38 protein-coding genes and 1 tRNA gene (1 of these 39 only partly in view) are annotated in these 57,671 nt (G+C 59.1%); 19 read left to right on the top strand and 20 right to left on the bottom strand.

Features of this window, described 5'->3' with window-relative positions; translation table 11 throughout:
• On the bottom strand, positions 1-28 hold the start of the coding sequence (locus CA85_RS08825; protein WP_146390936.1) for a hypothetical protein. It extends 1,784 nt beyond the left edge of the window; 28 of the gene's 1,812 nt are visible here — the first part of the coding sequence; the start codon lies at positions 26-28; its stop codon lies off the left edge, out of view.
• Positions 29-474: 446 nt separating this feature from the next.
• Between CA85_RS08825 and CA85_RS08820 the strand changes: the two genes are divergently transcribed.
• The 3 genes from CA85_RS08820 (at position 475) to CA85_RS08810 (ending at position 4,516) form a co-directional block, all read left to right on the top strand.
• Positions 475-1,152: a redox-sensing transcriptional repressor Rex gene (locus CA85_RS08820; RefSeq protein ID WP_146390935.1), complete on the top strand. Its 678-nt coding sequence runs from the start codon at positions 475-477 to the stop codon at positions 1,150-1,152.
• Between the two features lie 273 nt (positions 1,153-1,425).
• Positions 1,426-2,037, top strand: a complete 612-nt coding sequence (locus CA85_RS08815) for an RNA polymerase sigma factor (protein ID WP_146390934.1) — start codon at positions 1,426-1,428, stop codon at positions 2,035-2,037.
• A 70-nt stretch (positions 2,038-2,107) separates the two neighbouring features.
• Positions 2,108-4,516, top strand: a complete 2,409-nt coding sequence (locus CA85_RS08810) for a YfbK domain-containing protein (protein ID WP_146390933.1) — start codon at positions 2,108-2,110, stop codon at positions 4,514-4,516.
• Between the two features lie 46 nt (positions 4,517-4,562).
• Here the strand turns inward: CA85_RS08810 and CA85_RS08805 are convergent, their stop codons facing one another.
• Entirely contained in the window at positions 4,563-5,834 is a 1,272-nt protein-coding gene (locus CA85_RS08805) for an FG-GAP repeat domain-containing protein (RefSeq protein ID WP_146390932.1), read from the bottom strand.
• Positions 5,835-5,910: 76 nt separating this feature from the next.
• Positions 5,911-7,632 carry a hypothetical protein gene (locus tag CA85_RS08800; RefSeq protein ID WP_146390931.1) on the bottom strand — a complete coding sequence of 574 codons (1,722 nt, stop codon included), beginning with the start codon at positions 7,630-7,632 and terminating at the stop codon, positions 5,911-5,913.
• A 559-nt stretch (positions 7,633-8,191) separates the two neighbouring features.
• Between CA85_RS08800 and CA85_RS08795 the strand changes: the two genes are divergently transcribed.
• Positions 8,192-8,737, top strand: a complete 546-nt coding sequence (locus tag CA85_RS08795) for a DOMON domain-containing protein (protein WP_146391007.1) — start codon at positions 8,192-8,194, stop codon at positions 8,735-8,737.
• 471 nt (positions 8,738-9,208) lie between these two features.
• Here CA85_RS08795 and CA85_RS08790 read toward each other — a convergent pair whose 3' ends face one another.
• The 3 genes from CA85_RS08790 to gap form a co-directional block, all read right to left on the bottom strand.
• Entirely contained in the window at positions 9,209-10,021 is an 813-nt protein-coding gene (locus tag CA85_RS08790) for a type III pantothenate kinase (RefSeq protein WP_146390930.1), read from the bottom strand.
• Positions 10,018-11,274, bottom strand: coding sequence for a GTPase ObgE (obgE, locus tag CA85_RS08785; RefSeq protein WP_146390929.1), 1,257 nt, complete (start codon positions 11,272-11,274; stop codon positions 10,018-10,020). Before obgE ends, CA85_RS08790 begins: the two co-directional genes overlap by 4 nt.
• Positions 11,275-11,429: 155 nt before the next feature.
• A complete protein-coding gene (gap, locus tag CA85_RS08780) occupies positions 11,430-12,458 on the bottom strand; it encodes a type I glyceraldehyde-3-phosphate dehydrogenase (RefSeq protein ID WP_146390928.1) in 1,029 nt (342 codons plus the stop codon).
• Between the two features lie 123 nt (positions 12,459-12,581).
• Here gap and CA85_RS08775 point away from each other — a divergent pair, with 123 nt between their 5' ends.
• Together CA85_RS08775 and CA85_RS08770 are read left to right on the top strand one after the other, a co-directional pair.
• Positions 12,582-13,514 (top strand): class I SAM-dependent methyltransferase, encoded by a 933-nt coding sequence (locus tag CA85_RS08775; protein ID WP_146390927.1) that lies wholly within the window; start codon positions 12,582-12,584, stop codon positions 13,512-13,514.
• Between the two features lie 685 nt (positions 13,515-14,199).
• On the top strand, positions 14,200-15,489 hold the full coding sequence (locus tag CA85_RS08770) for a Gfo/Idh/MocA family protein (protein ID WP_246112614.1): 1,290 nt from the start codon (positions 14,200-14,202) through the stop codon (positions 15,487-15,489).
• A gap of 277 nt (positions 15,490-15,766) precedes the next feature.
• Here CA85_RS08770 and CA85_RS08765 read toward each other — a convergent pair whose 3' ends face one another.
• The 8 genes from CA85_RS08765 to CA85_RS08730 all read right to left on the bottom strand — a co-directional run bounded on the left by CA85_RS08765 (position 15,767) and on the right by CA85_RS08730 (position 26,571).
• On the bottom strand, positions 15,767-18,979 hold the full coding sequence (locus tag CA85_RS08765; RefSeq protein ID WP_246112613.1) for a hypothetical protein: 3,213 nt from the start codon (positions 18,977-18,979) through the stop codon (positions 15,767-15,769).
• 460 nt (positions 18,980-19,439) lie between these two features.
• On the bottom strand, positions 19,440-20,003 hold the full coding sequence (locus CA85_RS08760) for a GNAT family N-acetyltransferase (protein ID WP_186774819.1): 564 nt from the start codon (positions 20,001-20,003) through the stop codon (positions 19,440-19,442).
• Between the two features lie 727 nt (positions 20,004-20,730).
• Entirely contained in the window at positions 20,731-21,600 is an 870-nt protein-coding gene (locus CA85_RS08755) for a ParB/RepB/Spo0J family partition protein (protein ID WP_391564850.1), read from the bottom strand.
• Positions 21,601-21,808: 208 nt separating this feature from the next.
• Complete coding sequence (locus tag CA85_RS08750; protein ID WP_146390922.1) at positions 21,809-22,555, bottom strand: ParA family protein; 747 nt, start codon at positions 22,553-22,555, stop codon at positions 21,809-21,811.
• Between the two features lie 321 nt (positions 22,556-22,876).
• Positions 22,877-23,710 (bottom strand): hypothetical protein, encoded by an 834-nt coding sequence (locus CA85_RS08745; RefSeq protein WP_146390920.1) that lies wholly within the window; start codon positions 23,708-23,710, stop codon positions 22,877-22,879.
• Positions 23,711-24,001: 291 nt separating this feature from the next.
• Complete coding sequence (locus tag CA85_RS08740) at positions 24,002-24,754, bottom strand: N-formylglutamate amidohydrolase (protein WP_186774818.1); 753 nt, start codon at positions 24,752-24,754, stop codon at positions 24,002-24,004.
• On the bottom strand, positions 24,751-26,187 hold the full coding sequence (gene aroA / locus CA85_RS08735) for a 3-phosphoshikimate 1-carboxyvinyltransferase (protein WP_146390918.1): 1,437 nt from the start codon (positions 26,185-26,187) through the stop codon (positions 24,751-24,753). Before aroA ends, CA85_RS08740 begins: the two co-directional genes overlap by 4 nt.
• A gap of 90 nt (positions 26,188-26,277) precedes the next feature.
• Complete coding sequence (locus tag CA85_RS08730) at positions 26,278-26,571, bottom strand: hypothetical protein (RefSeq protein WP_146390916.1); 294 nt, start codon at positions 26,569-26,571, stop codon at positions 26,278-26,280.
• Positions 26,572-26,862: 291 nt separating this feature from the next.
• Here CA85_RS08730 and CA85_RS08725 point away from each other — a divergent pair, with 291 nt between their 5' ends.
• The 4 genes from CA85_RS08725 to CA85_RS08710 all read left to right on the top strand — a co-directional run bounded on the left by CA85_RS08725 (position 26,863) and on the right by CA85_RS08710 (position 31,670).
• Complete coding sequence (locus CA85_RS08725; RefSeq protein ID WP_146390914.1) at positions 26,863-27,348, top strand: hypothetical protein; 486 nt, start codon at positions 26,863-26,865, stop codon at positions 27,346-27,348.
• A 125-nt stretch (positions 27,349-27,473) separates the two neighbouring features.
• On the top strand, positions 27,474-28,460 hold the full coding sequence (locus tag CA85_RS08720) for a putative bifunctional lysylphosphatidylglycerol flippase/synthetase (RefSeq protein ID WP_146391004.1): 987 nt from the start codon (positions 27,474-27,476) through the stop codon (positions 28,458-28,460).
• The gene (locus tag CA85_RS08715) at positions 28,457-28,861 is read left to right on the top strand and encodes a methionine-R-sulfoxide reductase (RefSeq protein ID WP_146390912.1); all 405 of its coding nucleotides are present in this window, start codon (positions 28,457-28,459) and stop codon (positions 28,859-28,861) included. The genes CA85_RS08720 and CA85_RS08715 overlap by 4 nt, the downstream gene beginning before the upstream one ends.
• A gap of 1,588 nt (positions 28,862-30,449) precedes the next feature.
• On the top strand, positions 30,450-31,670 hold the full coding sequence (locus CA85_RS08710) for a DUF1559 family PulG-like putative transporter (RefSeq protein ID WP_456236668.1): 1,221 nt from the start codon (positions 30,450-30,452) through the stop codon (positions 31,668-31,670).
• Positions 31,671-32,130: 460 nt separating this feature from the next.
• Here the strand turns inward: CA85_RS08710 and CA85_RS25635 are convergent, their stop codons facing one another.
• Complete coding sequence (locus CA85_RS25635; protein ID WP_246112624.1) at positions 32,131-33,858, bottom strand: anthranilate synthase component I family protein; 1,728 nt, start codon at positions 33,856-33,858, stop codon at positions 32,131-32,133.
• A 249-nt stretch (positions 33,859-34,107) separates the two neighbouring features.
• Between CA85_RS25635 and CA85_RS08695 the strand changes: the two genes are divergently transcribed.
• From CA85_RS08695 to uvrA, 3 genes are read left to right on the top strand one after another with little or no spacing between them, the layout of a single operon-like run.
• Positions 34,108-34,707, top strand: coding sequence for a UvrB/UvrC motif-containing protein (locus CA85_RS08695; protein WP_246112612.1), 600 nt, complete (start codon positions 34,108-34,110; stop codon positions 34,705-34,707).
• Complete coding sequence (locus CA85_RS08690) at positions 34,704-35,789, top strand: protein arginine kinase (RefSeq protein ID WP_146390908.1); 1,086 nt, start codon at positions 34,704-34,706, stop codon at positions 35,787-35,789. Before CA85_RS08695 ends, CA85_RS08690 begins: the two co-directional genes overlap by 4 nt.
• Positions 35,789-42,487, top strand: coding sequence for an excinuclease ABC subunit UvrA (gene uvrA, locus CA85_RS08685; RefSeq protein WP_146390906.1), 6,699 nt, complete (start codon positions 35,789-35,791; stop codon positions 42,485-42,487). The genes CA85_RS08690 and uvrA overlap by 1 nt, the downstream gene beginning before the upstream one ends.
• A gap of 587 nt (positions 42,488-43,074) precedes the next feature.
• On the opposite strand, the gene CA85_RS08680 is transcribed toward uvrA, so the two are convergent.
• The 4 genes from CA85_RS08680 to kdsA all read right to left on the bottom strand — a co-directional run bounded on the left by CA85_RS08680 (position 43,075) and on the right by kdsA (position 48,214).
• Positions 43,075-44,520, bottom strand: coding sequence for a RecQ family ATP-dependent DNA helicase (locus CA85_RS08680; RefSeq protein WP_146390904.1), 1,446 nt, complete (start codon positions 44,518-44,520; stop codon positions 43,075-43,077).
• A 56-nt stretch (positions 44,521-44,576) separates the two neighbouring features.
• Complete coding sequence (locus CA85_RS08675; RefSeq protein WP_146390902.1) at positions 44,577-45,356, bottom strand: TatD family hydrolase; 780 nt, start codon at positions 45,354-45,356, stop codon at positions 44,577-44,579.
• A gap of 12 nt (positions 45,357-45,368) precedes the next feature.
• Positions 45,369-47,231, bottom strand: coding sequence for a tetratricopeptide repeat protein (locus CA85_RS08670; protein ID WP_246112611.1), 1,863 nt, complete (start codon positions 47,229-47,231; stop codon positions 45,369-45,371).
• Positions 47,232-47,311: 80 nt separating this feature from the next.
• Complete coding sequence (gene kdsA, locus CA85_RS08665; protein ID WP_146390900.1) at positions 47,312-48,214, bottom strand: 3-deoxy-8-phosphooctulonate synthase; 903 nt, start codon at positions 48,212-48,214, stop codon at positions 47,312-47,314.
• Between the two features lie 729 nt (positions 48,215-48,943).
• On the opposite strand from kdsA, the gene CA85_RS08660 reads away from it, so the two are divergent.
• The 3 genes from CA85_RS08660 to CA85_RS08650 all read left to right on the top strand — a co-directional run bounded on the left by CA85_RS08660 (position 48,944) and on the right by CA85_RS08650 (position 52,334).
• On the top strand, positions 48,944-50,407 hold the full coding sequence (locus CA85_RS08660; RefSeq protein ID WP_246112610.1) for a DUF6513 domain-containing protein: 1,464 nt from the start codon (positions 48,944-48,946) through the stop codon (positions 50,405-50,407).
• A gap of 420 nt (positions 50,408-50,827) precedes the next feature.
• Positions 50,828-51,007, top strand: coding sequence for a hypothetical protein (locus CA85_RS08655; protein ID WP_146390896.1), 180 nt, complete (start codon positions 50,828-50,830; stop codon positions 51,005-51,007).
• 103 nt (positions 51,008-51,110) lie between these two features.
• Complete coding sequence (locus tag CA85_RS08650) at positions 51,111-52,334, top strand: DUF1559 domain-containing protein (protein ID WP_146390895.1); 1,224 nt, start codon at positions 51,111-51,113, stop codon at positions 52,332-52,334.
• 670 nt (positions 52,335-53,004) lie between these two features.
• On the opposite strand, the gene CA85_RS08645 is transcribed toward CA85_RS08650, so the two are convergent.
• Positions 53,005-54,210: a beta-ketoacyl-ACP synthase III gene (locus CA85_RS08645; RefSeq protein WP_246112609.1), complete on the bottom strand. Its 1,206-nt coding sequence runs from the start codon at positions 54,208-54,210 to the stop codon at positions 53,005-53,007.
• Positions 54,211-54,488: 278 nt separating this feature from the next.
• Between CA85_RS08645 and CA85_RS08640 the strand changes: the two genes are divergently transcribed.
• From CA85_RS08640 to CA85_RS08630, 3 genes are all read left to right on the top strand, one after another.
• Positions 54,489-54,562: transfer RNA gene (locus tag CA85_RS08640), tRNA-Met, on the top strand.
• 267 nt (positions 54,563-54,829) lie between these two features.
• A complete protein-coding gene (locus CA85_RS08635) occupies positions 54,830-56,101 on the top strand; it encodes a fatty acid desaturase family protein (RefSeq protein WP_246112608.1) in 1,272 nt (423 codons plus the stop codon).
• Complete coding sequence (locus CA85_RS08630) at positions 56,098-57,012, top strand: aminotransferase class IV (protein WP_146390893.1); 915 nt, start codon at positions 56,098-56,100, stop codon at positions 57,010-57,012. The genes CA85_RS08635 and CA85_RS08630 overlap by 4 nt, the downstream gene beginning before the upstream one ends.
• The last annotated feature ends 659 nt before the right edge of the window (positions 57,013-57,671 follow it).

Genomic DNA, 57,671 nt, shown 5'->3' with positions numbered 1-57,671 from the left:
GTGCGGGCAGTAACCACAACCTTTTCATAACTCATTCCTCTCAAGTAACAACGCTTGGGAGCGTCGCAAGACTTAGCTTTCCACTGGCAGCCGGAACCCCCCGGCATCGCCCATCAATATCGCAAGTCATTCTCACCACCCCAGTCCATGCGGAGCGAATACGGTCGTTACCGTGTTGCGTCCCCGATGACTCTCTTGTCCGCGTCATGACCGTCGGCCACACTAAAGCCGGTCGGCCGCTTACAAGAGCGGGAGGGTCGAGTTGCAATCACTCGCCGCTAACACATGCATAAGGCGTGCGGGATAGCGAAAATGATTCCGATGCACAAACTACATCGTCTGCGGATGAATCATGGAACAAAGAAACGTGGCCGACCAGGTAAAATATGGTGACTGGGCAGTGCAAACTTACCGTCCGTTCCGATTCTATGAACTATACCGATTGCGCAATCCACATCGCGAAAGCAACGCTTCATGATCCCTCCCACTCCACTCGGAATGCCCGACGAAGATGGCTCCGGTGAAATTGCTCGTACGGATTTATCTACGCCTGCCGTGGGGCGGCTGAGCCTGTACTACCGAGAGCTACACCGTTTGCTCGATTCCGGCCAGACATCGACGAACAGCCGCGACCTGGCCGCGATGGTGAACGTGTCTGCGGCCGTCGTTCGACGAGACCTCAGCTCGATCGGATCGGTGGGCCGGCGGGGTGTCGGTTACGACGTCGAATCACTCGCCAATCACATCGGTGCCGTGCTCGGCAGCGGTGTGCACTGGAAAGCGGTGATGATTGGGGTCGGCTATCTCGGCAACGCCCTGCTCCGCTACCGGGGCTTCGAGCGGCTCGGCTTCTCACTCGCGGCCGCCTTTGATACCGACCCGGCTAAGATCCATCAGGTGGTTGGAAGTACAAAGATCCTACCGATGGATCAGCTCGAAACGGTATTGCGGGAGGTGAAACCCGAACTGGCTATCCTCACCGTACCGAGTGAGCAGGCCAAGGAAGTCGCTGACAAAATCGTCGGACTCGGGATCCAAGGGATTCTGAACTTTGCCCCCACCACGCTGCGGGTTTCATCGGCCGTCGCTGTCATCAATGTGGATCTCGCTAGCGAGCTGCAGCAGCTCGCTTTCCGCATCCAGAACGGTTAGCAGCCCGGAATCGTCGCGAAGCCCCTGCCAACTCATGAACTCCGGCATGCAACCGCCGCCGGTCGCAGCCCGATCGGCGATTTTTTGAATTTTGACTAATAATCCGATCGCGAGCACGTTGTCACTTTTAGGCGAAGCGGTTTTGCCTCGTTTTGGGATTTGAACCGACACCCCGGGGCCGAGCGCCCGAGGAACCCCGGCCACTGGTGCGGCGGACTGCCTCGAGGTATTCGGATCAGCTCCCATCCTTCCTCATCTTTCAGTTGAACTACCATGCCGGCCCAATCTCTTTCCGGTGACTCCGGCGCTGTCGCTGGTGCGAGCGACGATGACCCGAGCGATGTGATCGCGCGAGCTGTCGACGAACACCAGCGGAGTTTGTTGGCGTATGCCGCCGGACTGCTGCGTGACCCGATCGCGGCCCAAGATGCGGTGCAGGAGACGTTTCTGCAGTTGTGTCGCAAGGCGCGTCAGGTCGCTAGCAGTGACGATCCGCCCACGCTCGGCGAGTTCGCGGCCCGCTTGGCACCCTGGTTGTTCACGGTCTGCCGAACGCGAGTGATTGACATGCAACGCAAGAAAACGCCCCAAAGTTTTAGCTCGCGGCAAGGCCCGACCGAGCCCGCTGAGTTGGGGCCCGAAGCCATCGTGAGTGATCCTGGGCCGACGCCCGCCGACGCCGCTCAAGCGACGGAGGAACACCGACTCGTCGCGGACTCGATCAGCGGATTGACGCCAAAACAACGCGAGGTCCTGCAACTGCGAATGCAGGCCGGACTGAGCTACCGCGAGATCGCGGACGTGACGGGACTGACAACGTCGAATGTCGGCTTCCATTTGCACCAAGCCGTCGCGTCACTTCGCAAGCAACTCGTCACGGCCTGAGCCGTCTCCGAACTTGCTTCGGATGACTGCTCTACCGCATTAAAACAAATCACACATCGAGGTAATTAGAATGTCCACCACCGAAGACACATGGGACGATCCGCGTATCACGGCGTACGTGATGAATGAATTGTCGCCGACCGAAGCGGCACAATTTGAAGTTGAGCTGAAGGCGCAGCCTGAATTGGCGAGAGCTGTCGCCGAGGCTCAAGCCGTTGCCAAAAGGTTGGCGGGATTCTATCAGGAAGCACCGACAGCCACGCTCGACGCCGCGCGCCGCGAGGTGATCTCGGATGCTGCTGTCGCCGCGAAAGCATCCCCACGATCCAGCTCAGACTACTCGTCGAAGCGGCTCGCGGTCTGGGCGATCGCAGCCTCCATCTTGATGATCGCGATTGCACTGCCGCTGTGGATGTCGCCGAGAATTCGTACCGCGAGCTCATTCAATGCTGCGGACGAACTCGCTGAGTCGGCGACCGCGTTCGATGAACCAACGGCTGAGCTTCATGAGCAAGCGGTGTCGCAGAGGGGCCAATCCTCGGCTCCGGATCAGCGTCCGAGATTGAAGAGCTCACAACGTCGCCTGGACGCTTCGGCTCCGATGTCGACGCCACCGGCTGCGCCCGCTGCAGACTCAGCTGCTGACTTTGCACCCGCGGCTGCTTCTGCCCGCACTGCGGCTCCCGCGCCGACTGCGGCTCCCGCGCCGGCTGTGGCATCCTCCCGTGCTCGCGGGCGCAGGCTGAAGAAGAACGTGGACTCGGACATGGAGTCCTATGCCATGCCGGGTTCGGATGCGGGCGTGGAGGGCTTCGAGGAGTCCCCAGCGGCCGGGGAACGAGTGGGAGACCTTTTGGAGATCGTTGAAGGCAACAGCATGGAGCTCGCCCCAGAGCCCGCAAAGCAGCAGATGGCACGTTCCATTCCACGCACGTTGTCGCTGGGCAAGAGCGTTGAAATGAACGATCAAGGGACCGGCCCCGGTTCCCCCGGAGACAAGTTCGCACCGCTGGCGGACAACGAATTCCGCCGCGTCGCCGAGCATCCTCTGAGCACACTTTCGATCGATGTCGATACGGCCAGCTACGCCAAGGTCCGCAGCTACTTGCAGAGCAACCAGTTGCCACGGCCGGACGCGGTTCGAATCGAGGAAATGATCAACTATTTTCCCTACGACTATCCCTCCCCGTCAGCAGGCCAAGAGGACGCCGGTGCCCCGTTTGCTGCTGCGATGACCGCGACGACCTGTCCCTGGAAGCCGCAGCACCAGCTCGTTCGCGTGGGTTTGCAGGCCCAACGGCTGACGGATGAGGAACGCCCTCAGTGCAACTTGGTGTTCTTGATCGATACGAGTGGCTCGATGAGCCAACCGAACAAGCTTCCGTTGGTGATCGAGGGGATGAAGGTACTGCTCGATCAACTGCGAGTGGACGATCGTGTTGCGATTGTGGTCTACGCAGGCTCATCAGGCTTGGTGCTCGATTCGACCCCAGTCGAGGAGCGGCAGAAGATCTTACGTTCCCTGACGCAGTTGAAATCGGGAGGCAGTACCAATGGCGGTGCTGGCTTGCAACTCGCCTACGAAACCGCTCGAGAAAATTTCATCCAGGACGGCGTCAACCGCGTGATTCTATGCAGCGATGGGGACTTCAACGTCGGCATGACCGGCACCGATGCACTCGTCCGGGAAGCTCGCACGCAGGCCAAGTCCGGAGTTGACCTGACCGTGCTCGGCTTCGGCATGGGCAACCATAACGATGCCATGATGGAGAAGATATCCAACGATGCCGAGGGCAATTATGCCTTTGTCGATACGATTGCCGAGGCACATAAGGTACTCGCCGACCAGTTGACGGGCACCCTAGTGACGGTAGCGAAGGACGTCAAGATTCAGATTGAATTCAATCCCGCCGCTGTATCAGCCTTCCGATTGATCGGCTACGAAAACCGACTGCTCGCCAAGGAAGACTTCAATGACGACACGAAAGACGCAGGTGAGATCGGTGCCGGTCACCAGGTAACGGCGCTGTACGAAGTGGTCCCCGTTGGAGTGGAGGTCGAGTCGATTGCTCCGCCCGTTGATCCGCTGAAGTATCAAGCCGCCGGTGCCACCGAATCGGCCCTCGATCCCGGAACGGAAACTCCGCCAAACAGCGATGCAGAGGCGTCGTTGTCCACAGAGACGTTGACCTTGAAACTGCGTTACAAGCAGCCGCAGGGAACTGAAAGCCAGTTAATGACGCGCGTCCTCGACGGTTCGCCCATTCCGTTTGAGCAAGCCGATGGGGACCTTCGGTTCGCGAGCTCCGTCGCGGCCTTCGGGATGCTACTGCGTGAGAGCTCTTTCGTGGGCACATGGACATTCGACGACGTCCGTCAGCTCGCTGAAAACTCGATCGGCCCGGACCCGCACGGGCTGCGGGCAGAGTTCGTCGAGCTGGTCGAGAAGGCGGAGTCGCTTACCGTGAGCGAGCAGTAGACGATCGGACGCGGGGACCGGTGATGTCTGCGACAGAGGGTGAACGTTATTCGTCGCCTTGGTTGAGGTACACGACGACGTTATGAGTCGCCCGGCCACCCGCGATGATATCGAGCCAACCGTCGCCATTAACATCGGCGACGATGAGATCCTCGCATGCGACCTCATCGCCCACTCGCTGCTCCGCCCACGTTCCATCCTGCTGATGATCAAACACCAGGATGCCAACCGCAGGATTGGGGTCGCGATAGCCGACGACAATCTCGTCACTGCCGTCCTGATCGAGATCGGCACACCACAATGCATGCCCACCGCGCAGGTCGTCAGTCAGCACGATCCGATCGGGCTTCTCGTCGGGCACAAGCTCAGACAAGTCGTCGGGCAAATCAGCAAAAAGATTATCGGGCAATGGGTAGACGACCGCGTGTGTGCCATGCATCGGTTCGATCGTCGCCAGGAAACGCGTCCCGCCGGCGAGCTGTCCCGTTTTAACTTCGCCCGCCCCGCGCTGAGACGCCTCATCGCCCTGGGCACCGGCCAGCAATGGGATCCGGCGGTAGCGATTCGCCGAGCCGGCAGCGGGAGCAACCACCGAGATTCCCTCTTCGCTAGCGGTCAGTGTCACCGGTCGGTCCTGGGCCGTTTCCGTCGACATGCCAATCGCGTCGGGGTCGACACACCAGTGGTTGTGCATTCGATTCAGTTCGCCATTGAGGAGCGTGGGTTGCCAGCGATCCGTCCGAGGATCGCTGGGTATCTCCAATGCCAGCAGGCGGACTCCGTCGGGACGAACAGTCGCGTTGAGCGGTGAGACGACGAGTTGAGGCTCGCCTTTGCCGAGCACATCGGACCAGCGCATCCGGTGCGTCCATGGTTCGGCCGTAATGGCGTGCAGTTGCCATGGTGCGTTGACGTTCTCGCCCCGCGAAAGCCACTGGACGGTGCCACCGCTCTGCGGCCACCCGGCCCCGAGCGCCAGATCGATCTGACCGTCACGGTCAATGTCCAGCGGCGCCACGCAAACGTTGTCGGACTGAGTCACGCCATCGAGGATCACATGGGGTTTCCAATCCGGAGCTTGGTACCACAAAACGCGGTTCTCCGTCACGGCGATGATGTCATCCGCACCGTCGCCGTCGATGTCTTCAACGGCCACCGCGTAGACCACTTTGCCCGGCTGGGGATCGATGACCTGGGCGGTGAATTCGACCGCGAGCCCGGTGGTCGCGAGCAGGGCAGTTGCCCACACAACACCCCCGACGCAAAGCATCGGGGGGTAAGAAAATCGTGGGCCTTTGGCAAGTCGCGTCGATCGCATCGCATCGTCTCCCGGTCGAAGGTATTTCAGTTCCTCCGATTGTATCCGGGCTGCGTGCCAAACCCAACTAACTCATTCAACGGATCACGTTGTCTTCGGCCGAATCCACGCTCTCGGCAATCGATGCCGCTGGCGATTGGCCGATATTGGTCGCTGACCAAATCTTCGCCGGTGCTCCATCATTCCATTGGCTGATCGAGTCGATCACCTGGATGAGCGAGAGTTCCTCCAGGGGAGCGGACAAGCTGAGTTCCTCGGTGGCGGTCATTGCCGGCTCTGGATGCTCCACCTCATTGACCACGACCTGCTCATTCGTGTCGGCATTGGCTTCGTCGGCTGGGATTTCAGCAACCTGCGTGGCAGCTGCGTCCTGGGCAGCCCCGATTTCGACAGGTGACAGGATCAACTCATCAGCGACTTCCATCAAGACAATTTCTTGAAGGACAAACAGATCGTTTGCCGGCGCGTGTTCATCCTGGTCGGCAGAATCGGCGACAGCAATCTGCTGCAATGCCGGTGCATCGGGACGTTCATCGGCCACGGGTGCGGGGATTACCTCGCCGTCAATCTCCATGGTGACGATCTCCGCAACGGCGACCACTTCCTCGACGACAACCACTTCCTCGACAACAACCGGTTCCGCAGCGGGAGCAGGTTCACGGCGATCGGTGTCGACAGCGAGCTGTTCGCTGATCGGCTCTTGATCCAACCGAGGCGTTTGGATGGATGACGGAAGTTCCTCGACTGCGGACCGTTGGGTCGACGAAGCCACCCAGTTGCCGACGGATTCGCCGAGAGATGCAAAGCTCAGTTCGCGAACCCGACTTTGATCCAGGAGTTCGGAGGCGTCGTGAATGAGCTCGTCGAGCAGGCAATCTGGCGAGATCTCGATAGCGGGTGCCGCGGTGGCCAACGCCGGCGGAGCAACGGAACTTGCCTCCTCAGAACTTGGCTCGGACAATGAAACATAGTTCTTCGGGTGGATCGGCTGCACCGACGACAAGGGCAGATACTCGATCTCCAGATCTCGCTGAGCGATGTCATAGGGGAAGTACGCGTCGGGGATCGTTGCGATCACCGGTGCCGAACCGACGCAGGATGCGAGTTCATTGCCAACCACTTCATCGGTCTGGGCGGAGCCGGTCTCGTCCGCTTCAACGGCGACTACCAATTCGTCGCTAGGTGTGGCTTCTGCGGATTCACTCGCGGCTTCGGCAGAGATGTACTCCACCCACCAACAGTTCAGTTCAACGACCTCGTCAGCGAGCTGTTGGGCCGCTTTTGCTACTGCCATTTCGATGTCGGCATCCGCTGTCTGAGTCGCGGCTGTCTGAGCATCGGCTGCCGATGTCGTCACCAGCTCTGCCGACTGATCTGAGACCGGCGAGAAGGCACTGGTTTCGGGGGCGGACAGAGCCGAACGCCCCACCACGGCGTAGGGCTCGAGAAACTGCTCGACCGGAATACCGATCCTCTCCGCGGAGGAACCGACTGCGGCAGCGATGGACTGATTGAACTGGCTCGACGTGCGACTCAGTGGCGTCGCCACTGCCATCTCGACAGCCGAATTCGTCGGCGACGGGTTCACCTCGGTATCCGGAGTAAACTCGTGGACCAAGATGGAAATACCGCCTAGAGGAACCCGTGACTCCTCGGCCGCCATGGCGGATGAAACGCTCGCCACTAGCGAACTGCCGGCAACGAAAGAAGCCAACAGTAGTCGCCGAAGACGTGCCCGCCGAGCGGCGGCGAGACGAACTGCGAACTTCTTGAGATTTCGGAATGATTGCGATGTCATGTGAAAGATCCTATATGAATTAAACCTGCGGTCCTTCGCTGGTGTATGCGTCTCGGGTAAAGACGATTGACAAGAATGAAGTGCGATGGGCTCCGAAGGCCTGCGAGCAATAAATAGCGCCCGCTGGAGGTGGGAATGTTGAGGTGGGATTCGATCGATGCACGAGGCGGCGGAGGAAAAAATGTCCCGGATAGAAGACGAGAAACCGGTTCAGTCACCTGTATGTCCGGTCGGCATCGTTCGCGGCATTGCAGGTTATCGACGACCCTCAAGGTGAGGGGATATGATTCGATGAGAGAAAATGTGCATTTTTGCTAAAACTCGCCGTTTGTACGGATTGCACGGGAGCCGTCGGCCTATTGGCCGTCTTGATTGTCCCTGGGTTACGCACCACACTGTCACAACGCCGCGCTTCACCCCAGTAGGTCATTGACTCGCCATGCCGCTCGATTCAAAACAACTCGTTGACCCGACCATCTTGTTTCGCTTCGAGGTGCGATTGCTGAAACAGGATCTGGAGTGGACATCGCGAGGATTGTCTTTGCCCGAAGCTTGCCGGCTGCCCTCTTTCGCCGCCCTTTCGGGAGGCCCGATCTACGCCGACCTGCGCCTCGCTTGGTCGACCGAGGGCATGGGGTTCTCAGTCAAGGTGTCTGGCAAGCGGGCCATGCCATGGTGCCGCGACACACGTCTCGACGAGAGCGACGGGCTGCACCTTTGGATCGATACACGAAATAGCCCGAATATTCACCGGGCGACGCAGCACTGTCACCGTTTCCTGTGGCTGCCCGCCGGCGGTGGTCCCCAACGCGATCGACCTGTTGCTCAACTCGTACCGATCAACCGTGCCAGAGGAAATCCCAAGTCGATTGGCAACGGCGCGCTGAAGATTCATGCCGCCCCCAAACACGATGGGTACGAGATGTCCGGCTTGATTCCAAGTGCCGCGATGACCGGCTTCGATCCCGTCGACCAACCTCGGATCGGGTTCTACTATGCAGTCGCCGACCGCGAACTCGGCTATCAATCGTTGACCCTGAGTGAACAGTTTCCGGTAGCCGAGGATCCTTCGCTGTGGGGCGAAGCGGCTTTGATTTCAGCGTAGTGGTCTGTCACAGTTAAAAGTTAGGGTTGATCGTCCACTACCCTAAGAATAAGGGTTCATCTGACGGAAGCGTGCGCAGAGCACAGCGGAAGTTTTTTTGAGGCATGGCTCTCGTATCCAATGATCGTTCAAAAATGCGTCCCTGACGAACAAACGCTCGCCAGGGACCGACAACACCATTGGCGTACCGCTTTTGCAGGGAAACGCTGGCGACCGAGATATCCCTTGCCACGCCCGCACCTCTGCAGAGCTCGGCTCCGTTTCTCCCGGCATTGCCAGCCTAACATTGATAATCACATCCCTCAAATAAATCCTTGGATACGGGAGCCATGCCTTGAAAACCTCGGGCGCACGCTTCCGTCGGATGAGCCAGAAATAAGTCGTGACAGACCACTGGGACAGGCGGAATGCTGAGTGTCTCATTTCGGATCCCCTGTCGGCTGGGTAACCGGCAGTTCGCCGCCACGAACACTACCGTTGCCGCAATCCGGTACTCGATGCTTGGGTCTTCGAGAGCGCTGCCGAATCGAGGTTTGCCAATGTGCGGCAGACGAGGTGCGGATGCAGCTCGACGTCGAAGTCTGGGTTCGCAGAACTCCGCAGCCCTGCCGCGACGCAATCTCCATCGCCCCCGGTGACGACGACACACTGTGGATTGCCATAGAGTTCGACGAGACGTTGGATCCCGCCAACGACACTTGATAGGATCCCCAAGCGAATGGCGGCGACGGTGTCCAAAGCGGGAATGTTCTGCGGCGACAGGAGGTCCTGGGATTGGCAGGCACCCTGCCAGTTAATTTGCGGGAGGGCATCGGTACCGGCGGCGAGCGCCGCTGTTTGCATCTCCAGCCCGGGAACGATGGCGCCCCCACGATAAACAGCACCGGTATCGACGAGGTCGACGGTCACCGTCGTCCCCGCATCGACGACCACGAGCGGTCGCTGGTAGTCGTACGAGGCCCCCAGCGCGCCTACAAGTCGATCGATACCGACCCGTTCAGGGTGTTCGGTCGCGATGGCGATGGGGAGGTCATCCCAGGTGATCTGCCGGAAACGTACAGCGTCGCCTGCTACCGCTCGCGTCTGGGTAATCAATTCGTTTGCCGTCGCCCGGTTGACGCTGGCGATGCGCACTTCGGCGGTTTCTGCTTGTGAATAGTTCCACAACGTTTTTAAAATCGTGTCCATCGTGGCGTGATCGGATACGCGCCGGACAACAACGTCTGATTCTCCCTGCACGGCGATTTTGATCGCCGTGTTGCCAACGTCGATCCCAATGATCACGGCTGGGGGTCCGAATCGGAATGTGTTGTGGCGTCCTGTTGTTCCTCGGGCTCGGCGAGCGTCCGGCCCATCGGCGATTGCTTGCCCCACATCTCGGGCACATCTCGAGCTTGATGGTCGTTGGAGAGGGCGGCGGTGGGTCCCACTTTGTGCGGTGGTACCCGCCGTTTCTTTTTGCTCTCGGTGGGCACATCGACTTCGCGAATTGGGTTGACGTCCTCACCCGCCTCCATCATCTCCTGGCGACGCTCGGTGACCCGATCCATGATCTCTTCAACGAGTTCTCGCAATCCGATCTCAGCCGCGGCGCTGATCGCAAACAGGTCTCGCTGGTGTTCGACGGGATGATCCTTGAAATGCTGCTGCATCTCTTGGAGCACCTCGGCATCGGGATCGAGTTCGCTCTTAGTCAGCACGACCAACTCGTCCCGATCGGCCATGTTTTCATCGTACTGACGCAGCTCTTCCCGGATCGCAGCATAGTTCTCGATCGGGTCGCTGCCATCGACGGGTGTCGGTTCAACGAGGTGAACGAGCAAGCCGGCTCGCTCGACATGTCGCAGGAATTCGTGGCCGAGCCCCACCCCGTCACTGGCGCCTTCGATCAAACCGGGGATATCCGCGGTAACAAACGAACGCTCTTGATCGACATCGACGATTCCGAGGTTGGGAAACTTCGTCGTGAAGGGATACTCCGCAATCTCCGGCCGGGCGCTGGAAATTCGCGACAACAGCGTGCTCTTGCCCGCGTTGGGTTTCCCGATCAATCCCACATCGGCAATCGACTTCAACTCGAGCACGACGTGCCGTTCCTCACCGGGCGCACCGACGGTGTGCGTCCGGGGGACCTGGTTGGTCGATGATTTGAAGCGCGCGTTGCCATGACCACCACGGCCGCCACGGCAAATCACGAATTGCTCACCCGGCGTTGTGAGATCCTTGATCACAAACCCGTCGGCGATATCGATCACACTCGTGCCACAGGGCACGAACAGCCGCATGTCACGACCTTTGCGTCCGTGTCGCAGCGAGCCTTCGCCGTGCCGGCCCTTGTCGGCGCGGAAAAAGCGACGGTTGGCGAACGCAGCGAGCGAGTTCACCCCCACCCGAGCTTCAAAGATGATGCTGCCACCCTTGCCGCCATCGCCCCCATCGGGGCCGCCACGCGGGACGAATTTTTCGCGGCGAAAGCTCGTGCAACCATCGCCGCCTTTGCCTGCGGTGAACTCAACTTCGACGCGATCAATGAACATTCTGAGAAAGCTTACTAGCTTCGAGCTTCGAGCTGCTAGCGTTTTAGCTGGCGACTGTGAGCGGTGGAGCGGAAAAAAAAGGCGTGATGACGGTGCATCACGCCTTCATGATAATGGATCGAGCTAACAGCTAGAAGCTACTAGCTGATCGCTGCCTAGAGGAACTTCGCCAAACGGCTGCACAGGTCGGCGGTGCGGCAGGAATAACCCCACTCGTTGTCGTACCAGGAAACAACCTTGACGAACTTGCCATTGTCACCGAGGACTTGGGTGAAGTCCGCAGCGAAGATGCTGCTGTGCGAATCGTGAACGATATCGCTGCTGACGATCGGATCGGTCGCGAAGAATAGGATACCCTTGAGCGGTCCGCTGGCGGCCTTCTGGATCGCCTCGTTGATCGATTCCTTGGTGGCTGCCTTGGAAAGGTTGCAGGTCAAGTCGACCACGCTGCCCGTGGGAACCGGCACTCGCATGGCGATACCGGTCAGCTTGCCTTGCAGTTCTGGAATGACCAGACCAACAGCCTTGGCGGCACCAGTGCTCGTGGGTATGATGTTCAGGGCCGCGGCACGGGCACGATACAGGTCGCTGTGCGGTTGGTCTTGAACGTTTTGGTCGTTGGTGTAGGCATGAACGGTCGTCATCAGACCTTCCTCGATGCCGAACGTTTCATTGAGAACCTTGGCGACAGGTGCCAAGCAGTTCGTCGTGCAGGACGCGTTGGAGATGCACTGCAAATCTGCCGTCAACTTGTCGTCATTGACGCCGAGCACGCAGGTCAGGTCGGCGCCGTCTTTGGCAGGAGCACTCAGCACAACTTTCTTGGCACCCGCTTCGATGTGGCTGTCATAGCCAGGCTTGTCGCCCGAAGCGCGAGCGGTGAAGAAACCGGTCGATTCGATCACGATGTCGACCTTGTGATCTTTCCAAGGCAACTGACGTGGGTCTCGCTCAGCCAACGCGGCGATCTTCTTGCCTTCGACAGTCAACGACGTGTCATCAAAGCTGACTTCGCCGGGGTAACGACCGTGGACACTGTCGTACTTCAGCAGCGTCGCGAGGGTTTTGTTGTCGGTCAAGTCGTTGATGGCGACGACTTCAAACTCGTCGCTGCGTTCCATCAGGTTGCGGAAGGTCAAACGTCCGATGCGGCCGAAGCCGTTGATTGCTACTCGAATAGCCACTTTGCTCAGATTCCCTTGTAGGTGAAGTTCAGTTACCACTGTGTGGCCAGAATTATAGGTACCTCCACAGCGATTGAACCAGCCCCCGCACCCGCACCCAAACCACTCCGCGCGGCTACTCTCATGCCCCCATCCTATCCCAACACGCCGAAGTCGCCCGCGACGGGCCCCGCGAAACGGACGTCTGCCGCCGACCAAACCGCTTGGCGACGGCCTGCCGGGGTCTCCTTGGGAACCTGGCGATATGCCCACGAAGGGTCGATCGCTTCCCGCTATAACGAATTTGTGGCCGGCACACCGCTATGCCGCCTCGATCTGGATTTGTTAGCAGAAGTATTTCCGGTTCTTTCGGACCGTCCTCGTCACCAGGATGCAGAGGATTCTCTGTCGGAAAAGACCGAACCGCCGCGGCAGCAGACGGCCGAGAAACCAGCTGAGAAAAAAAATGATCGCAGCCCGAAATGGGTGCTCGATTTGGGCTGCGGCACGGGGCGCGCCTCAGAACTGCTGGCCGCGAGTGGTTACCATGTCTTCGCCATCGATCTGTCGCTGCCAATGCTCCGTCAAGTTGAGGCGCGGGGACTGCCCGCGGTGATCCCGATCCAGGCCAATCTTGTCGAGCTCGACGTCTTCGCGGAGAACATCGCAGACGGCGCGGTTTGCCTGTTCAGTACCCTCGGCATGATCCAAGGTCGAGACAACCGGCGACGCTTCCTCGCCCACGTCCGCCGCATCGTCCGCCCGACCGGTTCCTTCTATCTCCATGTTCATCACCGCTACGGAGCGATCGCGAGCCTGCCCGGTTGGAAACAACTCGCCGGCTCGGCGATAAGCTCTCTGACTCGTCGCGACCGCGAGTTCGGCGACGCGGTGTATGCCTATCGAGGGCTGCCCGACATGTTCCTACACCAATTTTCTCGCCGAGAGTTACTCGCCGATTTTGAGGCGACGGGTTGGCATGTGGCGCGGTGGGAAAGACTGTCGCTCGACGGAGCGCAAATGCTCGGACCAGGCGCACGAAAGATTGCCGGCGGCTTTCTCGTGGTGCTGCAGTAGCATCGGTCGGTACACTTCCTTGCGGTGGCTGACCGGTTTGTCGATTGAGTCGACGTTGTCCCCGCAAGGCACTGCACTTTCCTCGCTTAGCAACGCAAGGACTCGTCGCCTCGTCCACTACTAAAACCGACACTTATTCATCGTGTGTTGCTGACGCATCGGGTTACCCGGCTAGTCATGCCGCAAATGGGGCCTGAGTAAGTGCTATTCGCCGTCAGGTCCCCGGCAGCGCCGCCCACCCGGCCGCTCACGCGTCTTGGCTCAATTAAGGCTCATCCGACGGAAGCGTGCGCCCGAGGTTTTCAAGGCATGGCTCCCGTATCCAAGGATTTATTTGTGGGATGTGATTATCAATGTTAGACTGGCACTGGCGGGAGAAACGGAGCCGAGCTCTGCAGAGGCGCTGGCTTGGCAAGGGATATCTCGGTCGCCAGCGTTTCCCTGCAAAAGCGGTACGCCAATGGTGTTGTCGATCCCTGGCGAGCGTTTGTTCGTCAGGGACGCATTTTTGAACCATCATTGGATACGAGAGCCAGGCCTCAAGAAACCTTCCGCTGTGCTCTACGCACGCGTACGTCGGATGAACCTCAATACATCGACAGCCCGTGACACCACCGGCTGAGGTTCTGTCGGCCTCGGGCCTAAAACTTTTCTGGGACTGCGGCAGGCTGTTCGTCCGAGCAAGGTGATCGTCGACTTCGTGGGTTACAATATCGCGGGCCGCCGTGGGGAACTCATCCAGGGCGGCTATTTGCCATCAACACTCCATATCGAAAGAGCGGGAATGGACCGACGCCGATTTGCCATGTATGCCTCGGGATTCACGGCCACTGCGCTAGCCGCCCAACCACCGACGGATCAACCGCCGTTGAAAGTGGGTGTTATCGGCAGCACCGGTCGCGGTGATTATGGACATGGCTTGGACACGGTTTGGCAGCGATTACCTGATGCTTCGATCGTTGCGGTGGCCGACCATGATCCGGACGGTAGAAACCAAGAACTGGCGAAACTGAAACTGCCTGCGACCGCCGGATACGCCGACTATGGTCAAATGTTGCAACAGACTCGGCCCGACATCGTTGCGGTTTGTCCAAGACACGTCGATCAACACCGCGACATGATCCTGGCCGCCATCGAGGCGGGCGCAAAAGGTATCTATGTTGAGAAACCGTTTGTGCGTACGCCCGCTGAAGCCGATGAGGTGATCGCCGCTTGTCAAACACATGGTGCACGCGTCGCCGTCGCCCACCGCAACCGTTACCACCCGGCGATCAACGTGATTGCGGGCCTACTGCGTGAAGGTCGCATTGGCCGACTGCTCGAGATCCGCGGACGAGGCAAAGGTGACCGGCGAGGCGGCTGCGAAGATCTGTGGGTGCTCGGTTCCCATGTCTTGAATTTAATCACCAGCCTCGCCGGTCCGCCCCGCTCCTGTTCGGCGGTGCTGCTGCAAGACGGACGCCCCGCGACCAGCAGCGATGTCGGCAAGGGCGCCGAAGGTTTAGGCCCGATGGCCGGAAATCAACTGCACGCCCGGTTCGTTCTCGATAGCGGAGTTGTCGCGTATTTCGATTCAGTCGCCAACGACGGAACACAGAATCAGGGATTCGGGCTGCAACTGATCGGCAGTGAAGGCAGGATCGCAATCTACGCCGATCGCAACCCGCTGGCGTATCTGCAACCGGGCAATCCGTTTGCGCAGAACGATCCACCCGCACGCTGGTTGCCGATTACCAGTGGCGGCGTCGACGTCCCCGAGCCCGACCTCGCTGAGATCCGGCGGGTGCAGCACCACGATGCGGAGGCTCAAGATCTGATCGATGCGGTAAAAAACAACCGCGAGCCATTGTGCAACTCCGTCGAAGCTGCGTTGACGGTGGAAATGATTTGTGGAGTGTTCCAATCTCACCGCCAAGGCGGCAGGGAAGTCACCTTTCCTCTCCAGCACCGCGAACACCCGCTCGCGGATTGGTAGATCGAGACGAGCCGACATCAGTTTCCCGTGATTGCTTCCTGCCAGACATGCTGGCAGCTCGACGTTAAGATCCTCCAGGTCTAGGTGCTTGAAACGCAGGCATACTGGAAGCTGCAACCTGCCCGGTGGTATTCGCTTCACGCAATCGACCGCCCGTGTTGTCGCAGGCGTCTTCGCCATGAAACTTGGGGAAAGTTTTATTGCTGGCCAGGCAGTTCAGAGGTGTGGGATAACTGCATCATCAGGAACCGCACACTCATCACGACCAGGAACGCGATCATCGGCTCACCTTCGATCCGGCGATCTTGGCGACGCGCGGTGAGTTCTCTGGGCTGATCGCCAGAGCCAGCCAGCCGTCGCGTAGTTCGAGCTGACTGATGGCGAGTCCTTGCATCGCCGGGTGTCCGATGATTCGTGGTCCCGTGATGGGGATAGGGCGTTGTTCGGAGAGAATTTTGTTGAACAGAGCACGGATCGCGATCCGCTGGCCCATCGTCATCCCAGGACCGCGGATGCTGAGATGTCCATCTCGAACAAGTTGGGCTTGCAGCCCGTTAACCGTAGGTTGGTAGCCCGCCCGAACAATAAAACGCGTCAACGCCGCCCCGTCGGGTTCGGCCAACCGCACGACCCGCAGGGTAATCCAAACCTTCGTCTCATCGATCTCAACAGTGATCGGCCGCGTCGAAGCAAACTCGATCATCGCGTCGCCGGGCACGTCCTCGGGCAATGCCTTGGGATCGCCTCCGAATAGCTGAAGCGTGTCGTCATAAAACTGCTGGATCGATTTGGCTTGCCCCGTCGGCAGTAATCGCTCCAAGGTATTGTTGAGCGCCGATTGATGGATCTGCAAACTCATCAGACTATCGCTCCACGCACGAGGGCGGGGCGTGTGGGAGGCCAGCTGCCAGTCACCGGCCAAGCGATAGCGGGCGATCAGTCGGCGGGGCGTCGTCTCCAAATCAATGACTTTTGGATCGAGGTCCAACCGGCCGAGCGGCCCCAAGACCAGTTCATCCAATCGGACTCCGGCGCTGTGCGTCTTTTCGGCAAGCTGCGTTTGCAGTTCCGTGGTGACTTGGCTGCGAATTCGATCACTACTGATCCGCTCGGCAACCGGCAGTGCTTCCTGAAACCGGCTTTCGGCGACCCCATGGACGAGCGAACCGATCAGCGGCCAACCGTCGTATGGACTGCGGATGCCACGCAGACGCTGATCGCCTCGGACGCTAACGTCGGTTTTCCCAATCTGGTAGCTCCCCGGCCGAATGATGAGAGGCGTGTAGGCATCAAAGCGACTGTGCCCGTCACTCAGAACCGTGACCCCGGATTGCCCGCCCTGGCTTCGCGTCTGGACATCCCCCCTGGTGCCAAGGGCAAGCTGCCAGGCATCCGGCGAAGGTTGGAGTTTCAGGTTTAAATCCGATTGCACTGTGCTGACACCTCGGACGTTGTTCCCCATCACGGTCGCCTGAACAGGCTCGGTCCGCTCGGGAACGGCGGGCAGGAACCGATTGAGCAGATCCGCGGAAACAGCGGTGCGAACATTGGCGTTTCGATAGGTCACATCGATGGCCTTGGCGACCCGCGCCGCCGCGAGATCATCAGAGAACCGCAACGTCTGAAACGCTTCACTGACCTTGATCGCAGCCAAATCGATCGAGTCCGTTTCTCCACGCTCGAGATCACTCAACAGCCGCGCGTAGTCGATCGGTTGATCCGTCCAGGCCTGCAGCGCTGAGGCGAGGGCATCGACCGAGTCTCGCTTGAGCCACTGGCGATGCTCATCGGCCAAGGAGAAATGATCCAGTCGCGACAGGAAACGCTGTGCCAAGAGCGCCCGTTCTTCGGCATCGTCCGCCGCGGCCGCCGCATCGATCTGATCGAGTAGCAAGAACGATGCCCACCCCGCCTCGTCGCCGGTGTCTCGCAAGTCCTGACGTACCGCATCGGCGAGCCGGGCAAACCGATCCTGTGCAAGCGTATTGTCCTGCTGAGAGTCGTTCTGGGGGAAACTAGCCAGCGTGTAGGTGGGTCGATGCGATCCATGCTCAGGATCGGGGACCGATGTTGCAGCTTGACGCTCAGCCGAATCGCTCGACTCATTCGAAGCTCGCGCCAATTGCCAAATCGGTCCCCAAACGGCAGCCCGACGGGAGAGCGCGTGCGACGCTCGGAGCCATCGGATTTGCTGGTCGCGTGCCGGCACTCGTTCGGCTAACTGCAGACCAGTCTCAGACAATGCTACTAACTCATCGATGGGTTGCTCACTGCCCTCATCGCCGATTCGCGGCAATCCATGCAGGCGATCGAGAGTCCGCTCGACTTGCTCAGCCCATCGTCCCATCGCGAGCGTCGTCACGTCGCGTTCGAGTGAAGTCGAACGCTCACCGTGCTCTTGATCAACACTCTCGATCAGTTTTAGCAGCACATCTGCACCATCGTCATCGCCCCGCGTGGTTTCCTCGCGGTGGGTCAACCCCGCGAGCGAGGTCAGGGTGGTCTCGCCACCGCGACCGATGCGGACCTGCAACTGATCGGCAGCGGTCGAGATGCTCGCCAAATCCAAACGCAACTGCTCGGGCTGCGGCCACGCGGTGGGGTTACCTGACGCGGCGGGGTTGCTTGATGCGGCGGGGTTGCTTGACGCATCCGTCGATTGTGAATTCTCAGGAAGCGACACTAGCTTCCGATGCACTGCACCCGACTTCTTTCCAGCGGAAACCGGTGCAGCGGGAGGTTCTACGATTGGCTCGACAGCCTGCGGCTGTATGGATTCCGCTTGATGCGTCACAGCGGCGCGAGCTTCCGTCGTCGTGGCCAGACTAGCTGCCCAACTCGCGATCGGATTGAGCTGTTTCATCCAACCATCGACGTGATTTCGCATCGATACGAAGTGGACGCGGGTGTTCCCGGTGGCGGCAATGGGATCGACCATTCCAGGGCCTGGAATAGAGGGAAGGGCAGGGGAGGCAGGGGGCGTAGTCTCCCTTCCCGAGTATCCCGCGAGCTCCGCCACCGGGTCCAATACCGGTGCCAACAACGTCTGAGCGATCACCTGGTTGCTCGATTCCAGGTCCGCTTCGCCGAACAAGCGTCCACCCTCCCCACCGCGATACCCGGCGATCTTGTCGCCCTGGGTACCCGCACTCGCCAGTCGCAGCGGAGCGGCCAGTCCTCGCAGGCCACGGTCCGGCCGGTGCACCGGATCGGCGGCATGGAGCGACCGCATCACGGAACTGTTGATCAGTTCGTCGCTGCGAATCATCGCGGTGGCAATGGATGCCTCGGGGACGCTCACTTCAGAGCCCAATAGACGATGGACCGTTGACACGACACGTGCCAGCGTCGACGTCCCCAAAGCGGAGGGGCGAGCTGGTATCGAATGAGGTTGCGCATTCCACAACAACGGTAGCGTGGTCGCGGCAACCAAGGCGGTTGAAGCGACGATGGGCCACAGAAGCAGTGCTCGTTTAGCGTCCTTGTCCATTGTTCCAATGCCCGGTCGAGGCATCCATTGCAGTGCGGGGGGGAGGTGTCAGGGGCAGTGGTGTTTCATGTGTCCCGCCAGCATTCATTGCCAGCAGAGATCACCTACACACTTTCATCGGGCCAGACGATTCACTACGGAGGGAGTGCCGTAGATTGCCTAAACCCGATTGACGACTTGCCCCTCAATCTTTCGCTCGTCGTCACACCAGCTATCGTCGATCAGGACGGTGGAAAATCAGGTTCCATCGGCGCGGCGATGCAGAGGTTAAGAGCATCCGAATCCACAACATCGCGACAGACCGGACGGCACGCGAAATCAATAGAATCGCTGCAACTGGACCGCACGCGATACGCTCCTAACAAGTCGGTGGCTGACCATCAATCACCACAACGGAACAGATACTTCTCCGTCACAACACGGGACGGGCGGCAGTGCATGGAAAGAGACTTCGAACGAATCAATCTGAGGGCGTCGTCACATGCTCGACAGTGCGATGGCCACGTGGTAGGACGAGTTGCATGGTCGACATGTCATGAAGGCGTCCGATCTTGCGACCGACATTGCGGAGGTTGCCAACGAGCTCAAACCCACAACTCTCGTGTAGTTTGATCGACCCTTGGTTTTGCGAGCCGCCGCCAATCAACGCGATCAGGTTGAGGTAACCCCTCTGTGTGCATTCCTCGATCAATTGCCTCAGGAGTTGTCTGCCGATCCCGCGGCCACAGTACTCGGGGTCGAGGAAAATGCTGTCCTCCGCGCTCGGGTGAAATGCCGTGCGGCCGTAGAACAGCTTCGTACTGGCATAGCCCACGCACTTTCGGCCGATCTTTGCGACCAAGAACGGATAGTCCCCGTCGAGACTAGACTCGATCCGGGTTCGCATCTCCGAACAGGTCGGCGGGATCTCCTCGAATGTCGCAAAGGTATTGAGCACGTAGTACCGGTAGATCCTCGCAATCTCCGCTGCGTCTTGCTGAGGATCGACAGGTGTGATCACGATCTGAGATTCTGAATCGGCCAAAGCAGCACTCGGTCGGGGAGAACAATGAATATCACGCCACGACCGCCGGTCAATCGGTGAGTCGCTGGCGTGATTATGCCATCACGTGAAACAGCGTGAAACCCAGGCCAAGACGAACCCGCGCGGTGGGTGGACGTCCTAACGAGCTGCCCTTCCCCCACATGTAACCCCCAGGCCGAAGGCGGTTTAGAAAGTAGCCGGTGCTTTTCGGATAGCATTGTTTTGCTCATCCATCGCGAAACCACGGCGTCTCCCCTCGCCCCCACGAAGCGCGGTGGAGAGGGGAGACTAGGTAATGGAAGGAGGCTCGCTTCGGGCATGAATAGAGCGGAAGAAAACCGGCTCATCCAACGGAAGGGTGCGCCCGAGGTTTTCAAGGCATGGCTCCCGTATCCAAGGATTTATTTGTGGGATGTGATTATCAATGTTAGACTGGCACTGCCGGGAGAAACGGAGCCGAGCTCTGCAGAGGTGCTGGCTTGGCAAGGGATATCTCGGTCGCCAGCGTTTCCCTGCAAAAGCGGTACGCCAATGGTATTGTCGGTCCCTGGCGAACATTCGTTCCTCAGGGACGCATTTTTGTAAGGTTATTGGATACGAGAGCCATGCCTAGAAAAACCTTCCCCTGTGCTCTGCGCACGCTTCCGTCGGATGAACCAGAAAACCTGTGCATGCAATAATCGAGTCAACACCAACTCTTCAACACCAACTCTTCAACACCCCAGGCTTAACCAGCCACTTTGAGTTGGGGGCGGGCGGCGGAGCCGAGCAGTTCACGCAGGCGTTCGAACTCGTCAGCGTCACTGAAGTGGATCGTGATCTTGCCGCGGCTTCGCGCCGACGCTTTGATCTCGACCTTGGTCCCGAAGACCATCCGCATCTCCTGCTGCATCGCTTCGATGTGCGGCGGAATCGGCTTGCGTTTCTGGCGCGACTTGTTGGTCACCTTCACGCCGGTCTCGGAATCCTCTTCATTGCGCAACATCTCACCGACAGCGGTCTCGGTCGCGCGGACGTTCCAATTTTCCGCGAGGATCTTGTTCGCCATCTGCAGCTGAACGTCTTCCTCGCCGATCGGCAGAAGCGCCCGCGCGTGCCCGACGGTGAGCTCACTCGTGGTGATCATTTCGAGGATCGCGGGGGGCAATTCGAGCAGCCGCATCAAGTTCGCGATCGTGCTTCGGTCGATACTCAATCGCCTTGCGAGATCGTCTTGTTTGCACTGATGCTCGTCGATGTAGCGTTTGAACGACATCGCCTTTTCGATCGGGTTGAGATCTTTGCGTTGGAGATTCTCGATGATCGCCAGCTCGGCAACCAACCGATCATCCGCATCGCGGACCTCAGCACGAATCGTTTTCAAACCTGCGTGCACAGTAGCCCGCAAGCGGCGTTCGCCACTGATCAGTTGGTACTTGCCGTCGACCATTCGAACGAGCACCGGCTGAAGTTGCTGGTGGTTCTTCAGGCTCTCGGCGAGTGAAGCGATTTCGTCTGGATTGAATTCGCGGCGGGGCTGGAACGGGTTCGCCCCAATCTCGTCGATAGGCAGTTCGAGCGTCTGGACGGAGGGTCCGCTTTCGGATTCCTTGGCCACGGCGGGCTTGGCCGCTGAACTCTTGGTCTCGGGGGAGAAGGAACTCTCCTCCTCAATCGGATTGCCATCCTCGTCGACGGGCGAACCGAGCAGGGCGGCGAGCCCTTTGCCGAGTCGCCGGTCTTTCCCACTGCCTGAACGCGGGGAACCGCCACTGCGTTGCCCCGAGGTCGATGAATTCCCAGACGAGGACCCTTGGGTAGTTGCACTAGTCACGCTGCAGCACCTCCATGCACAGTTGAGTATAAGCGAACGCTCCACGACTTCGTGGTGCGTATTGAAAAACGGTCTGGCCGTGACTCGGGGCTTCGCACAAGGCGACGTCTCGAGGCACGACATTTTCAAAAACAATATCGCCGAAGAAGTCTCGCACGTCTTCGTCGATCTCACGAGTCAGCTCCAGCGACTCGTCGTACATCGTTAGTAGGATCCCGCCGAAGGTCAGTCGACCATCGGTGGCTCCCATCACTTTCTTGATCGTACCAATCAGCTGAGCCACACCTACCATGGCAAAGTACTCGCACTGAATCGGGATCATCACCTCGGTACTCGCGGTCAACGCGGTCTCCGTCATCGCGCCGGCGCTCGGCGGGCAATCGATGAGAATGTATTCGTAGTCATCCATCACACTATCGAGATGAGCCCGCAGCTTGGTGGTGGCCTGCGTATCGGAGTTCGCCATCACGTCGGCATCTTGAAACCGCCGACTACCGGGCAGCAGGCCGAGATTCGGCACGTCGGTCACGATCACACTTTCACCCAGCGGCGACTCACCGAGCAGAGCATGCCGGGCAGCCGGATCGCTGCCGACGGCTCCGGTGGCGTTGCATTGCGGGTCGATGTCAATCAACAGGGTCCGGTTGCCTGCCATGGCCAATGCCGCAGAAAGATTCACGGACGTCGTTGTCTTGCCAACGCCCCCTTTCTGATTGACGACACTGAAGATCCGAGCCACGGTGTGGAGTTCCTATTGATTGCCCTGGTCACCCTCGCCGCAACCCTCTGCGGCGAACCTATCGGAGGTTCGAAGGGGCGGCGAAGTGAGCCGTTGGGGTGTTGTCCCCAGTAGTCGTGGCGACATCCGCGGCGACTTTATTTCCACTCCGTTTTTAGGTGAAACTCGTTAAGTGAGACAAGGTCGGTTTCACAAGAAACCGACCTTGACAGCGCCACCGGAGATCACCTAGGCGTTTCACATGGAACGTGGGCCCTGGGATTGAGCGGCTCTGCGATCTCGCTCTCCTAGAAAACACCTTCTCGCCAACAGGCGTTTTGCTCAGTTGGGCTGACGAATCCAGTGCCGCTGGCGGGGCTGCGCCGGCGTCTCAGCGACGTCTCGAGGGCGCATTTGTGAATCGCTCGCTAAGCGACCTACCACGGCCGTCGGCTGCGAGGACGCTGGCCCGGATGGCTGCGACGCAGCTGGGGCAGTCGTTGCCTGCGCTACGGGCGAGGTCAAGGGCGACGTCGAGGGCGTCGTCGAAGGTGCGGTCGCAGGCGAAGTCGAATCCAGCAAGATCGACTGCGGCAGATCGCCTGCCATCTCCCACGGCGGACGCCGAGCAGCAGACTGCTGCGGGGAATTCGCTCGGACCTGCATCGTCTCGAAACTGCTGTTCGCCGAACCTTGGTTCGAAGCGGTTAATTGTTGCGGCGACATCTGCTGGGCCTGACTCGGTTGAGCCGGCTGCTGCCACGGTGCGGCTTGCTGGCTCGCCAGAGCATTGAATCGACCATCGTGGAAGTGGGTCGCCGTCAGCGGCACAGCGAGGTCGTCATAGGTCAGTGGCAGACGGACATCACGCCGCGGGCGTGCCGAGGCCTGCGATGGGATACCACGCATGGCATCGGGGCGCCGCGCCTGCGACGCCAGAGACATAGCTGATTGAGCGCGTTGACGCAGGGTACCCAATCGCTCGCTACTCTCCGATTCTGAAAACCAAGGGGCGTCGGGCACCATATCGCTCGAGATCGCCAACTCCGAAGCCGGCATCGTGATCAAGCTGGAGCTGTTTTCCTCGGGAACCGTCTCGACATGATCGCGTCGAAACGGCAGGGCTGCGATGGTTCCGCCGCAAACAATCAGGGCGCCAATAGTGAGACTTCGCATAGCCGGGGACTCGCAAGCTGGATGGTGAAAAGAAGACCAGCTTCGTCCTTGAAACGCACATCGATCGCTTCATGCGTGTGCTTCTATCTCTCCTTTTCGGCGCTTCCGCCTGCCAAAATCCCGAGATTCTCAGTGATGCCGAAAAACCCGAGTATTCGCGATAGTCGGGAGCGAAGCCAACGAGGGAACACGGGCCCAATGAGTAACAAGTCGAAAAGCGGCGAAACCTGCAGCTTGCGATTCTTGCCGACCGTAAGCCCGAAGCTCACGCCACTCAATGTTCTCCCGATGCTAGGCCGCTCGCTCGATCGGCTCGCCTGATAATTCGCCGACGGCATCACCGACCAAATCGAGCGTTTGGTCGCGGCGCAAAACCGAACGGCCCATCCAAGCCCGGTTGAGCACGATTTCAATCCCAAGGTACACGTCGGGAGAGAACTGCATCCGCAGAGACTTCGTCAACGAATCGTTGGTTCCGCGGCCAGGATGATTGCGTCGCACTTTGAGGTCGGGAGTCGACAGATAGAGTTCGTCGATTAAATCCAAACACCAATCCGTCTCGTCTTGCCGAGCGGGATCGTAAAGGAGCCCGACGTCGCCGCGTCGCCAGTGCCCCTCGCGCGTCTTGGCCGCAAATGTCCGGATCGACAAATGCACGACATAGGACCAACTCCGCAATAAGTCGAGCAACTGCCGCTGGACGCGATTACGGTACGGCGTGTAGATCTCTTGGACGATCACTTCGCGTGTCAGCGTGGGTAAAGCTCGAGCCCCGGCGGGGAAGAGCTGACGATGGTGCAGCGAGTGGCCCACGTTGATCAGATCGCCGCGGTACTCGTTACAGACAACGACGCCTCCGCAGCGATGCGCCAAACGCCGTGCCGCGAAGTTGGCTTCCCGATCAACCGCGGGACGAAGCAGTTGATCCCCGCCGATTCGACCCGCGATCACTCCCGCTGAGGAGAGCTCCGTCCCCTCTAAATGGGACCGCAACCGAGAAGGCGTTTTCCAGCCTCCGGTATCGCAGGTAATCAACAGGCTCACGCGATCGACTCCGATGGGCGATCAGACGAATGCCAGTGATGTGCCCGACCGGTCAAAGACTCCAAATCAGCCCAGAACTCCGGGTAGGTTTTCCGCGTGCATGCTGGATTGAGAATTTCGATACCCGCGATCCGCAATCCTAACAATGCAAAGCTCATCGCCATGCGGTGGTCGTTGTAAGTCTCCAAGACAACGGTTTCGTCGCTGGCGATTCGCTCGGCCGTCAATGGATACACCGTCAGTCCATCGTCGTGCTCGTCGACTCGCCCGCCCAGCTTTCTCAGTTCGATAGCGAGGTTGCCGATCCGATCGGTCTCTTTGAACCGATTGTGTCCCACGCCGCGAATGCGAGTCGGTCCGTCGGCAAAGAGCGCGACGACTGACAGGGTCTGCACTGTGTCGCTGATCTCGCCCATCTGCACGTCGATCCCACGCAGCGATGGCGGACTCAAGGCGGCAGGTTCCGAACCAGCTGTCTCCGCCGCGATCTCGATTCCGGCGTCGGTCGCTGTGTAGTCGCAGCCCATCTGCGCTAGCACCCGGGCGAACCCGACATCACCTTGGGAGGCGTCTTCGCCGAGTCCCTGGACGAGCACACGCCCGCCGCTGATTGCTGCTGCCGCCCAGAAATAGCTCGCTGCCGACGCGTCTGGCTCAATCGCCCATTCACACCCGACGTACTCGCCACCAACGGTAACAGCAGACAGTTTTCCATCGTCGTCCTGTTCCCACTGCGTCTGGCCACCGAACGTCTGCATCAATCCGGCCGTCATGCGAACATAGGGCATCGACACCATCTCGCCGACAATTTCCATCCGGACCGCTTGGCTCGCGATGGGGGCAGCCATCATCAAACCACTGAGGTACTGGCTACTCACGCCACCGCTTACTGCGAGCCCTGATCCTTTCCAGCCGCGTGAATCGATACTCACCGGCGGGCAACCGCCGGGGGACTCCGCGACAATTTCGCCATCCAAGATCGGCTTGATCGCATCGACCAAATCACCGATCGGTCGTTCACTCATCCGTGGGATCCCCGACAAGCGGTAGCGTCCCCCGAACGCGGACAGGGCGGCGGTTAGGAATCGGATTGTCGTGCCGCTGTTGGCGATGAACATCTCGACGGGCGACTGAGCACTGATGCGTCTGGCGTCTTCGCTGATCACCCCACCGATTCCCTCGATTACGAGTGCCTGGCCTCCATCGACCTTCTTGATCGCAACGCCGATCTTGGCGAGCGACTCGATCATCACCTCGGTGTCTTCGCTGACCAGGGTACCGCTCAGCCGGCTCGTGCCGCTGGCGAAGGCGGCGCAGACCAAGGCGCGGTTCGTCAAGCTCTTGCTGCCTGGTGGCCGAACGCTTCCCTCGACGGGGCCCCCCGGGACAACGCACACCCGAGTCGACGGAGCTGCTGCGATGGGATCGGTCATGAGCGAGAGAGGGGGATGTTGGAAAGGAAACGGCGTGGCGAACTCGACAGGAGAAAATCGCGAAAGTCGCCACGACTTTTTAGTAATTGATCAGCCCGCGAAGAACGGATCTTTCGAATCATTGTAGGCTTGTTGGTTCGGAATCCAAAGAGAACCGACCACCATCAGCCCGAGAGTCGCGGTGTGGATCAACCAGGCGGCGTTCTGCGTCATGACGGTGTGCATGGTGACCAGCGACATGACGACCAAGACCGCCAAGAACCGGCGTTCGGCCCGCCGCGCCGCCGCGCCCGTGGACAGCTTTGCTAGCAATAACGCCGCGAGGGCGATCAAAGGCAACCCGAGAACACTCAACGCCGAGGTCAACAATACGAATTGGGCCATTACTTTACATCCTTGTGAGTCGCCGAAAAGGCTCGAACGTCCCGCTCGAGCGTCTGATTAGCGTCCTTGCCAACCTGACAATTCGGTTCTCTCGTATTTCCCCCGTCTTGGGGAAGGCCGAACTTAACTAAATTTTGGAAATTTTCATCAAAAATAACCACTACCATCCGATTAACCCGCAAATTCTTCCCATTTTGACTCAGCTGACGTTGGGCTGGACGCCGAAAACAATCTTAGAACGCCTCGCCCGTCGAGGATTTTTACTGAAAGCGATCCCACTCGGCATTTGCTATGACTGCTTCCCAATCCGCCCGATTCCGTTTCTCCGCATCAGCCGTTGTCAGTTTTGTCTGGTTGGGGTGCCTGCTAGGCGGCCTGATGGTTCTCGGTGGCTGCCGCTTATGCGCCGATTGCGACGACGAGGCCTACGCATCCTACGGCGGTGCGTGGCAGCGAACCCTGCGGGACTCGGGGCGTGTCGGCAGCATCTTTGACCCCGGTGGCAGCCGAGCGTCGGACCTGTCCGCCCGCGCTCAATCCGATGGTCCCAGCATGGACTACGCCGGTGGGGACGATGGCGATTCCAGTGACGCCGCCCCAAACGCTGAGGCGTCCGGCGCACCCCAAGACCGAGACATCATGGATACCGACGGGGAAGCCCCTCCCGCCCAGGACAGCGAAGCGGAGCAGCGGGAGCGAGAAAAACGGTTCCGCGAATTTGAGCTAGAGGATATCAACCATCGCCCCGCGGCAGGCAACGCAGGCGATTGGCAGTAGAGGAGCAGGCAAATCGCACAATGCCTGTTAAGATACAGTCCCCCGCCTCTCCTTCCCTCCCCCGCGCCAGCGAGCGTTAACATACCGTGCTCAAGGTAGATCCTCGCAAACTCGTCGGACCCGCGATGGCATTGGTGCTCTTCGCGTTTGCCATTCGGTTGCTCATTACCGAAGCGAGCAAAGTTTCTCGTGAAGATTTTGTTCATGGGCTAACCAGCGTTCAGCCCGCCTACCTCGTCATCGCAGCGATGTTGATTGCGTTGAATTACGGGTTGCTAGCCTGCTACGACTTGCTCGCCCTGCGGTACGTGCGCCGGGTCTTGCCACTGCGGCGGGTCGCCCTGGTCTCCTTCATCGGCTATTCACTGGGCAATAACCTCGGCACGCTGATCGCAGCGGCCCCGATTCGATATCGCTTCTACCATCGCTGGGGCCTGAGCCACACTCAGATCGTGGCGCTGGTTTCGGTCTTGGGGCTGACGTTCTGGTCAGGTGTCTGCTTGCTCGGCGGCATTGCCCTCACGCTGGCACCGATTGAGCTGCCCGCGAAGTACGCCCTGCCCTTTGGCACGCGAACGCTCGGCATCATCTTGCTGAGCATCAGCTTCCTGTACGGGATGGTTTGCTTGTTTTGGCACAAACCTTGGCCGATCGGCCGGCTGCACCTGCGGCCTCCCTCGGTAGGACTCGCCACGGTTCAGGCGTCGGTGGCGGCGGTAGATCTGCTGATCTCCGCGACAGCTCTTTATCTCGTGATGCCCGGTAACGCCGTCGTCCCCTTCCCAATGGTATTGGCCGCTTATCTGGTCGCCATCGTGATCTCGTTGATCTCTCAAGTCCCCGGCGGACTCGGCGTCCTCGAGCTCATTCTCTGGACGCTGCTCAAGGACACCGTCGGACAACCCGTGCTCGCGTCGGTCTTGATCTTCCGCATCCTCTACTACTTCGTACCGCTGTTCATTGGCATGATTGTTCTGGTCGCGCACGAGATATACAGTGGCGCAGTCGAAGCACGGACGGACGCGAAGTTTGCTGCCGACCATCCCTCGGACCCTACCCCGCCGCGGCCCGCCGACACACCCGCACGACCCTCCTCTGAAGAACAATCATGAACCAAGCTTACAACTCGCTCAACGCTGAAGAAGCTCGCGTGATCTTGCAGAAAGGCACCGAGGCTCCTGGCCCGGGCGGATACACGAACACGAAAGATGCCGGTACGTATGTTTGCCGCCAGTGCAATGCGGAGCTGTACCGTAGCGACGACAAGTTCGATAGCCATTGCGGCTGGCCAAGTTTCGATGACGAAATCGAAGGTGCTATTCTCCATGACGTCGATGCCGACGGCAGGCGAACCGAAATCATGTGCGCCAATTGTGGCGGTCACCTCGGCCACGTGTTTCAGGGGGAACGATTGACCGACAAAAACACACGCCACTGCGTCAACAGCATTTCAATGCGCTTCATTCCAGCTGGCCAAGAAATCCCCGCAACCATCCACGCCGAAAAGAAGTAAACTCGAAGCAACCTGGTCACACGGTAGCATCGCATGATCGATAAGTGGCGAGGCGACGAGCAGTCGGTTACCCATCAAGGATCCACTGTCAACTTGCCTGACAGGAATCGCCGTTTTGTGATTAGAAGATGGAGGGTTCAAGCTGCTCCCATGTGGGCGTGCCCCGCATCAGCGCAAAGTTTGTCGGCTTGGTTTCCTGCCAGACAAGCCGACAGGGGAACGCGTGTCGATGACGCCGTTTTCTAATTTCAAAACGTCGCTTCGGCGTGTGACAAGCACACGGGGGAGCAAACCTGCTGACTATCTACAAGTATCCCGATCGGGATTTCAGACAATAGCCGTAGGTCAGCGCAGCGCCAGCTACGGTGCAGGGTTGAAGGAGTAGCGTCGACCCCGAAGTGGGTCGCAGACCCCGTCCTGAATGATCCAGTGTGGTGGATTTTTTGGTTCATCCGACGGAAGCGTGCGCAGAGCACAGCGGAAGGTTTTTTGAGGCATGGCTCGAGTATCCAATGATCGTTCAAAAATGCGTCCCTGACGAACAAGCGCTCGCCAGGGACCGACAACACCATTGGCGTACCGCTTTTGCAGGGAAACGCTGGCGACCGAGATATCCCTTGCCAAGCCAGCACCTCTGCAGAGCTCGGCTCGAATGGCGTGGACTTAAGCGATTGCCGCCTGTGAGACATCCTTCCGTCGAGCTTGTCTCGGCGGAGGAATCAACTGGCAGCTACCGAAAAAATGCGAAGTAGAAACGGTGCTCCGTCTCGGGCTTGTCCCGGCGGTCACACGACTTGCTTCGCTGATTCCGCCGGGACAAGCCCGGAGCGGAGATCGATCTGGCGAGGGCGTTTTGCAGGTAGCTTGCAGTTGCCGCTCCGCCCGGACAAGCCGGACGGAAGCGAAAACAGATGCCCGTGAAACTCGAGTAAAGCTGCTTAAGTCCACGCCATTCGAGCTCGGCTCCGTTTCACCCGCCAGTGCCAGTCTAACATTGATAATCACATCCCACAAATAAATCCTTCGATACGGGAGCCATGCCTTGAAAACCTCGGGCGCACGCTTCCGTCGGATGAGCCGATTTTTTCAGTACTGTACTCCTGCGCCGAGTAATTTGCGATTCATTCTGAAATCGCATGTAGTTCAGGTGCCGGGAATAACGGAGCGAAGCTCTGTGAGGACGCTGGCTTGGAAAGGAACAATCCGTTCGCCTGTCATTTCCTGCACAACCTGGGCGATAGTGGTGCGGCCCAAACGCAGTGAGCTTGCCCTTTTTCTCACGGGACGCAGGAGTCCAAGCCTCGAAAATACCGCATCCTGGATGACCGCCAATAAAAGGCGAGAAGCCCCCCTGTCAAAGCCTGAATAAATCCGAGAGAATTCCCGAAACCTGGCCGACGCTGCGGAGTTTCATAACCCCCTAAGGCGTCGCAAGACCTTACTTCCCCACGCAAACCACAGCGAATCGACTCGGTTCGTCCTGCCGGATCTGCTCAGATCCAGTAATTCATTGTCTTGCCAAGCCGAAAACCAATTCTCTGAGGTGGCTGCTAACTGCTGCGCCTACACTCTTTCACTAAGGTATTTTGTGTTGATCCATCGAAGTTCTAGGCACGCTTTCACACTGGTCGAGCTGCTTGTCGTCATCGCCATCATCGGCGTCTTGGTAGGACTGCTGCTTCCTGCAGTTCAGGCTGCTCGCGAGGCAGCTCGCCGAATGAGCTGCAGCAATAATTTCAAGCAGATTGGCTTGGGTATCCATAACTACCACGCTTCCTTCAACATGATTCCCAAACATGGGACGGGGACACCGAACCGAGCGGGCGGCAACCCAGACGGTGGATCTGTCGGGGCTGCTCCGCTGGCGAACAATCGCATGTCTCTCTCTTTCCTCGTGCCGCTCTTGCCGTTCGTCGAGCAGCAGGCAATGTGGCAGCAGATAAGCAACCCTCATACTGATCCAGTATCAGGTGCGAGATTCCCTTCCATGGGACCAGACCCGCGCCGGTCGCTTGGTAGCCAAGCGGCTGCCGGGTATTCGCCCTGGATGGCTGACGTGCCCACCTTTCGCTGCCCCAGCGATCCGGGCAAGGGGCTGCCAGCTCAAGGACGCACCAACTACATGGCATGCATTGGAGATTCAGCACAAATGACGGCGGGTGGCCGTAACGACAGTGGCGTGGAATCAACTGCTGCCGCGATTGCAAGAGCAGCCTCCTGCCGCGGTTTCTTTGTGCCGCGGTACGAATCCTCCTTCAAGGACGTCCTAGACGGTCTATCCAATACGATCTGTGCCGGCGAAATGCCGACCGATATTGGCGACAATGACGTGCGCACGCATGCTGGTCAATCAGTCGGCAACAATGTCAAAATCGCGAATGGTGTCCAATCATGCGACACCTTCGTGGATCCAGAACGTCCACAATTCTGGGCGCCCACGGCAACATATGCCTTGATTCAAGGATCGGCTTCCGAGCCAGAGCAACGGCGTGGATTTCAATGGGCCCACATGCGGGGAATCTGGGGTAGTGTTCACACCATCTCCCCACCGAATAGCAAATTGTGCATGGAGACAAACAATTTCAATAGTGGAATCCTGCCAATGGGGAGCCGTCACCAGGGAGGTTGTCATGTATTGATGGGCGACGGTGCCGTGAAGTTCGTGACCGACTCAATCGAGTCGGGAAATCAGAACAGCGCTCAAGTCGGAAACGCTGCAGGAATGCTGAGTGCAGGAATGCAAAGCCCCTTTGGCCTGTGGGGTGCATTGGGAACAAAAGCTTCTTCAGAAAGCGATGCGGCGATATAGTCGCTAGGGTTGTGCCGGCTTGAGCCGGCACGCCAGACCCCAATCTAAGTTTTCTTCTACTAAATCAGGCTATTGTATGAATTTCCCCGCTCTTGGATCGCTTCTCTTGTTGTTTACCTGCATGCTCGTCGGGTGTGGTGGATCGACCGAACCTACTGAATCCGCCGAACAAAGCGAGGTAGAAAAGTGGGTCTCTGATAATCCCGCACCGCCTCCCACGCCAGTCGACAATGAAAAGTTTTGATCAGCGATTCGATCTGCCGACCCTTGTCAGCATAACCACCGAAGGTGGCGCTACGCTGACCTACGGATATTGTCGATAATCCCTGACGGGATAGTTTTGGGTATCCAACAGCTCGCTGCTTCATTTAATACGGCACTTAATACTCCCGCGTTCCTAACGCTTCCAGCTTGCGATCGGCAATAACTCGCAAGCTGGAAGCTTACGCCACTTCTAAACTTATTCCTGATTCCGCTGGCGTGCGATCGTCCATTCAATCGCCGCAATCAGCGCCCGGGCTTTGTTGAGCGTCTCTTCGTATTCTTTATCAGGATCGCTGTCCGCGACGACGCCGCAACCGGCCTGCACGTGATAGGTGTTGTTCTGGAAGACGATTGTGCGCAGCGCCAAGCATGTGTCCATGTTGCCGCGGTAGTCGATATATCCGACCGCGCCTGCGTAGGGGCCTCGGCGATGGGGTTCGATTTCGTCGATCACCTCCATGGCGCGGACCTTCGGCGCCCCGGAGACGGTGCCGGCGGGCAAGCAGGCCTTGAGCGCATCAAAGGCGTCGAGTCCTTCACGCAGTTTGCCACGGACCTCGCTGCTGATGTGCATGACGTGCGAATATCGCTCGATCACCATGATCTCGGTCAGTTCCACAGTGCCGAACTGAGCAACTCGCCCGATGTCATTTCGCCCGAGATCGACGAGCATGACGTGTTCGGCCCGTTCCTTGGGATCATCCAGTAGCTCCTTCTCGAGTGCGATGTCCTCAGCTTCGTTGGCGCCGCGAGGCCGGGTGCCAGCGAGCGGCCGGACCGTGACGATTCCCTCTTTGACGCGGCACATGATCTCGGGGCTGCAGCCGACGAGCACGCACTCAGGGCTGCGCACAAAGAACATGAATGGAGACGGATTGACCACTCGCAACGAGCGATAGACTGCGAACGGATCGACGTCCGAATGAACCGTCAGCCGCTGACTTGGAACAACCTGGAAGACGTCGCCTGCACGGATGTACTCGACGCAACTCCGCACCGCGTCGCAGAACGTTTCGCGGGTGAAGTTGGACTCCACAGGCAATCGGTGACTTTGATCGGTTTCGCGGATCTCTTCGCATTGATGCGGCAATGGCTGGTTGAGCCGTTCGATGGTCTGATCGACTTCCGCCGCCGCGGCAGCGAAAACGACCGCGGGATCGCTGGAGAGGTTTGCCTGGGGGTTGGATGGGGCTGAGCTAGTGGCGTTCTCTTGCTCGCGACGGGCGGAGCCGTCGGTCGACAATGGGTCGCTTGTTTGCTCGCGACGGGCGGAGCCGTCGGTCGACGATTTGTTGCCTGTTTGCTCACGACGGGCGGAGCCGTCGGTCGACAATGGGTCGCCTGTTTGCTCGCGACGGGCGGAGCCGTCGGTCGACGATGGGTCGGAGGTGATGCCGCGGCAATCGGCGAGCGACACGACGGTGATGGTTTTGTCGACGTGGTCGAAAACGCAAAGGGTGTGGTAGAAGGCGAAATCTAAATCGGGCAGGTTCCGGTCGTCTTCGCAGGAGTCTGGCAAGTCCTCGACGTAGCGAACGACGTCGTATCCGGCATACCCAATCGCGCCGCCGATGAACGGGGGCAAGGACTCCAGGGTAGCGGTCCGATCACGAAAACGCGTTCGGAATTCATCGAGCGGGTTGTCACAATCAGTTTTGACCTCAGTGCCGCTGGCCATGTCCGTCTGGGTGACGGTCTTGCCTTTGGCGGCGAAGCGTGCCAGAGGCTTCGAACCCAAGAAACTGTATCGGCCGACCTTCTCTCCACCGATGACGCTCTCGATCAAAAATGCAGGTCCACCATCGTCGAGCAGCGTGAACGCGGTCACAGGCGTCAAGGCATCGGACAGTAGACGACGGTATACGGGAACGAAGTCATACTCGCGGGCGAGTCGAGCGAATTCGTCAGCGGACGGGTGATGCATTTTGGCTTTCTGGGTAGGTCTGCGGCGGATATCGCCAGTTTGGACACTCGACGGACAATCGACAACCGGGACAATCGATGCGATTTTTGGGTTCACGTGTTCGGGGAAAACGAGACTTTGGGCTATCGACAACCAACCGCACGACGTTGACACTCCAACCCCCAGCGATAGAATCCTGTGGGACTCCGATTTTGAACCCTCGCCCTCTTTTGGCCCGTAATACCGACACCCCCCGCCCGCGAGATTCACATGAAATGTCAGTATTGCGATAAACCCGCTACGTTTCACATCACCGAGTTAACCGAACCGGACGGCCCTCAGATCCTCCATCTCTGCGAACACCACGCGAGAACGGTTCTGCAAAAAGAAGAACCCAGTCCGATCAAAACGGTCACAGGGGCTCTCGCGAAACAACTGCAACTGGGCCAAACCAAGGAAGAGCTTCGCAAACTCGACAAGAAAGCCTGTCCGTCGTGCGGGATCACCTTTTTTGAGTTTCGCAACACCGGACGACTGGGGTGCCCAATGGACTATACCCACTTCGAGTCCGATTTGACCCCGCTACTCCTGAATATTCACGATTCACTTCAACATACCGGCAAACGACCGTCCCGCGCCGCAGCGAATGTGGACGCACAAGCCGAGTTGATCAGTCTGCGCAAAGAAATGGAGGCCGCCGTGCAGAGCGAACAGTACGAGAAGGCATCGAAAATTCGCGATCGCATCAATGAGATCCAAGGCGATCCCAAACACCCAGGCTTCGTCGCGCCAGCGACCGATGATGAGGGCGACGCCGATCTGTCCGGTGACGCCCAAGACGCACCTGGCGAAGGCGGAGGCGGACTGTGAAAGAACCTTCGGACCTCTCGATTCTCGTCAAAAACAGCGGCGAATGGCTCAAAGGCACTGGCCCTGAATCGGATATCGTAATCAGCAGCCGGATTCGACTCGCGCGAAACCTCGCTGGGTTTCCCTTCATCAAGAAGTGCAGCGAGGACGATCGACGAAAAATCGAACGCCAGGTTCGGACGCGCCTCGAAGCGATGTCGGCCTGGAAAGATATCCAATATGTTCACGTCGATACGCTTTCGGAAGTCGACCGGCAATTCCTCGTCGAACGCCAACTGATCAGCCGCGAGATCGCCGAAGCCGAGGGCAGCCGCGCCGTCGCGATCGATCCCGGCGAACAGTACTCGGTGATGGTCAACGAAGAAGACCACCTGCGGATCCAGGTCATGCACAGCGGCCTGGACCTCGACAGTGCCTGGGACCAAATCGACCGCATCGACGATACTGTCGAAGGTGAATTGCTGTACGCGTTTCATCCTAAGTTTGGATATCTCACCGCCTGCCCCACCAACGTGGGCACCGGGCTGCGTGTCAGCGTGATGTTGCATCTGCCCGGACTCGTCATCACTCAACAGATCGACAAGGTCTTCCGCAGCATGCAGCGGATCAATGTGACGGTCCGCGGTCTATACGGGGAAGGGTCACAGTACACCGGTGACTTCTACCAGGTCAGCAATCAGGTCACCCTGGGCCACACCGAACGAGAGCTTTTGACGATGGTCGGTGATGAGGTCGTGCCTCGGATCATCGATTACGAACGGAAGGCGCGTGATTTTCTGATGGAAAAAGGCGAGCAAGATTTGCTCGACGACGTCAGCCGCGCGTTGGGGATCCTCAGCACGGCTCGTAAAATCAGCAGCGAGGAGACGATGCACTATCTCTCCAAGGTTCGCTTGGGCGTCAACCTCGGCCTAATCGACGACGTGGAAGTGGCCACGATCAACAAGCTGTTCATCCATACCCAACCGGCGCACCTGCAAAAACTGCGAGGACGGATGCTGACGACCAGCGACCGACACGTCGAACGGGCCAACTACCTGCACCAGCACCTACGAAACGGCGGCCCGGCGGACGTGAACTGATGACCGAACCTCGCCAGACGTCGGCTCGCGAGATCTTGGTCAAGGGCGCCCGGGAACACAACCTGCGAGACATCGATCTGTCGCTCCCACGCGGCAAGTTGATCTGTTTCTCGGGTGTGTCGGGCAGTGGCAAGAGCTCGCTCGCCTTCGATACGCTTTATGCTGAGGGCCAACGCCGGTACGTGGAGAGTCTGAGTAATTCGGCTCGCCAAGTGATGGGGCAAATGCCCAAGCCAGACGTGGATCTGGTCTCGGGCCTGAGTCCATCGATCTCGATCAGCCAAAAATCGACGGGCAATAACCCGCGAAGTACCGTCGGCACGATCACCGAAATTCAGGATTTTCTCCGTGTGCTTTTCGCTCGCGTGGGTACGGGCTATTGCCCACATTGTGAAATCCCCATCCAAGCTCAAACCGGCGACGCCATCGTCAGCCGAACCCTTGGCTGCGTCGCCGATGCCGTGCTTGACCGCGAAGATGATGATCCATCAGGCCCGGGGGACGACGAGGAATCATCCGCAGCGTTATGGATTCTCGCGCCCTTGGCACGGGGCCAGAAAGGCGAATTCAAAGACCTTTTTGAAGACCTGCGGAAGCAGGGGTTCAACCGCGCCCGCGTCGATGGCGAAACCATCCGGCTCGCAGAGCCGCCGCCACTTGACCGAACCGTACGTCACGATGTCGAGGTCGTCGTCGACCGGATGGTGCTGCCGCGTGACATCGACGCGTCGTTCGATCGAGCTCGCTTGAGCGAAGCGGTGGCGTTGGCCTTGAAACTCGGCGACAGCACGCTGATCGCATCGGTCAGTCGGGTGGACGCAGAATCGATCGCTCCGACGAAAAACGATCATCTGTTTTCCTCACGCAACTCCTGCCCGCAGTGCGGCACGAGTTTCCGAGCTCCGACACCACAGCTGTTCAGTTTCAACAGCCCTCAGGGGATGTGCGAATCCTGTGACGGGATCGGCCGGATGTACACATTCGTGCCGGAGCTATTGATACCCGATGGATCGAAATCGATCCGCAAAGGTGCGATCTCTCTGCTCGGTAAATGGGGTGACGTGGGCCGTTATCGCCGCCATATTTACATGGGCTTTGCAGACGCGATCGATGAAGCCTTTGAATTAGAACCGGGGACCATGCTCGACACGAGCTGGGACGAGCTTCCCGAGCAAGCGCGTCATGTGTGGTTATGGGGCGCCGATGAAACCGTGGATCCTGCCAGCATTAGTGGCAAGAAGGCTAAGAAGTACATCCACGATTTCGATGGAATGATCCCCGAACTGCTCGATCGCTATCGAACGAGCCGCAATAAAATGCAATTGCGGCAGTTCGAGAAGCACATGAACACCATCGATTGTCCCGATTGCCGGGGGCGACGACTGAACCCACAGGCCTCGGCCGTCCGGATCACCACGTCGGAACAATCGTTTGTCGACGCGCCTTCGAAAACGCTGCCTCAGCTGTGTGGTCTCTCGATCGAACAGCTCAACGAGTTCTTTCAAAACATCGAGTTATCGGCGACCGATGCGACGATCGCGACCGAGGCCCTCAAAGAGATTCGTGGCCGAATTGGGTTCCTGCTCGGTGTGGGATTGGATTATCTCACACTTGGCCGAACCGCACCGACGCTCTCGGGGGGCGAATCCCAACGGATTCGTCTCGCCGGACAAATCGGCTCGGGACTCGCCGGCGTGCTGTACATCCTCGACGAACCCTCGATCGGCTTGCACCCACGCGACAACGACCGACTGATCGCGACCCTCGAGCGGCTGCGTGATGGGGGCAACACGCTGATTGTTGTCGAGCACGATGAAGACACGATGCGGGCGTCGGACTTAATCGTCGACTTCGGGCCGGGGCCCGGCGTCAAAGGTGGTCATGTCGTCGCGACGGGCACGATCGAGGAAGTCTGCGAATGCGCCGAAAGCGTCACGGGTGCGTTCCTGTCCGGTCGCCGTGAGATCCTGCCGCCCGCCACGCCGCGAGCCATCGATCCAGACCGGAAACTGACCGTCCGCGGTGCCCGTTTTCATAACTTGAAGAACGTCGATGTCGACATTCCGCTCGGCGTGGTTGTCTGTGTTACAGGCGTCTCAGGAAGCGGAAAGAGCTCGTTGATTAGCGGCATTCTTGAACCCGCCCTGCGCCGCGACCTCAATCGCGCTGAATCCGAACCGGGCGATCATGACGCCATCGAGGGGATCGAGCATCTCGACAAGATCATCGCGATCGACCAATCCCCGATCGGACGCACTCCCCGCAGTAATCCTGCGACCTATGTGAAGGTGTTCGACGAGATCCGTAGCCTCTTTGCGAAACTCACCGACGCAAAGACACGAGGGTACACCGCGGGCCGGTTTAGCTTCAATGTCGACGGTGGCCGCTGCAGCGCCTGCGACGGCAACGGCGCGAACAAGCTTGAGATGGATTTTCTCGCCGATATCTGGGTCACCTGCCCGGTCTGCAATGGTCAACGCTACAACCGCGAAACACTCGCGGTGACGTTCAAAGGGAAATCCATTGCCGATGTGCTCGAAATGGATATTTCGCAGGCACTGGAGCTGTTCGAGAATGTTCCTCGGATCGCTGAGAAGCTGCAGACGCTCGTTGACGTTGGGCTGGAGTATCTCAAGCTCGGGCAACCCTCCCCGACGCTTTCGGGCGGCGAGGCCCAACGGATCAAGCTGTCCAAAGAACTCAGTCGCCGGGACACTGGCAATACGCTCTACGTGCTCGATGAGCCCACCACTGGGCTGCACTTCGCCGACATCGAACTCCTGCTCGGAGTGATCAACCAACTCGCCGACCGGGGGAATTCGATCGTGATCGTCGAGCATAATCTCGACGTAATCAAAACAGCGGACTGGGTCATCGACATCGGCGTCGAGGGTGGCCGAGGCGGCGGCGAGGTGATCGCCGAAGGGCATCCGAGCGAAGTTGCGAAAGTAACCGATAGCTACACCGGCGCAGCGATCGCCAATGTGCTCGGCATCAAGCGTCCCAACCGCAAAGCGGTCGCGGAGGTCATTCGAGAGGTCGCGACACCCGACGCCTTGGCCCGCACCCACGTGGTTGTCGAAGGTGCCTGCGAACATAACTTGAGGCACGTCAATGTGGCCGTCCCCCGCGATGCCATGACGGTGTTCTGCGGCCCGAGCGGTAGCGGCAAGAGTTCCCTCGCGATGGATACGATCTACGCCGAAGGGCAGCGTCGCTATGTGGAGTCCTTGTCGAGCTACGCGCGTCAGTTCATCGGCCAGGTGCAAAAGCCCAAAGCGGAACGGATCGAGGGGTTGTCGCCCGCCGTCGCGCTTGAGCAAAAGAACCTCGGCCATTCGCCTCGAAGTACCGTGGGCACGGTCACGGAGGTCTACGACTACCTGAGGATTCTCTTTGCCAAGCTCGGGACGATGCATTGCCCTGATTGCGAGCTGCCGATCGGCACCCAGACGTCCGATCAAATTATCGAGAAGGTACTGAGCCTGGACGAAGGCACACGTGCCCTGTTGCTGGCGCCGATCGACGTCGCCCCGGGTGAGGCCTCCATCGAGACTTGGCAGACACTCCGCGCCAGCGGTTATGGGCGGGTCCGCATTGATGGCGAGACCGTTGAGCTCGATGCCGCCAAGCCGCTCGATTCGCGCCGTGTGCAAAGTGTCGCGGTGGTCGTCGACCGCATCACCGTTCGCAGCGAAGAACGCTCGCGGATCAGTGACAGTGTCGAGCAAGCACTCTCGCTCGGCGTGGGGGTGATCGAGATCGCGATCGCGGATGCGGATCGGCCCGAACCCGAATGGGAGACGATCCGTCACAGCCAACACCTCGTTTGTGGTGGTTGCGGACGCTCCTTCCAAGCCCTCACCCCACACCACTTCTCGTTTAATTCGACAATCGGATGGTGCCCGGGTTGCCAGGGATTGGGAACGCAGACGGGAACCAACCCCGCCGCCTTGATGGGCACGCCGCAGCAAACACTCGCCGATGGCGGTGCGCTGCTGTGGCCGAAAACGGATCAAGCCGTCAGTCAGTGGATGCTGCAGGCGTTGTCTCGCTCGACCGCAATCCCGATCGACAGCCCAATCGAGCTGCTAACGCTGTCGCAGAAACGCATGCTGTTTCACGGGCTGGCCGACCGTTGGGTCGAGGTCCGCCGCAGCGATGCCGTGGGCGCTTCGTCCGACTTGGCCGCCGCAGCGGGAGGTGGCGGCAAGGGGCATCCCGACGACATTCTGTTTCGCTATCAATTCAAGGGATTCTACCCTGCCCTGGAGGAGGCCTCGCGGCTGACGCCAGGGTTGCGGGCGAAGCTCGAGACATTCGTCGCCGAGATTGACTGCAGTGTGTGCAACGGTGCTCGCTTGCGGGACGATGCCGCCGCAGTGCGTTTCCGCGACCACACCATCGGCGATCTGGTCCACATGCCACTGGATCGGCTTGACGCTGAGGTCGCCAGCTGGCAGCTCGACCAGCGAGAACAGAAGATTGCCGGGGAGCTGATTCGCGAAGTCCAATCGCGAGTGAATTTCTTGCGTGACGTGGGGCTTGACTACCTGACGCTGCACCGGGGCGCCGCGACCCTGTCCGGGGGCGAGGCCCAGCGGATACGGCTGGCCGCGCAGCTCGGCAGCGGTCTTTGTGGCGTGCTTTACGTTCTCGACGAGCCGACGATTGGACTGCACCCTCGCGACAACCTACGCCTGCTTTCGGCGCTGCACCGGTTGCGTGATCAAGGCAACACGTTGCTCGTCGTCGAGCATGACCACGATGTGATCGCCGGGAGTGACTACCTCTGTGATTTCGGTCCGCTCGCCGGTCGACACGGCGGCAATATCGTCGCCCAAGGTCCCCCGGAGCAGATCGAACCGGCTGCCACCTCCGTAACGGCTCCCTACCTGTCCGGCGAGCAGCAGATCGAACTACCCGCGGTGCGGCGCCCGGTCCTGTCACCGGCGGGCAAACCGATGGTCGACTTCATCAGCATTCGTGGTGCTCGCGAGAACAACCTTGACGATGTCGATGTCGATATCCCGCTGGGGACGATGACCGCAGTGACCGGTCCCAGTGGCAGTGGCAAGAGTTCGCTCATCAACGGGATCCTCTATCCCGTACTCGCTCGCCGCCTCCATCGAGCCAAAGTCAAATCAGGCCGGCACGATGAGATCACCGGACTGCGATACATCAACAAAGTCATCCGAGTCGACCAATCGCCACTAGGCAATTCTCCGTCGAGCAACCCGGCTACCTATACGGGCGTGTTCGACCTGATCCGTGGTGAATTCGCGAGTCTGCCGGCCGCCCGTGAGCGACGGTTCACGCCGCGAACGTTCAGTTTCAATGTCGCTGGCGGACGCTGTGAAACCTGCGAGGGGACCGGGCAGCGCAAGATCGAAATGCACTTCTTGCCCGACGTCTGGATCGCCTGCGAAGAATGTCATTCGCGGCGATACAACGAAGACGTCCTGCAGGTCAAATTGAATGGCCGCAGCATTGCTGATGTGCTGGAAATGCCCTGCTCCGAAGCCGTCGAACTGTTCGCCGAGCAACCCAAGATCCAACACGTCATGCAAACGCTCTGCGACGTAGGACTCGATTACGTCACGCTCGGTCAGTCGGCTCCCACCCTGTCCGGTGGTGAAGCGCAACGGGTGAAACTCGCCGCGGAGCTGGCCCGGCCCGCCACCGGGCACACACTCTACCTACTCGACGAGCCCACGACGGGACTTCATTTTGGCGATATTGAAAAGTTGCTGCAGGTGATGCAACGACTCGTCGATATCGGCAATACCGTGATCGTGATCGAACACAATCTGGACGTGATCAAGTGTGCTGACTGGATCATCGACATGGGCCCCGGCGCTGGCGTCCACGGCGGCAGCATCGTGTTTGAAGGCACCCCCGAAGCTCTCGCGGCAACAGCCAAGGATAGCGACGGCGAGGTTTCAGTCACGGCTCCCTTCCTCGCCGACGCCCTCAGCGGCACACGAACAGCCCAGCCCACACCGCCTCGAACCGATGTCGAGTACGCGGCAGGCGCTGATGCATTGAGCGCCGCCCCAGCGGGTGAATCGCCGGACCAAGTCGAGCAATTTATTCCCAACGGGGCAGCGACACCGGCAGGATCGCGCCGTCACGTGATTTCGGGAGCAGCCGATGACGCAGACGGGCCCGACCAAGTGAGCGGGCCGGAGCAAGCAGAGGAAATCGGGGAAACGAACGGGCCTGCGGAGCGATTCTCGGCCCCGTGGAAGGTGCTCGGGCGCCGTTGGCACACCCTGCCCAAGGGATTCCCCGAGAACCAGGCGCCTGCCTGGCCACTCGAACTCGTCGACCGCGTCTTGGATCTCCTCACCGCCATCGCGGGCGAACACGCGATCAAATACCCCGCCCCGGATCGGGTGGGTGTGAATCTCGAATCAGACGATCTCAACGGTGAGTTGCCCTGGTGGGCGGAATTAGAAACAAAACAACTCGATGGGGTCAAACTCCGTCTCCGCGGCCCCAGATCCGCCATCGATCTCGATCAACTTCTGTCGCTCGACCTCCTACACTCGCGCGACGCTGACGGCACGGTCAGCCTGCATGACTCCGACGATGTCACGTTAACCCTACGACTGACACGACTCGACGAGACCCGTGGACGACAACTCCGCACCTTCCTGCAAACGCACCTCGATCGCACGCGGCTGAACAGTTAACAAGCGTTTGCATCAATTCGCTCGCACCCTCGCCGTCCCCGCGACCTCACGGCCAACGCCGAATGCCACTTAGCAACACACGATGAATAAGAGTCGGTTTTAATAGTGGACGAGGCACGAGTCCTGCGGCTTTGGACTCGTCGCCTCGTCCACTACGACAGAAATGTTACCGAGACCGCTTCGCGGTCGAAAATAGATGGCATTGGGCGCTCGCCGCCGGTAAGTGCGTACAAACCAGCGGCTAGCGCCTTGCCGCTCACTCAATCAACACGCCGGTCAGCGAGGAAAATGGGTTCATCCGACGGAAGCGTGCGCAGAGCACAGCGGAAGTTTTTTTGAGGCATGGCTCTCGTATCCAATGATCGTTCAAAAATGCGTCCCTGACGAACAAACGCTCGCCAGGGACCGACAACACCATTGGCGTACCGCTTTTGCAGGGAAACGCTGGCGACCGAGATATCCCTTGCCAAGCCAGCACCTCTGCAGAGCTTCGGCTCCGTTTCTCCCGGCAGGGCCAGTCTAACCAAACTAAACTGAGTGCCATTCGGCCGACGCCTCACGGGGTAGACTTTCAGCGAACCACGCGGCTAGTTGCTGCCCATGAAATACTCGTTCAAGAACGCTTGTCGATCCTGTTTGGGTGTTTTGGCGAACTCGACCAACGCGTAGAGACGCTGTTGGTCTCGGCGTGTCTTTGAATCCAGAACTTCTTCGCCGAAGAGCTCAGGTGACAACCTGCCGATCAGCTCAAAGCACTGGGGTGGCCGCGGTCCGGCGACGACGCCGTGACGATCGAGCATCGCGATTGCGGTTTCCAATCGATGGTCGTGGGGACTGACTCGCTGCAGCTTCTGGTTAAGCCATTCCAGCCCGTATGCTTGGCAGCGTTCCCCATCCTCCACGAGAGCATGAAGGACGCGGTCATAGAACCCTGCGTCTGGGTTCGCCCAGGCGATGAACTGCATTTGCGTCATCAGATCGGCTTGATCGTAAAGCCACAAACAACGACTAGGCCGCCCATCGCGCCCGGCTCGTCCGATCTCTTGATAGTACGATTCAATCGACCCCGGTGTCTCTGCATGGACGATCAGACGGATGTCGTTCTTGTCGACTCCCATCCCGAACGCGGGTGTCGCGAGCACCGTATCGACCTCGCCACTCATGAACGCATCTTGCATCGAACGACGTTGGTGACGTGAAAGATCACCGTGATAGTTCACGTGGTCGATTCCCATCCCGCGCAATCGATCGCTAAACCGCTGGAGCGTTTTGATCAATGAGAAATAGACGATCGTGCCGCCTGCCCGATTGTTATCTGGCCCCCATAGAGATAGATCTCGCAACGCCGCAATCAGTTGTTCCAATTTCTCATCGTCGTCGATCACCGACTCGACTTCCATTGAAAGATTTGGGCGGTCGATCCCTTCATGAAACAGTTCAATGTCGGCCGCATCGATTCCCATTTGCGTGTAGATATCACGGCGACAATCGGCTGTCGCCGTCGCCGTCAATGCAATCGTTGTGGGGTTACCGAGCAGTTCGCGAATCTGTGCGATGCGACTGTAATCGGGACGGAAGTCATGTCCCCATTGGCTGACGCAATGCGCTTCGTCAATCGCCAGCAAACGAACGTTTCGCGAGGCGATCGTTTCCAAGAACGCTGGTTTGCGAAACCGCTCCGGCGTCACGTAAAGCAAACGGTACTTACCCGCGGTGAGTTCCCGCTGGCGTTCGAAGCGTGCGTCACGATCCAAGGACGAATTGATGAACGTCGCGTCGATCCCGCGGGCTCGCAACGAATCGACCTGGTCCTGCATCAACGCTACCAATGGTGATAGCACGAGCGTGATCTCACCGTCGCCAGGCGTGGCCAGCAGCGCAGGGATTTGATAGCACAGTGACTTCCCACCACCGGTCGGCATCACGACCATCGCATGCCTCTGATCGGTCACATGGGCAATGATCTCAGCCTGGCGGCCACGAAACGACTCGTATCCAAAATGCTCACCGAGGAGCACTTGAGCCTGCTGCATCGAATTACCTGAGGGGCTGGTTCTCGGTTTCTGTGAATGACCAAGCGGGTGAAAACTCACGAGAGCTGAAAGAATCTCGCGGCGTTTTCAGCCGTGGCGTCTGCGAGTTGCTCGGCGGAGACACCCCGTGTCTTCGCCACACAGCGAAGGGTGTGTTCGACTCGCGCGGGCTCGTTGGGGCGGCGACCTCGCAGCGGTTCAGGCGATAGATAAGGCGAGTCGGTTTCGACGAGCAATCGATCTTCGGGAACGTATGCCGCGACTTCTCGCAGCTCATCGTTCTTCTTAAACGTCACCATGCCTGCGAAACTGATCATCAACCCGAGGTCCAGGCACTGCCGCGCCTCAGCGAGATTCCCTGTGAATGAATGCATCACTGCAGGCGGCAGGCGGCTCTGCTCGCGAAGCTGGCCGATAATCAACTCGGCACTCTCGCGCATGTGGATCACGACCGGCAGGTCCACGCGGACGGCGAGATCGAGATGACGTTGAAAATATTCGTGCTGCTGAGCGATGGGGGTATCATCCCAATAGCAATCCAGTCCCGTTTCACCGATGCCAACGACACCGGGCGCACCGACGAGCTCTTCGATGATGGCAAAGTCACCTGAGTCGGCCTCTGCGGCTGAATTGGGCTGAATCCCTACCACGGCGTGCAAGTATCCGGGGTGGGCAGCTGCGAGATCGCAGGCGCGGCGACTCGTTGCTGCATCGATACCAATCACACCTATGCCCGTCACCCCAGCCTCGCGGGCACGCAAGACAACGTCGTCCACCGAGTCAGTGAACACGTCGGAGTTCAAGTGGGCGTGGGTATCGAAGAGGCGAAGTGTCATCGGTGAGTCGCGTTATTCACTGGGTGAGTCGTCAGTCGAGTCGGTTTCACCGGGCTCGAGTCTATCCAACAATCGGGCGCGCAAGCGATTGCCAAAATCGGACACGTTCTGATCCGTTTTCAACGCCGTGATCGCCTCAGCAATGTTGCCCTCCTGTTCACTCGCCCGGGCGGCATTGTAGACGGCTGCATCGGCCCAATAGGACTGCTGTTCATCGTCGAGCACACGTTTGGTGAACCAGTTGTGAGCGGTATCGTAGCGGCCATCGTCGTACTGAAGAAGCGCTAACCAGTACGTCGCGGTGCGTTTCCCCAGCCGGATGAAAGTTTGCATCTGCTGCAACCTCGCGTCGTACTCGGCAGGGTCCATTCCCAACTCGCGTCGCAGTCCGTACTGGGTTTGTAGCTGGACGTTGATGCGTAGATCATCGATCTCGTATTCGGGAGCCCGCTGGTTGAGATAGTGGGTCCGCGCCCCTTCGGTGCCATCGCTTTCATCATCGACAAATTGGCCGGTGAGATGCCGCCATCGTCCTCTCACCAGATCGCTGTCTTGAGTGCCGGACGGCTCCAAAACCGCGAAGCGTGACCGGTACCAGAACGCAAAGCCAGGGTCCCGATCGGCCACTGCCTCGAGCCCGTGAGCGTACAGTTCCGCGAGCGTCGGCACTTCCCAAATCCGTACACCTGCGATCCCGGGAATCGCATCGAATCGCTTCGCCCAATCCTCGGCGTCGACCCAAAACCTCATGCGATGTTCCCCCGTCATCCCTGATTCGAGCGTTCTCATCCGGGACGACAATGTCTCGGGACGCAAATTGAGCAAGGCGACGTTTTGAGAGATATCGGTTCGCGAGAGTGGGTAGTCGAAGTAGCCAGCCACGTTGAGACGACGCATCAATGTGGGATCTTTGCGCGCTTCGGCCAACGTCGCGACACCGGTTTGATCGGGGCCAGGAATCGGCAGCCCCAACCGGGGTTCGAACAAGAAAATGTGCTCACCAATCAACGCACCGACGGACCAAGGTGTTCGCTCCCCCGTCTCATCGGACTGGGTGGCCAAGACCGCCGTCGGGATCCCGGCTTGGAGGCACAGCTGAGTGAACACGCCGCATCGCTGCAACCAATCGCCACGCCCTCGCCAGAGCGTTTGGTAATCGGTTTGGCGAAATCCAGGTCCTTCGAAAGGCATCCTGGGCGGCATCGCAGGGACCGGCAGCTGCGCAGGGACCGCCAATTGATCCGGCTCAAGTGCGATGTTGCGCACCGTCCAATCAAACAATCGCATTGCGGTTTGCAATTGATCGATATCCTTCACCGTCAGGGCAAGCGAATCAGTGTCGGCGGACTCGTCTTGTGTGGTCGCACCATCGGATTCGCTCGCCTTCGCACGCAGTCCTTGCAGCCAATCGGCAAAAATCGGATCGTCGCGTAGCGGAGTGTCGATCCAGGCGACCACGTGGCGGTAGAGATTCGCGTCTCGCAACAAGGGCACGTCGTCAGCAGTAAATTCAGGACGCTGGACCGCATCGGCGAGTTGTTCGGGACTTAGAAACCCAGCCAGCGATTGGGCGATCGCCGGCATCTCGCTAGCGGGATCTGCGGGCGAGGAGGAGGAACCCGCATGCTCCCGCATCCACTGATTGATGTGGTAGGCAATCTGTTGGCGGGCCCGCTGCTCGTTGAGCTCGACGTACTGGTCAAGCAGAGCAACCGTTTCTCCCAAATGATCTTGCTGGGAATGTTCCTGCACCGCGACCTGACGCTTTGCCAGGATCCGCTGCAATTTCTCCGAATCATCCTGGCAGCCGACCAGGCAACTCGCGACGCATCCCGCCACAAACATCACGCTCAAGGAGAAAACGGTCGATCGCATCAGCAAGTTAAACTAGGTCAAGGGGAGTGGTTGGGTGCAGAATAGCAGTCCCATTTGAATCCGAATCGATCAAAGCCGGCCTAAAGCTCTTCGACGGTCTCACGCAGTCGTAAGAGACGATCGACCAAGCCTGTGAATTGATCCAGCGGGATCATGTTGGGACCGTCGCTCGGGGAGGTTTCCGGTTGGGGATGCGTCTCAAAAAACAAGGCATCGCATCCGATCGCTACGGCGGCACGGGCCAAAGGTTCAACCATTTCGCGATTTCCACCTGTCGCTCCACCCAGTCCGCCGGGCTGCTGCACACTATGGGTGGCATCGAATACAACAGGAACACCGAGCTGACGCATGATGGGAATCGACTGCATGTCATTGACGAGCCGCCCGTAGCCGAAGAACGTGCCCCGCTCGCAGACGAGAATTTTTCCCGCGGAGTCGCGGGCGTCGTCAGCATGCCCCTCTACCGCCGTTTCGGCAGGACGATCCGCTGCCGAATCGTTACTGGCTGACGAAGGGGCACTGCCGCGCAGTTTGTCGACGACGTAACGCATGTCCGAAGGAGCCATAAACTGCCCCTTTTTAACGTTCACACAGCGTCCTGTTTGGGCTGCCGCGACCAAGAGATCGGTTTGCCGCGCCAGGAACGCGGGGATCTGCAATACGTCGCAAACCTCAGCCGCCACGGCAGCTTGTTCAGGCAGGTGAATATCGGTCGTCACCGGCAAGCCGCTGTCGGCCCCCACGGCTTCGAGCAGACGCAACCCCTCATCAATCCCCGGCCCCCGTTTGGCCGACAGACTGGTCCGGTTCGCTTTGTCAAACGACGCCTTGAAAACCACGTTCAGATCCGTGCGTTCGTTGAGCCGGGCGAGAGTCTCGCCAATCTCCATCGCCAGCTCACGCGTCTGCAGGACACACGGACCGGCAATGAGAAGCAACGGCTGGGAATCGCCGCATAGGTATTTTCCGACCGAGGCAAGCATGAGGCAGTACGGAGTGAGAAGGGAAGGAAAGAGGCCAATCACATCAACGAATAGCGATTATCTTAGGCGGCAAACCCGATCCCGTCCGCCCCCCTGCTATTGGGAACAGGATCAAAGCCGCGACCGGCGTACTGACTGGGCTGCGACGTACTGACTTTGCCGCTGCCAGTGGACTGCGCCGCGGAGATGACATGTTCTTCGGTTGGTGGTCGCTCAACGGTTTGTCGGTTTAATCGAAGCTGGCCCCGCAATGGTGAGCCGAGGGCGGTAACGCCAATGGCACTTAATTTGGCCCCGTTTGGGGCATGGCTAGGTTGGCAAGCCGATGCGTCAGCGAGGAAAATGCAGTGCTTTGCGTGGTCAATCGATGATCTTCGCTCACGCGTCGGGATACCAAGACCGCTTCGCAAACGAAGGGAAGTGCCATTCGCCGTCAGGCCCCGGGTAGCGCCGCCCACCCCGCCGCTGACGCGTCTCGGCTCAATAGCTCGACAGCCCTTGAAGACCTCCGGATTGAGGAAAAAGTACGGCGGAATGCAGGAAATTTCAATCAACCGAGCCGCCACATGGTATTTTTCACCTTTCGGGCGTCGTCTTTCGATGCACGCTCCGATCGCCCCACAACGGCATTGCCACGAGATTTCCTGACTCGGCACGATTTCCGATCCATCCCCGAACCCCGAATCATCGACCCTGCCCCCGCCCTTCGCTCTCCAGCCGAACTCCCATTTGCATTTCGTCACCGGGCGACTTGCCGAGGTCGCCCTGCGTGGTGCGGCGGCCGAGGCGGCGGAGCGGTATGGGTTCGCCCACAGTGTTCAGGTGACACCGATCACAGTCGCCGCGCTAATCACACCGAAGTGGCTGAGCCGACATCTCAATGTCCCGTCCACGACCACCCAAGTTGTCTTGCCGGGGTACTGCGAGAGTGTCCTCGACGATCCCATCTCGGCCGAGGCGCCGCAGATCAGTTGGCGCCAACGACTCGCTGAAATCGCTCATCTCGATCCGGCGAATATTGTTTGCGGACCCAAGGATTGTCGCGACATCGACGCATGGCTCGGCGGGAAGACTCGAGAGGTTGACCTGTCGAGGTACTCGATCGAGATCATTGCCGAGATCAACCACGCTCCACGTCTAAGCCTTGACGAGATCGTCGCTTTGGCCGGGGCACTGCGTCGAGATGGCGCCGACCGGATTGATGTTGGGTGTGATGCTGGGCGACCATGTCGGGTGATCGGCGACTACGTCGCTGCTCTCGTCGATGCAGGACACCGCGTCAGCATTGATACTTTCGATGAACAGGAGACCCGCGATGCAATCCGTTCGGGTGCTTCCCTTGTGCTGTCGGTGAACTCCTCCAATCGCCGAGCCGCAGCGGACTGGGGCTGTGAAGTGGTTGCTATTCCCGACACGCCCGAGGATCTAGCATCGTTGGACACGACGATCGAATTCCTGGATCGGCATGCTGTTCCGCTACGCCTCGATCCGATCCTTGAACCGATCGGCTCAGGATTCGGTGACTCGGTCCTGCGGTATGCTCAAACACGTGATCGCTACCCCGATCACGCGATGATGATGGGGATCGGCAACTTGACCGAGCTCACCGACGTGGACTCGGCAGGCGTCAATATGCTCTTGCTCGGTCTCTGCGAGGAGTGGCAGGTCGGCAGTGTCTTGACCACCCAAGTCATCAATTGGGCGCGGAGTTCGATTCGGGAATGCGACATCGCTCGTCGGTTGGTCCATCACAGCATTGCCACTGGCACGCCGCCCAAGCGGCTATCCGACCAACTCGTGATGCTCCGCGATGCCAAATTGCGTCCCTATTCCGAGCAGGCAATCGATGCTCTTGCAGAGGGGATCCGCGACAACAACTACCGAATCCTGGCTCAGGACGGCGTCATCCATCTAATCAGCGGCGGACTCCATCTGCAGGGAGACGAGCCGTTCGCGATCATGGGTGATTTGCTGCAGCGACCTCAGGCCGAGAATGTCGACGCCTCACACGCGTTCTATCTCGGCTTCGAATTAGCCAAAGCTAAACTCGCGATCCAATTGGGGAAACAGTACGAGCAAGACGAAGCACTGCGTTGGGGTCACCTCACCGTGGAGGAGCAAAGCCACCGGCTTGCCCGCCGAGCAAGAAAATCGGGCAAGCGTTCTCGCGCAGAAGCAGACGAGGATCGCTAGCCGCCGAGCGGTCATTCCCTACCGCTCGCGCCGCTTTCCTCAAGGCTGAACACAAAGTGTCTCGTGTTCTCTCGGTTCTCAAAAAAAAATTCTACATTTGGAAGTGGATCGCCCCCATCTTTCGAAACTTCCGCCCCCCATTTGAACCGAATCGAGATCGATTCGTGCGAGAAAACAAGGGTAGAGGACCGGGCGAAGTCAGTCGCACAGCGTCCATGCAGCGATCGAGAGCAATCTCAAGCTTACGTTTCAAGGTTCAGTCGAGTCAGATGACAACTGGACTGAGCCACTCCACGAGACGGAGCACTTGACGCTGCCTACCTGCGTCACTAGGGTTCCCCAACTTCCAATAGCGACCGTGTACCGTACAGCGTTCGCCCTACAGGCCTTCCTGCCTAACAACCACCTCGAGTTCATCTCATGAAAAAACACTGGTTCCTTCTTCTGACTATCGCGTTTGCCGCAACTTTCACCGTTGGCTGCGGTGATGACGGTAATCGGCAAGTTGAAAGTGACACGACGCTCAGCCCGGAAGAACAACAGGCTCAGTACGACGATTATGACCAGCAGCAAGCCGACATGAATCAGAACTACGATTGATCTGAAAGCTTGACTTTCCTGCAGCCGCGATAATTCAAGCCATTGAACGATCGCCAAAGCTGCATTTCGACTTTTCTCAAACCTTAACCAAAATATTAACTTCATGAAGAATTCTGTTCGGCGCGCCCACGGTTTCACCCTGGTCGAACTTTTAGTTGTCATCGCCATCATTGGTGTCCTTGTGGGGTTGCTATTGCCAGCCGTTCAAGCTGCTCGCGAAGCCGCACGGCGGATGAGCTGCAGCAACAATGTCAAGCAAATTGGGTTGGCGGTACACAACTATCACTCCGCCTATGGAAAGCTGCCCATGACAATGGGAGGGACATTCGAAGCAGGCGCGAACTCGGGGGGCACGGCTCCGGTGGGCTCAAACAATCGTCGTCGCCTTAGCTGGCTAGTGGGAATTTTGCCTTTTTTGGAACAACAGGCCCTATGGCAACAGATCAGTAACCCGAATCGCTACAACGCCGCTGGCGCTCTGCTCGGCGGAAACGAGTCTTGGAACGCGATGGGACCAGCTCCCTGGACGACCCAGTACGGCCCGTGGATGACGGATATCAAAGCCTTCCGCTGCCCGAGCGACCCTGGTTTCGGGGCACCTGCACTGGGGCGAACGAACTATGGTGGATGTTTGGGCGATTCGACTGATTGGACCACCAATGGTGCTTTCACGTTTGGCAATGGCTCCTGGAACTCGGCTGGCTCTCGCGTGAGCTCATGTCGTGGCGTTTTCGTCGCACGTCAGTTCACAGCATTCCGCGACATTCTCGATGGAACTTCCAACACAATCATGGCGGGTGAAATGCAGACAAGCCTGGGTGATCGCGCTAAGACGACGAATTTGGCGAGGAATCCGCCCGGAGGCTGGAGCTCATTGCACACCAACCCTTCCGCGTGTGAGCAAGCCAATTTTCTCGACCCGACACGACCCCAGTTCTGGTGCGGTGGTGGCGGTACTGGCTGCACGACGCCTGATTTGGCTGGTGGAAACCAAATGCGTGGGTATCGCTGGGCCGATGGTGGGCTACTGTACACAGGGATAACCACAATTCGCCCGCCGAACTCGGAGTTGTGCACGGCCGGTGGTGATTCATCCAGTGGCACGATGTCGCCCAGCAGCCATCATCAAGGCGGCGTGCATTGTCTCATGTCCGACGGTGCGGTTCGCTTCATCACCGATTCGATTGAATCAGGTAATCAGCAATCGCCAGTCGTGAATAACTCGATGTCACCTCCCTGCCTGCCAGCCGGGAGCGCAAGTCCCTTCGGATTGTGGGGGGCACTCGGCACACGGGCTAGCCACGAAGTTCTCGAAGGCGATTTCTAGGCCCCAGCGTTCTCCGCTCGAGTATCACCTTTTCCCGAGATGCTTAATCGCGTAGCCGTCATTCATCTCTGTTGGCGGCACGCGTTGCATCCTCACGAGTTACCATCGGTCGGTTGATTGCGATCGTCATGGGAGTCATGTCCGCCCTCTGGGCTGGCCGTCTGCGATAGGATTCTCGCGTCGAGCGAGCAACACAGCAGAACCGCGGCGAACTGTCCCGTCGCCGGTCAGACTTGAACCGCTTTCAGGCAGCTGAGCAGCGGTCAGAATGGGGACGAAACGCGGCCGGCGACGAATGGCGTGGACTCAGTGAGCCGACGGCGCTAGCCGCGGGTTCTTCATACCGCTATTTCCTTGCAAGACCCGCGGCTAGCGCGGAATGGCACTTACTTTAGCCCCTGGAGAGGACATAACGAGGTAGGTAACCCGATGCGTTAGCGAGGAAAATGCCGTTCTTTGCGTGGTCAGTAGATCATCCTCGCTCACGCGTCGGGTTACCAAGACCGCTTCGCAAACTAAAGTAAGCGGTATTCGGCTAGCGCGGTCGGCTCAAAATCTAAAACCGGTTAAGTCCACCCCATTCTAGACGGCGACAGCGGGCCGGCGAGCAAATGAAAAAGGCAATCACCGCGACGTCACCATCGCGAGACATTAAAAAAGTCCCAGCTGCTTACCAACGCAGCAAGAGAGTGCCCCAGGCGAGACCTGCGCCGAATCCACTCATGAGGATCAGATCGTCGCGTTGGACGCGGCCGCCACGAACGGCTTCATCGAGGGCCAACGGGATGCTCGCCGCGGATGTGTTTCCATACTTGTCGAGGTTCACGAAAACCTTGGCCGGATCCACCTTCAAACCAGCTACTGCGGAATCGATGATCCGTTGATTGGCTTGGTGCAGGATGAGCAGGGCTAGTTCATCAGGGGCAACGCCAGCATGCGTGAGGACGTCTTTGGCGCTTTCATCGACGACTCGCACCGCCCATTTGAACACGTTGCGACCGTCCATTTTCATGTAGTGATCACCCGCCGCGTAGGCATCCGGCGTGAGTGATTGGCGGCTTCCACCGGCAGGCACGCACAGCATCTCGCCACAAATACCTTCGCTGCCGAGTTGATAGGAAAGCAAACCGTCGGCCGCAGCGTTTTCTTCCTCTGCGGGCGGCGCGTCGTCCGCTCGATCCGCGTTTCCGCCGCGATCCACTGCGGTCGGCGTTACCAAGACCGCACCAGCAGCATCGCCGAAGAGCGGATAGGTTTTTTTATCGTCTGGGTCGATCGTACGAGTCATCAGGTCAGCACCGACGACGAGCACGTTCTTAGCATTGCCCGCTGCGATGAACTGAGCTGCGGTGACGAGGGCGTAGGTAAATCCCGAACAGGCAACACCGAGATCCATCGCAGGTGCCGAAATCCCTAGCCGGCCCTGCAGTTGGCTCGCCGTGGATGGGGTTTGGTGATCGGGCGTGATCGTTGCCACCAGCACGAGATCCACCTCGCTGGCTGCCACCTCTGCGTTCTCCAGGCACCGCATCGAGGCGGCGTAGCACATGTCACTGGTGGCTTCGTCCGAGGCGGCGTGCCGGCGTTGGCGGATGCCCGTGCGTCGCACAATCCACTCGCTATCGCAGCCGAGGGCCGCCAGATCCTCGTTCGTGACGATGTTCTCAGGCACAAAGGAACCCGTGCCCGCAATACGAACTCCACTGACGCGCCCCATCCGCCCGTTGGCGGTCACTTGCCCTCGCGCGAGCGCCGCTTCACCTGCCGATGCGGTGTTCTCGCCCAAGGGAGGGCCAGCGGACTTGCCTCCGGAGGTTTGATGCTGCGGTGACGTGATGGACGATTTAGGCGATTCGTGAGCCGGTTCGGTATGCAACCAACTTTCCTCCATTTTTCTGGGGCGGGCGTTTGCTCTGCTGAGCATGGCGGGTGAAGACCGGCTGAACAATATACCGAAACGCCCCTCCAACGCGACATCCGAAATTGTTGGCCCGGATGTTCGGCAAGGAATGATGAAAGGACGTCTTTTCAAGCGAGCGGATTTGTCGTAAGTTTCCGCCTTCTCAGAAACGACACCGATTTTTGAGAGAAACCCGGCACGGGCTGTGAAGCTCGGTCTGGGTTCGTCGCGGTAGTTCATACCGCGGAAAACACGGCGATGTAGCTCAGTTGGTTAGAGCGGAGTCTTCATAAGGCTTAGGTCAGCGGTTCGAGTCCGCTCATCGCTATTTCTTCTTGCCCCACTCTGGGGCCGCCGGGAACCGCCCGCAGAAACCACAATTTTTTGAATATTTGTGAGGCCCCGACACGCAAGCAATTGGAATGTCGTAGAGTTGATTGGACGGGAGACCTGAAGTTTCCGATCGAGGGAATCGTTTCCGTTCGTTTTTTATCCTTACTCGGGATATCGGCGGGCGATCGCCCCTTTGAGCGCCGTCGGTTTCTCCCCCAGACCTCGCCAGCTACGACCCTTGCCAGCTACGACCCTTGCCACCATGTCCCCTTCCACAAACGCTTCGTCGGCCATGCCGTCCGCGTCGGATTTTCGTGTCTCGACCGGTTATCCCGCCCCTGAACCCAACGTCGCCCCAGCTGCGTCATCCGCCCCTGCAGCTCCGGAAACCGCCGGGACCCCAGAAACCGTCGGGGTCCCGGAAACCACCGGGGACGCGCCCGCGGCCTCGCCATCTGTCAAACCGACAGCTACCTGTCATGCGTTTCGGTTTTCCCAAGCCCGGTCGTTGATTGGCGACCTCCAGCGCCCCCGACAAGCAATCTACTGGGCCGATTTCCTGTGCTCGATCATCTTGGGTCACCTCACACTCCACGCCATTTTTTGGCTGCCGGTTTGGTATGGTTTCACGCCCGCAGTGACCGCCGCTGTTGCGGTGTGCTACGTCGCCACCGTGCTGCTTTACATGCGTGCACTGATGTTTATCCACGAACTCGTTCACCTGCCCGAGAAGGGATTCACCGCCTTTCGCGTTGCTTGGAATGCGCTCTGCGGAATTTTTTTCCTGGTGCCATCGTTTCTGTATTACCCGCACGTCGATCATCATCGCCGCAAGCATTACGGCACCGAGCATGACGGCGAGTATCTCGCGCTAAGTCACCATGGTCCCTGGATGATCATCGGATTCGTCGTTCAAGCCCTGGTGATTCCCCTGCTCGCGCTGCTTCGCTTCGCCGTCATCAGCCCGCTGTGCTGGGTATTTCCTCGGCTGCGACCGTTCGTGCACCGGCATATGTCGACGATGCTCGTGGACCCAACCTACGAGCGTCCCGATGCATCGCCTAAGTTGATGCGAATCGTGATTCTGCAAGAGGTACTATGCTTCGCTTGGTGTGTCTGGTTCCTCGTTCGCGGCGGGATCATGCGAGACACCTGGATCGACCCGTTCTGGTTGGTCGCCTACAGCGTCGGAGTGGGCATCTTGGTGCTCAACGAAGTCCGTACCCTCGGCGCCCATCGCTGGAGCAACCGTGGCGGTGAAATGACATTTGATGAGCAGTTGCTCGACAGTGTTAACTTCCCTTCACGGCCTTGGATTACCGAGCTATGGGGGCCGATCGGAACCCGGTACCACGCCTTGCACCATCTGTTTCCACGACTGCCCTATCACAATCTCGGTGAAGCTCACCGCAGGTTAACCGAGGGGTTACCGACCGATTCGATCTACCACCAAACCTCCGAACCGTCACTGACGGCGGCAATCAGAAAGCTGTGGCAGCGGGCTCGAAACCCGCAGATGGAAAGTCATGCATGACAAACTTGATGAGTTCGCAGCAGCAATTTGCTAGCCATCAGGCGTATTTCGTCTGTCCGTCGATCCAACGCGATGGCTGGCTGCCCTTCGACCAGGTTTGTCTCCCCGTTGACGACCTCGGCTTTCGACAGGGCGTGACGGCTGTCGAGCGGATGCGAACGTATCACGGTGTGCCCTTTCGGCTCAACGACCATCTCCGCCGCTGGGCAGGTACGCTGCAGGTCGTCCGCATCGGCGATGTGCCGCCTCCCGAGACGCTCGGCCAGGTGATTCAGGAAGCCCTCGCCCGCAATGCCACGCTCGTTGCAGCGGAGAAAGAGGTGGGCATCACGATGTGGGCCACTCCCGGAATTCAGCCTGGTGCAGCTGCGACCTTTGCAGTTCATCTCAACCGCATCGACCACGCTGCGGTGGAGGAGCGGCAATCCACCGGCCAGCCCGTGGTACTTTGCGACGTGGTTCAGCCACCAACGCAGACCTGGCCGCGGCACGCCAAGGTGCGATGTCGGCTGCACTACTATCTCGCCGACGCCCACGCCCGATCATTGGTTCCCGATGCAACAGGCGTCCTGGCGGATTGCGACGGCAGCTGGACGGAATCGAGCGTCGCCAGTATCGCTCTGGTGAGCGGCCGTGAGATTGCGTTTGCCCCTGCGGCGCAAGTCCTTCCGGGAATCACTCAACTCCATGTCCGCACCCTCGCCAAAGATCTAGCGATCGATGTCACAGAACGCCGGCTGACGACGGATCGGATTGCTCGTGCCGATGCGATGTTGCTAATGGGCACCGATACGGGACTGTGGTTCGCTAACCGAGTCCATGACTCGCGAGCCTTTGTGATCGCGGACTTCGCCGGCGTTCAGCAGTGCGAACTCGTCACCGAACTGCAGCAACGATTCGTTCCGAAGTGAAAGCCCAGCAAGACAAGGCCAGCGAGACTCCGGCGGGGCTGTTTCCGGTGGTAGCCCCGAGGCACAACGGGCTGTCGTTTTATTGAGCCGAGACGCCTCAGCGGCGTCACCCGGCGCCTTACCGGCCCTCGGCTCACCATTGCGGGGCCAACGTCGCTTAAATCGGTTCATCCGACGGAAGCGTGCGCAGAGCACAGCGGAAGGTTTTTTGAGTACTGTCATATCCAGAACGAAAATTTGCAGTGCGCGCGTACGCTCAGCGGCACCACCAATAGGGTAGCTTTTTCGACACTCAAAGTCCACTGTTTGTCGGCCAGCCAGCACGGCTCGGTTAGCTTTGGTGGTTCAGTCTCGCCACCCTGGTAGATATCCGAAGCTCTGAGAGCCCCACACTGTCTCATCCGGCGTTTGAACCGCTAACAGAGCATCTCACTCAAGCACGGGCTTGCTCAGCAGAGCTACGCTCCACCGATACCCTCGGCATGCGACGACGTTGTTAGTGTGCTTGGCAGCACGACAATTCAGCCTAAGGCTTCAGAGCTTCGGACGGTTTCGATTCTACAGTGTTTTCCTGGTTCACTCCAAGACGAATTAGTAAGCCGATCAGCAAGTCGCCGATCGATTGAGGGCCTCGACGCTTCTTGCCAGCGAGAAGCTGC

Source organism: Allorhodopirellula solitaria, assembly GCF_007859855.1.
Classification (GTDB): domain Bacteria; phylum Planctomycetota; class Planctomycetia; order Pirellulales; family Pirellulaceae; genus Rhodopirellula; species Rhodopirellula solitaria.
The sequence above is the reverse complement of the archived record's forward strand: the minus strand, read 5'-3'. Positions and strand labels throughout refer to the sequence as shown.

Excerpts from the sequence above, each read along its gene's own strand:
- CA85_RS08820 (WP_146390935.1), top strand. The coding sequence starts at position 475 with ATGATCCCTCCCACTCCACTCGGAATGCCCGACGAAGATGGCTCCGGT.
- CA85_RS08815 (WP_146390934.1), top strand. The coding sequence starts at position 1,426 with ATGCCGGCCCAATCTCTTTCCGGTGACTCCGGCGCTGTCGCTGGTGCG.
- CA85_RS08810 (WP_146390933.1), top strand. The coding sequence starts at position 2,108 with ATGTCCACCACCGAAGACACATGGGACGATCCGCGTATCACGGCGTAC.
- CA85_RS08805 (WP_146390932.1), bottom strand. The coding sequence starts at position 5,834 with ATGCGATCGACGCGACTTGCCAAAGGCCCACGATTTTCTTACCCCCCG.
- CA85_RS08800 (WP_146390931.1), bottom strand. The coding sequence starts at position 7,632 with ATGACATCGCAATCATTCCGAAATCTCAAGAAGTTCGCAGTTCGTCTC.
- obgE (WP_146390929.1), bottom strand. The coding sequence starts at position 11,274 with ATGTTCATTGATCGCGTCGAAGTTGAGTTCACCGCAGGCAAAGGCGGC.
- CA85_RS08775 (WP_146390927.1), top strand. The coding sequence starts at position 12,582 with ATGCCCCCATCCTATCCCAACACGCCGAAGTCGCCCGCGACGGGCCCC.
- CA85_RS08765 (WP_246112613.1), bottom strand. The coding sequence starts at position 18,979 with ATGGACAAGGACGCTAAACGAGCACTGCTTCTGTGGCCCATCGTCGCT.
- CA85_RS08745 (WP_146390920.1), bottom strand. The coding sequence starts at position 23,710 with ATGCGAAGTCTCACTATTGGCGCCCTGATTGTTTGCGGCGGAACCATC.
- aroA (WP_146390918.1), bottom strand. The coding sequence starts at position 26,187 with ATGACCGATCCCATCGCAGCAGCTCCGTCGACTCGGGTGTGCGTTGTC.
- CA85_RS08730 (WP_146390916.1), bottom strand. The coding sequence starts at position 26,571 with ATGGCCCAATTCGTATTGTTGACCTCGGCGTTGAGTGTTCTCGGGTTG.
- CA85_RS08725 (WP_146390914.1), top strand. The coding sequence starts at position 26,863 with ATGACTGCTTCCCAATCCGCCCGATTCCGTTTCTCCGCATCAGCCGTT.
- CA85_RS08720 (WP_146391004.1), top strand. The coding sequence starts at position 27,474 with ATGGCATTGGTGCTCTTCGCGTTTGCCATTCGGTTGCTCATTACCGAA.
- CA85_RS08715 (WP_146390912.1), top strand. The coding sequence starts at position 28,457 with ATGAACCAAGCTTACAACTCGCTCAACGCTGAAGAAGCTCGCGTGATC.
- CA85_RS25635 (WP_246112624.1), bottom strand. The coding sequence starts at position 33,858 with ATGCATCACCCGTCCGCTGACGAATTCGCTCGACTCGCCCGCGAGTAT.
- CA85_RS08695 (WP_246112612.1), top strand. The coding sequence starts at position 34,108 with ATGAAATGTCAGTATTGCGATAAACCCGCTACGTTTCACATCACCGAG.
- uvrA (WP_146390906.1), top strand. The coding sequence starts at position 35,789 with ATGACCGAACCTCGCCAGACGTCGGCTCGCGAGATCTTGGTCAAGGGC.
- CA85_RS08680 (WP_146390904.1), bottom strand. The coding sequence starts at position 44,520 with ATGCAGCAGGCTCAAGTGCTCCTCGGTGAGCATTTTGGATACGAGTCG.
- CA85_RS08675 (WP_146390902.1), bottom strand. The coding sequence starts at position 45,356 with ATGACACTTCGCCTCTTCGATACCCACGCCCACTTGAACTCCGACGTG.
- CA85_RS08670 (WP_246112611.1), bottom strand. The coding sequence starts at position 47,231 with ATGCGATCGACCGTTTTCTCCTTGAGCGTGATGTTTGTGGCGGGATGC.
- kdsA (WP_146390900.1), bottom strand. The coding sequence starts at position 48,214 with ATGCTTGCCTCGGTCGGAAAATACCTATGCGGCGATTCCCAGCCGTTG.
- CA85_RS08655 (WP_146390896.1), top strand. The coding sequence starts at position 50,828 with ATGAAAAAACACTGGTTCCTTCTTCTGACTATCGCGTTTGCCGCAACT.
- CA85_RS08650 (WP_146390895.1), top strand. The coding sequence starts at position 51,111 with ATGAAGAATTCTGTTCGGCGCGCCCACGGTTTCACCCTGGTCGAACTT.
- CA85_RS08635 (WP_246112608.1), top strand. The coding sequence starts at position 54,830 with ATGTCCCCTTCCACAAACGCTTCGTCGGCCATGCCGTCCGCGTCGGAT.
- CA85_RS08630 (WP_146390893.1), top strand. The coding sequence starts at position 56,098 with ATGACAAACTTGATGAGTTCGCAGCAGCAATTTGCTAGCCATCAGGCG.